The sequence below is a fragment of the Desulfogranum marinum genome (genome assembly GCF_963675105.2).
Taxonomy (GTDB): domain Bacteria; phylum Desulfobacterota; class Desulfobulbia; order Desulfobulbales; family Desulfobulbaceae; genus Desulfogranum; species Desulfogranum marinum.
In genome coordinates this window covers 584212-641882 of sequence record NZ_CAXXRO010000002.1, presented here as the reverse complement: position 1 = coordinate 641882, position 57671 = coordinate 584212, and the positions used below count along the sequence as shown (strand labels likewise).

The window sequence follows — 57671 nt, the reverse complement described above, 5'->3', positions numbered from 1 at the left end:
TAGGCATCGCTAACAATCAAACCGGTATTTATCCCATTGACAGTCCCGGTGGATGGCAATTAATAGGGAGATGCCCTTATAAACTTTTTGATCCGCTTCGCTCTAACCCTTTTCTTGTCAAAGCAGGTGATCAACTTCGCTTCATCCCTGTTTCCCGGCAAGATTTTTTTGCATTACAAACTGAAACGACCTGATGCCTGCAGCGTTTAAAATTAGCCGGCCTGGAGCATACTCCACTGTCCAGGATCTCGGTAGATTCGGATACCAGCGTTACGGAGTGCCCCCCAGCGGCGCGTTGGACAGGTTTGCGGCGCAAACAGTAAATGTATTGTTAGGCAATCATGAAAACTGTGCTGTGCTGGAAATGACCATGAGCGGGCCGGTTCTTGAAATACTGGCTCCATGCACACTGGCTGTCACCGGTGCAGCCATGCCCATCACACTCAACGCTACCATCGTCAAAAACTGGTCATCTTTTCCAGTTGTCAAAGGTGATGTTGTGACGATTGGGCATGCTGAGGCTGGTTGTCGAGCCTACCTAGGCATTAATGGTGGAATAGATGTACCGGTAATTATGGGGAGTCGCTCCTGCTATACAGACGGCCGATTGGGCGGGCATGAAGGACGTCCTCTTTTGGCCGGCGATACATTGGCTTCCTGCGAACAGCAGATAGATAGAGATACGTTCGAAAATAGAGTTATTCCTGTGGCCTATAGACCAACGTACAGCTCTCACTGGGAGCTCCGTGCTATTCCAGGTCCACAAGATGATTATTTCGATCAGGGATTGGAGCTTTTTTTCAGTCAACAATTCACCATTACCCCACAGGCTAATCGGATGGGGTACAGACTGAAAGGACCTACGATAGAACGTAAAAAAACAATGCCGGCAAGTATTATTTCTGAACCAAGTCTTCCCGGTGGAGTGCAGATTCCAGAAGGAGGTGATCCCATAATCCTGCTTTCTGAACAAACTGTTGGCGGTTACGCAAAAATTGCAACCGTCATACGAGACGATATCGCTAAAATCGCACAGGCAATGCCGGGGGACACTATCCGATTCCGGAAAGTTTCCATTGAAGAAGCTCGCGATATTGAGCGGAAAAACAAAGAATTGCTCAGTTTACTACAAGACGAATATAGTGGTGAGCAATCATTTGCCGTCTTGGGCAAACAGTATTATAAAAGTGAGATATTCAACGAGAAGATTATGAACTTCCTCCGCCAGATATAGCGAGTCAGGAAAAGGAAGCGAACAACCACACTTCAGGTCGTAAGTAGAGTTCACACGTACTGATCCTTAACCTTCATATACATTCAGTCAATCCTCAACACAGGAGTACGCACTTCATGAACAGATTGAAAACGTTGTTAGCTGTTACAGCCCTTGTCTTTTTTTCTGCCGGTGCAGTTTCGGCCGCCCCCACAAAACTCGACCTTAATGCAGTGTACGGCGCGACAAGCTTCCACACCCAAGGTGCTATGGATTTCGCCAAACGAGTGGAAACCCATACCAATGGTTCCGTGCTCATAACCGTTCATCCCGGCGGCAGCCTAGGTTTTAAGGGACCGGAACTGCTTAAGGTCGTGAAAGACGGACAGGTTCCGATGTCAGACATCCTCATGGGCGTAGTGGCAGGGAGCTCACACGTCTTCGGCGTAAGCTCTTTGCCGCGCCTTGTTAGATCCTACGATGATGCCCGTGCCCTGTATAACGATATCAGGCCGCTCTACGAAAAGGCTGCTACCAAATGGAATCAGAAGTTACTCTATGCCGCACCATGGCCACCTAGTGGACTTGTCACCAAAAAGGTTATCAACAGTGCCGCCGACATACAAGGTATCAAGACTCGCACCTATGATAAAAACGGGGCGGAATTTCTCAAAGCAATGGGCGGCATGCCGCTGTCAATGCCTTGGGGGGAAGTGTATGCTTCTTTGCGCACAGGTATGATCGATTCCGTACTTACTTCTTCTGAATCTGCCAAAAACGGGAAGTTCTGGGAAGTTCTCAGTAATTTTAAACCCATTAATTACGCCTACCCATTGAACATGGTCACCATTAATCTCGATTACTGGAATGCACTGACTCCTGAGCAGCAGGAAGCAATGGTGAAAGCCGCAGAGGAAACGGAGACCGCGCAGTGGAAAAATTCCCAGGCAAGAAGTGAAGAGGCTCTGCAAACTATTAAAGAAAAGGGTATTTCTGTGTCCATGGAAGATGCTGCCTTTACCGCAGAACTGGATGCTGCTGCTGCTCAGATCCAGCAAAAGTTTCTGGAAAAGGCTAAAAAAGCTGAAGCCGCTGTTCTTGGAAAATACATAAAGTAATGAAAAAGCTCATTGCTATCATTGAGTCAATTTCACGGGCCGGAGGGTATGTCTCCGGCCTGTTTATGATCCTGATTGTGCTCCTTATAGTGGTTGAAATCGTAGCACGTACCGTGTTTAACGCTTCAACCCTGATCAGCGACGAGTACAGCGCTTATTTTTTTGTGGCTGTTGTCATGTCGGGTCTCGCCTTTTCCATGAAAGAGGGCGCTCATATCCGAATCAGTATTGTCAGAAGCAGATTATCTCAAGAGGGGCAACATATTTTAGATTTGCTGGTTTTACTGATTGCCCTTGTCCTATCCTGCTTTGCCCTGTATCACTCGGTGCTGATGACCTATGATGTCTGGGATTTGGGTATGACTGCTGATTCGATCTCCGAAACACCTATTTTTATTCCCCAGCTGGTTATCCCTGTGGGCCTGTTGCTCTTCATCCTGCAACTGGCAAGCGGTTTCCTGAGGAGGCTGTTATCATTTCCGACCCGTTAATCCTGACCTTTGCCTTGTTCGGAATCATGTTTTTACTGCTGCTGTCCGGATTGTGGATAGGATTTTCACTGATGGCTTCAGGTGTGGCAGGTATGCTTCTGTTTGATCTCAACCTGCCGCCGACTATTTCTATTTGGGACAAAATTGGTGGTCTACTTGCAAATTCTATTTGGAACAGTACCAACTCCTGGTCGTTGACAGCCTTGCCCCTTTTTATCCTGATGGGAGAAATCCTGTACCGGACCCAGATTTCCACTCGCCTGCTTAATGGCCTACAACCATGGTTGTCAAATATCCCGGGGAGGCTGCTTCATATTAATGTTGTCGCCTGCTCGCTTTTTGCTGCGGTTTCAGGATCCAGCGCTGCCACCACTGCAACGGTAGGGAAGATAACCTTGGATGAGCTCTCGAAAAGAGGCTATGACAGGAGCATTGCCATCGGCTCTTTAGCTGGTGCAGGTACGCTTGGATTTCTGATTCCGCCCAGCCTGATCATGATTATCTATGGTATCCTTTCGGACACCTCCATTGGTAAGCTGTTTATTGCCGGTGTGGTCCCCGGCTTGTTGCTGGCTTCTGCATATGCACTGTATATTGCAATACGGGCCATCATCAATCCAGGCGTCATGCCGGAGGATCAGGAAAAATATACGCTGCGAGATAAAATTAAATCCTCACAGGAATTGTTTCCAGTCCTGCTGCTTATCTTTATTGTTCTTGGTGGAATCTACATGGGGATAACCACCCCTACGGAAGCTGCGGCAATAGGTGTTGTCGGTGCCTTTGGGCTTGCCCTTTGGTTTAAAAATCTGACTGTAGCCAATTTTAGGCAAGCCGTACTTTCCGCAGTGAAAACAACCTCGATGATCTCGTTTATTATCGTCGGTGCGGCATTTCTTTCTCAGGTGGTGGGATTTGTAGGGATTGCAAGGGCGCTGAGTTTGTATATATCAGGGCTTGGCCTTTCGCCATATCTTTTGATTTTTGTCGTGGCTATCATGTACCTCATTCTGGGTATGATTCTTGACGGCATTTCCATCGTGGTCATGACCTTGCCCATTGTCCTGCCAATTATTATTGCTGCCGGCTTTGATCCGCTTTGGTTTGGTATTTTTCTTGTTTTTATGGTGGAGTTATCGCAAATAACGCCGCCGGTAGGATTCAGTATCTTTGTGATAGAAGGCATTTCCAACGAAAAAGTAGGCAATATTCTTAAGGCTACTTTTCCCTTTTTTTTGATTATGATTTTGATGGTGATCATGATCACTGCCTTTCCTGAGATTGTTTCCTTCTTACCTAATAAAATGGTTGAATAAGCTCTGTGCGGGGTATCTTTCGTACCCTGCATAGTAGTCCTTTAAACACCATATAAAGCGACATGCAATACTTCCCTTACAAGCTCCATACTCAGCTGATGTAGTGGGAAAATAAGCAAAACCATTTGAGAGAAAAGGGTGGAGAGGATTTGTTTGAAAAAACGACTTCTACTCGTAACATCAACGAATAACGATTCGTACAACACTATTCATGTATGTGTTAGAAATTTAACGGATACCGCTTGTAGATTATTCTAAGTCTATTTTTTATTCAAATATACGATAAAGCATGTACCTCTGCCTTCCTCACTTTCAGCGACAATTTTACCTTGATGAGCGTCGATTATTTTACGAGATATTGTTAGTCCCAAACCAGTGCTTTTTTCGCTTCCCGTCTTGGTTGAACTGCTTCTAGAGAAAGGACTAAAGATCTTTTTTATTGCCTCCCGGCTCATGCCATCCCCTCTATCCTCCACCGAAAAAAGAATTTTGTTTTCCGTTTCCTGTAAGGCAACACACACAGTTGTGCCAAGCGGTGCATGTTCAATGGCATTGCCGATCAGGTTACTCATAACCTGTTCTATTTTATCTGCGTCCACTGGAATTTGTGAAAGTCCCGTCTGGATCTTCACGTCCAGATCGACCCTTTTTTTACTCGCTGGAATCCTTGCCGAAACAAGACTCTTTTCCAATATCTCTGCAGGGTTCACCTGGGTGATGTTGAGATTAAAGTGCCCAGCTTCAATGGCGCTGACATCGAGGAAGTCATTGACCAGTCGTTTCATGAATAGGGCGGAATTTTCAATTTTGTTGAGAAAACCGGTATGTTCGCTGTTAAGCTGCTCACTGGTTTCATCAAGCAAAAACTCAGTGTACGTAAGGATCACCGATATAGGTTTACGCAGGTCGTGGGTTGCCATTCCTAAAAATTGATTTTTGACGCTGTTGAGATGAGCGAGCTGGGCGTTTTTCTTCTGGAGCGAGCGTGTTAGATTGTTCAATTCTTGATTAGCACGGAGTAATTCCGAACGGAGGAGCTCTAGCTCTTCTGCGTCGCTTTTCCCAAATACCAGGATGGCATCGTTTACCCTGCGAAAGGTGAAAAGATATGATCTCGGCAATGAATTCGGTATGTTGAGATGGAGAAGATGATGCGTATCGCTTTTATGGATATACTTTTCCAGCGTGAATGATTGCTGGAAGTCAACAAGTAACTCCTCAAAGTTGTCACCAACAATGTTCGCACCCAGAAGTTTCCTGCAATATTTATTGATCGATAGTACTACCCCCCCTTCATTCAGCAAGAAATAAAGGATTGGCGCATCATCTTGAAAATATTTGAGCACAATCTCCGATTGTGGCTGGGTAAGGGACATAGAGACAATTATATGTTTTTTTCCAACTGAGCAAGTGACTCTAGGTAGTGCGTACCTGAATACTTTTTCAGCGCACTTGTTCCACCACATATAAAAGCATGGCCGCCGACAAGGATATCGCTATTTGGATAATGAGAACACACTGCGTCAAGAGTTGTTTCCAGGGCCGGTAGGTTGAAGTAGATGGCCAGAGACAAACCAATCAAATCAGGTTTGACCTCATCAATACATTGCAGCAACTCATCAACCGGGGTGTTGGCACCGAGAAAGTGTGCATCCCAGCCATGAAATTCCAATATATCCGCTACCATCTTGCCGCCAATTTGGTGGTATTCGTTTGCAGTGCAGGATATAACAACCTTTTTGGCTGATTGACTGCCGGATACGAGGTGCGGGTAACTGAGGCTGAGCATATTTTCGGTTATTGCTGTTGCCAGGTGCTCCCTGGCGACACTTATTTTATTCATTTCCCAGAGTTCGCCGATCCTGTACATGCTCTTCTGAAAGAGTTGGGTATAGAGCTCCCGTATGTTTATTTTGTTTTCAAGAAGATTCGTGACAATGTTGAGACATGCTCCCCTGTCACCATTAAGGATTGCATGGAGATAGGCTTGATAGAGTTCATCTTTAATCATCTTCTATCCTTAGTCTGTTTAGGTCGGCTACTACTCTGAAACTATGCTTGTTGCCTTGTTGATAGTTTTTTCAACAGCAGCAATCCAGCCATCGGGGAAACGATCGCTATCAACCAGCCATTTGTGTAAACTGTTGAGTGCTTCGGGGATACCATTGTTTTCATCTACCACTGCGCTGACCAGTAGAAAGCCAATTTTTTTATATTCATTTCTCATGTCTAATTCTACAAATTGATCAAACTCTTCGGCCAAGTTCCTGAAAATTTGTTCCTCAATTTTTTTAAGTCTATTGAGTTTGAGTCTGTCTGCAGAGATGAGCAGTTTTTGATAGAGCCCTTTGTTTTCAGGGACAGCTGTTGTTAGCTCCTGAGACAGGTAATACAGGAGGGATTCTAACAGTAGAGACGGCATTCCTCTAGCAGCGAGCACCCGGCAAAGCCAGTCAATCTGTTTTTGCAGAGCAATTTGGTCAAGAGCTGTAAGGGTAGCCAGCCAACAAGTGTCACTGTCACTAAAACGCTTCCCCCTTTTTCCGTAGCGCTTTTCATAATAGGGGTACTCGCTCCAGCAGCGGTTACTGGCGTTTAGCGCTGCTTGAATTTCTCTTTTGTCAGTAGGGATAGGATGATTGCCGGCTTCCGGGTTGATTCGGGCAACATGAAAAGTGTTGTTGGATTTCTTCAAAGGAAACAAGCTGCGGTAAAGCTTTTCCAAACCAATGAATGTTTCGTGAGCCCCTTCAATAATAGGAGGGTACAATGCAGGAGTACTAATAACTCTATTCATTTTGTCGGCAAATTGTTGCCAATGAATTCTAACTTTGTCTTTATAGCCGGCGTAATATTGACTGCCATTGAGTCCTCCTAAGTGATAACTTTCGGTGATATCAGGCTGATGCATATAATTGCCCAATGTCGAGCCTTCCATTACGTAAAGATATCCTAAAAGAGAGAGAGGGCGTTCAATGCTTATTAAGCGGATTTTTTCCACCATAGACAGAGCCGAGTCGATAGAAGGGATGTTGTCTGAGCAGACCCTAGGTTCGAAAAAGAGAAGGTCCTCTAAAAGGAGGGGAAGTTTTCTTAAATCATCATTCCAGACGCTAAGAATCTGTTGATTTGTTGAAGTGGCAAGCTGGTCTTCCAGAACACTATGGACGACGCTCAGCGCCCTAAGCTGGTTCACATAACACTCCAGAGGCAGTCGGTGTGCAATCAACTCGCAAAAATATGGCAACGATTCAAGCTTTACATGGTAGTCTGCTGTCTCCGCTTTCAATATTGCCATTATTTCCATATCTTTTTCTTTTTTAATATTCTTAATAAAGTTAGAGGGATCAGCCAAAGATAATTTTAAAATGACCGATGAAGAAAAATCTTACGCTTATAGAAAAACCTTGTATTTGCAGAGGATACAAGAGGACCGCAATAATCGTCAATGAGAATTATCGACATTTATGTTACCTCTTTCCATAGAGCTATACGTAAGAGTACTAAAATAGAAACACTACTGAAGAACCAATGGATTCGACCGCACTTTTTTTGGTAATTGACGATGACCCTGATCTCCTTGAAGGCATGGCTCGCATTCTTCGCCGGGATGGACATCAAGTTATAACCGCGTCTACCGGGGCGGAAGGGATTCGTTTAGCTGTAGAACAACAACCTGATATAGCTGTTGTTGATGCCGTGCTACCTGACATGAATGGCCTTGAAGTATGTCAACACATTCAGGCTTCGCTACAGCCTGGAGTAATTGATACCATTCTTATTTCAAGTACCCAAACTGCGGCAGAGTACCACGTTAAGGGTTACCATGCGGGAGTGAGTGAATATATATCTCGCCCTTTGCCCAATGCAGAGTTTTTAGCTCGGGTAAACGCCAGGCTCAAAGAAAAAAATACCAGGGATTCCCTAAAGCTGGACCGCGACAAAGCCAGAGAGGTATCAGACAGAGAGAAACTTCATCGAATTGATTTGGAAGAAGAACTTCAGACAATTTTTTTTCAAGCCCCGATTGCTCTGTTTCTGACAGATGGTGATGCGAGAGTACTCAAAGCCAATCCAGCCTTGGCTAAAATATTTGGTGGTGATGTTGATTCGAAAATTGGTGAGTCCTGCGGAGTCGCTTTTGACTGTTCACGCAACGCAGATCACACAGAAGGCTGCGGTTTTGGTCCGTTTTGTGCAAAATGTGGTGTACGAAGTGCCATTACCGATACATTCTCCACCGGCCAGTTCCATACGGAGCTTGAAGTATGCCTGAGATGCATGCAGGAAGATCGAATTGTACGATTTTCAACCAGTCTTGTTGTTGTCTCGGGAGAAAAGAGGGTGTTTGTCTGTATGGAAGACGTGACAGAACGTAAGGCTTCTGAGATTGCTCTTTATAAAAACGAAGAGTTTTTCAGGCGCACTTTTGATCAGTCCCCCATTGGGGCCGCTATTATTAGTCTCGACTATACGTTTCTCAACGTCAATGACGAACTGTGTACAATGACCGGATATCAATCATCCGAATTATTCAGTCAGCATTTTTCTGTTATTACCTGTGCCGAAGATTTATCCTTTTACCTCAAGCAAGCCGAGGACCTTGTCGAGGGCCTCATCGATTCGTATGAGATGGATAAACCTCTTGTCCATAAAAGTGGAAAAAAGATATGGGTGCGCCTGTCAGTTCGATTGATCCGGGATAATGAGGGAAACCCCATGTATTTCTTGCCGATGATGATTGAAATTGATGATCGTAAACGGATGGAAGAAGAAAAGGATATTCAGCTTGAACTCTTTTCCATCATCGGCAAGCAAAATGACCTGCACAAAATGTTAGAGAGTGTCTTGTTTTTTTTCAAGACCTGGTCTGGTGTAGATGCCATTGCTATTCGTCTTAAGCAAGGAAAGATGTTCCCCTATTATGCATCCATTGGTTTTCCAGAAGAATTTATTCGTACAGCAAAAAGCGTGTTCACTACGGATGATAAGGGCACACGATTTTCCTGCGGAGAAGATGAGCAACATTTAGAGTGCATGTGTGATTTGGTTATTAATGGTCGACATGATGCCTCGCGCCCTTTTTTTACTGCTAGAGGGAGTTTTTGTTCAAATAACACCAGTCTGTTTATGACACGACATGACACTCCCCACATGTATCATGGCATGCCGAATCATTGTAATGCGGCTGGGTATGAATCAGTTTTACTGGTTCCGCTACAAGTAGGTGAAAACACCTTGGGCCTGATTCAACTCAACCACAAAGAGGCAAATCGTTTCTCCTCTGAATTTGTCTCGTTGATGGAGCGACTTGCAGGGCATATTGCCGTGGCTATTGCCCAACAACTTGCCGAGCAAAACTTGAAAATAAAGCAGGCAGAGCTCGAGGAAATGAATGCTGCCCTCAAAGTACTGCTCAGGAATCGGGAAGAAGACCTGCTGGAGCATGACCGCGGGATATTAATCAATGTCCATCAGCTGGTTTTACCCTGTATCGAACGATTAAAGCTAGGAGCCCTTGATACCCAGCAAAAATCGCAGCTCAACGTGCTGGAAAGCAACCTGAAAACAATCACCTCTCCTTTTGCAAAAAATTTATCTTCTGTAAAGAGTGCTCTCACCCCTTCATTAGTGCAGGTTGCAGATATGATAAGAAAAGGACTCACCAATAAAGAAATTGCCAGGTTGCAGGGAATTTCCGTCAAATCGGTCGAAACGTATCGAAAACGCATTCGTGCTCGACTCAATTTGCAAAATTCAAAAATTAATTTAAGAGCCCATCTTATGAGTATGGAGCAGTGGGACAATTAATGTCCCGTTTTGGTCCCGTTAAAACCTGTTGTCTTTTCCTTCCGTATTGAAGAATATCAGAGGTAATTCAACTTTGTTCTTGCCATTCTTGTTGCGAACTGGCGGGAAACACTTCTATCAAGACAGCAGGTTCACGACAAATGCCCAAAAGTATTGTTTTTTCAGAACATGAAAAAAATAAGGAATCAAAAATCATACATTGTGAGCTCTTACCTGTCCCGTATCAATCTCTTGATATGGATGGGAATATCCTGGAAGTAAACCAGCTTTGGCTTAAGACTCTTGGCTATAGCCGTGAAGAGATTATCGGGACTTCTTTTGTTGATATTATTTATCCTGAGGACATCGAAAGCTTTAATGCGAAGTTTTCTGCTCTACAGCACAGGGGTACTGTTTTAGGTGTTAAATTTCGAATATTTAATAAAAACGGCACAATAATTTGGTTTTCATTTGAGGGTACCTGTGAGGAGCATGCAGAAGATGGATCACGCCAGATTCATTGTCTCCTCTTTAATATAACAGAACAAAAAACAACGGAGGAGAGGCTGCGGGAGAGTGAAAATAAATTTTTTCTCGCCTTCGATGCCAGCCCTGATGCAATCAACATAAACCGCCTTGAAGATGGCCTCTATATAGACGTTAACAAGGGATTCACAGAGCTAACAGGTTTTACCAAAGACGATATTTTTGAAAAAACCTCACTGGATATCAACATTTGGCACGATCCTCTAGACAGACAACGGTTGGTGCAAAGTTTGCAAAGGGAAGGTGTTTGCGAAAATATCGAAGTAAAATTCCGCAAAAAGGATGGCAGCGTTACCACTACGTTAATGTCTGCCAAGATCATTTCCCTGGAAAATACCCCTCATATTCTATCGATAACCAGAGATATAAGTAAGTTAAGAGCTGCCGAACGGCAAATTCTTGAACAAAATATACTTTTTGAAACGATGTTTAACGCCATCGATGATGGTGTGGTAATCACCGATACAGACCGAAAAATTCTCTATGCTAACAAAGGGATGGAAAAAACTTTCGGTTATTTACCCGAAGAATTAAGAGGGAAAACCACAAAAATTCTCTATGCTGCCTCTGATGCATATCAAACAGCAGGCAAAAGGATTTTCGGCAAAGATGCGCAGCAAGAAGACAAAGTGTATGTGACTTCATACAAACATCGTTCGGGAAAAGAATTTCCCGGCGAAACCTTCGGCGTAAAACTCTACGACCAAAATGATAAATGGATAGGCAACTTGGGGGTAATGCGTGATGTCTCCAAACGCATGGAAAGAAAGGCTGAACGTGACCGCTTAATTGCTGCAATTGAACAAACCCGTGATGCTATTGTCATCACTGACAAAGATGCAAAAATAAAATATGTCAATCCAGCCTTTGAAATCATCTCCGGCTATACCTCTGAGGAAGTGTTTGATAAGAACCCGCGGATCTTGAAAAGTGATGAGCAGGATGCATCTTTTTACCAGGATTTGTGGCAAACGCTTAACAGCGGCCAAACCTTTAAAGGCCGCATGGTGAACAAGCGCAAGGATGGTGATTTTTTTACAGAAGAAGCAACAATATCTCCTGTTTTTGATCCTGAGGGACAATTGGTTCACTTTATCGCCGTTAAACGCGATATAACTGAGCAGATATCGCTGGAGTCTCAATTGCAGCAGGCTCAGAAAATGGAGGCTGTCGGTCGGCTCACAGGTGGGGTTGCTCACGATTTTAATAATATTCTCGGGGTGATAATTGGTTACACCGAGATGGCGCTTGAGGACGTTGATCCCAAAGACAACCTTTATGGATTACTAGGGAAAATCCTTAATGCTGCTGAGCGTTCTGCGACTATTGTTCGCCAATTACTCGCTTTCTCAAGGAAGCAGACGATTTCTCCGAAAGTTATCGATTTAAACAGCGCGGTCGCAAATATGTTGCAGATGCTCCACCGCCTAATTGGTGAGAACATCGACCTCACTTGGGTTCCGGACTCGGACACTCTCATAATCAAAATAGATCCAAGTCAAATTGATCAGATTCTTGCCAATCTTTGCGTAAATGCTAAAGATTCTATTACCGGTTCTGGAAATATAATCATTGAAACAGCGAGGGTTACCTTTGATCAGGAATATTGCGCAGACCACTTCGGGTTCTACCCTGGAGAGTTTATCCAGCTGTCTGTGAGCGATAACGGGTGTGGCATTGATAAGGAAAATCAGGAGCATATTTTTGAACCATTCTTTACTACCAAAGGGCTGGGGGATGGCACAGGGCTTGGGTTGTCAATGGTTTACGGCATAGTCAAACAAAATGGAGGTTTCATAAATTTGTACAGTGAGCCAAACAAGGGAACCACTTTCAAATTGTATTTTCCATCTTGTGATGAGGAAAATCGAAAAACAGGAAAAGTTATTACCTCTAGCAATAGGAAGAGCTGGGGAGAAACTATTTTGCTGGTAGAAGATGACCTTACTGTATTGGCAATGACCCAAAAGATGCTTGAAAAAATAGGATATAGTATTTTGCCTGCTAGCAGGCCAAGTGAAGCTATACAAATTGCAGAAGATTATTCCGGAGATATTGATTTGGTTTTTACTGATGTCGTTATGCCTGAAATGACCGGAAAAGAAATGGCTGAACGTATTAAGCCACTTTATCCCAACGTCAGTGTGCTGTTTACTTCAGGCTACACTGCCAACGTGATTGCACATAATGGAATTTTGGATGAAGGTGTTCAGTTTATCCAAAAACCATTTTCTCTCGATCAATTAGCCCACACACTACAAAGTATTTTGAGCTGAAGTACACAATGGAAAGTATTCCCATGGCTTTAAATAAGTTTGCTGTTGAGTATAGGATATGAAAACCAATAGAAAAACAGGTAGCACACAAAAACCTAAGCACTATGTAGGTATCGGAGCGTCTGCAGGCGGCCTGGAAGCGATCGAACTGTTTTTCAAAAATATGGAAACAACGAGTGGGTTGGCGTTCATAGTCGTCCAGCATCTTTCCCCCGACTATAAAAGCTTGATGGTCGAATTGCTGTCAAAAAAAACCGCGATGCCGGTTCACCGTGCTGAAGAAGGTATGGAAGTCCTCGCTAACAACGTCTACCTTATCCCTCCTAAGAAAAATCTTACCATTTTTCATGGTAAGCTGCTGCTGAATGATAAGGTCATCAAGCAGGGGATCAACCTGCCTATTGATATTTTCCTTAAATCACTTGCCGAAGATCAAGCCAACAATTCCATAGCTATCATTCTTTCAGGTACAGGCAGTGACGGGACCAGAGGCGTGAGGGCGATTAAAGAGCTCGGCGGAATGGTTATGGTGCAGGAAGAAGGAAGCGCCAAATTCGACGGTATGCCTAGATCGGCCATCTCAACAGGGGTTGCCGATTTTATACTGGCGCCGGAACAAATGCCGGAACAACTCCTCGCTTATGTGGCTCACCCTTATGTCACAGGGGAAAAGCAATCTGATCTCTTGTTGCAAGACGCTGATGCCCTGACCCGGCTTTTTGCTGAACTACGAGACAAAGTCAAGGTCGACTTTACCCATTACAAGCCAACTACCGTCACCCGCCGCATCGAGCGCCGAATGTCGGTCAACCAGATCAATGATTTTGAAAAGTATGTTGAATATCTGCAAAACTTTCCCGGCGAGGTAACCGCTCTCTACCGCGATCTGCTCATTGGAGTCACCAATTTTTTTCGAGACCCAAAGGCCATGCATGAGTTGGGGGAAAAATGGCTGCCTGAATTGCTGCAAGGCTCCAACAACAGGGAGATACGTTTTTGGGTAGCGGGTTGTTCGACTGGAGAGGAAGCTTATACGCTTGCCATACTTGTAAAAGAGGCCATGGAGAAATCTGCAATCAGTCGGGATGTCAAAATTTTTGCTACCGATATTGACAAAGATGCTCTTGTTTCGGCAAGTACAGGAATATATCCCGAAAGTATTATAGGTGACCTGAACCCGAAAATTGTTGCCAAATATTTCTACCATAAAGAAGAAAAGCTGCAGATTGCCAGGCACTTACGCGAGATGGTCGTGTTTGCTCAACACAACGTTATCAAGGACCCACCCTTCACCAATATCGATCTGATAAGCTGTCGCAATCTCCTTATCTATCTACAACCTGTTCTTCAGCAGAAAGCCTTTGAAATGTTTAATTTTTCTTTAAACCCGGGTGGCCTGCTTTTTTTGGGTACCAGTGAAAGCATCGGCGAGATGAAAGAATGCTTTACGTCAGTGCACCATAAACACAAGATTTATAGATCAAAAGGTAAGCCTCAGTCTTTGCAAAGCAGACTTATCAGTCAAACCCGGGAAGATAAAACGTATTCCACTCAGCCATTCACCAACCGAGGACGGGATCGGCGAGTTGCAGATCACGACGGCAATCGCATCGTTAAGCAATACCTGGAGATAGCGACTCAATACTATCTGCCACATTCCGTTATCGCCAACGAAAGTCTGGAGCTGGTCCATATTGTCGGTGACACTGAAGGGTATTTTAAAATACCCTCAGGGCCGGCCGAATACAACATCACAAAAATGGCAGTACCAGAACTGGCCATACCTCTTTCTACAGGTGTACAAAAAGTTTTTCGCACTGGTGAACCTCTACATTATACGAATATCAGATTGCAGCGGGCACAAGGTGCGCGAACAGTTCGTATCCGCATAATCCCCCTGCCGGAGAAGAAAGGTTTTGACCCCTTGGTGGCTATTTTTTTTGAAGAAATAGATAGCCGACCTACAATTGGTACAGAAGAGGCCACCTGTTACGATGTGGGCGAAGAAGCGCAACAGCGTATTGCCGATTTGGAACAGGAGCTGCAATTTGCCAGAGAAAATTTACAGGCAACCATCGAAGAGCTGGAAACCTCTAATGAAGAACTGCAGGCCACTAATGAAGAGCTGCTGGCAAGCAACGAAGAGTTGCAAAGTACAAACGAAGAGCTGCAATCGACCAATGAGGAGTTGTACACCGTCAATGCAGAACATCAAACTAAGATTATAGAACTCACAGAACTGAATAACGATGTTGATAACCTGTTAACCAGCTCCCGCATCGGTACTCTTCTGCTCGATGAAAACATGGAAATTCGAAGATTCTCTCCTGAAATCGTCAATATCTTCCATGTCATGGAAAAGGATATTGGTCGTCCGCTACACCATGTCGCCCATCGGTTGATCAATATAGATCTAACTGAAAAAATTAAAAATGTTCTCCAGACAAATCAGATGATCGAACAGGAACTCGAATCATCAAGCGGTCGTTATTATCTTGCCCGCATCATTCCCTATGCAATTGGCCCCAATGCATATTCAGGCATAGTGCTAACCTTCATAGATATAACTGAGACAAAAGCAATAAGGGATCATCTTGCCCATAGCCGACAGACCACCTTGGATATCAGCCAGTACATGCCGTCCGGCCTGTTTGTGTATCAGCAAAATGATAAAGGTGAACTGTTGTTGGAGAAAAGCAATCCCGAGGCGGAGCGTATGACCGGGATACGCCTTGAAAAGTATAGGGGAAAACGTTTTGAAGAGGTATGGCCGGCAACTGACCGAGATGGGCTTGTCGATAAGTTGCATACCGTGATGGCAACCGGTGAAACCTGCTATCTGGAAAACTATGAATATAAAGATGACAAGTTAGAGGGAGCCTATCGGATCCACATCTTTCGTCTGCCGGAAAATAGATTGGCTGTAAGTTTTGAAGATATATCAGAACAGCAACGCATGAGCCGTGATTTGGAGGAGGGTGAGCGCAAATACCGGAAGCTTTTTGAAACCATGGCCCAGGGCTTGGTCTATCAGGACTGCGATGGGAAAATCATATCGGCTAATCCTGCTGCGGAAAAGATCCTTGGGTTGACCTCAGACCAGATGCATGGGATTGACTCCATGGATCCCCGTTGGCAGGCCATCGCTGAAGATGGATCGGTACTGCCTGGAGAAAAACATCCGGCAATGGTTGCTCTTTCCACCTGTCAACCAGTCTTTGGTTTCATAATGGGTGTATACAGTCCTGCCTTTTCAGCTACCAGGTGGATTTTAGTCAATTCAAGTCCTCAATTTCATCATAATGAACAACAACCATATCAGGTGTACTCAACCTTTGAGGATATCACTGACCGCTACTGCCTCTTAGCCGATTGTACCAAAACTAAAAGGCACAAGTAGGTTCCCGCAATGTAGATCACAAGCATAACAATAAGCTATGTCACAAAAAAAAGATGAGAATAGCACTACACTTCGCTGTAGAGCAGAAAAGCTCCTTAGCGGGCAATATATAAACACTGACTTGGAGAAGAAGGAAGATCTTCATCAGCTCATCCAAGAACTTCAAGTTCATCAGGTCGAACTTGAGCTGCAAAATCAAGAATTGCGTGAGGCTGAATCCAAGCTTGAACAAAATCGTGCCCGCTATATGAAGCTCTACCACAATGCACCAGTGGGCTATGTAATTTTAAACCAAGCAGGAATTATCAGGGAAACAAACACAACTTTTGCCAATATGGTGGGTGCAGAGAGTCCCCATATACATGGTAAACCCTTTGCTGAATTCCTTGTACCTGTTGATCAGCCAATCTTTCGTGCCCGCCTGAGGTCATTTTTCAAACAGCCTATCGATAAACATATTGAGCTGCGTCTAAAATCAAATGACAAATCAGTTAGATATGTCGATCTTGCGGCCACGATGCAAAATAGCTATGAGGTTTTGGAACAAACAGCCAATGAACTGCTTGTCACAGTCTCTGACGTAACCACCCGTGTAAAAGCCGAGCAGTCTTTGCAAAAATTCCAGGATTTTATCGTGGCTATTATTGATTCACTGGATTCAAATGTCTGTGTTCTCGATAAAGATGGAACTATTCTGCTGGTAAATGAAGCATGGAGACGATTTGCGGCCGAAAATGCATCCAGCACGAGCAATCTTGTGGAAGGGGCAAATTATCTGGATGTTTGTGACAATGCCCAGGGAGATGAGACAGAAACGGAAACGGCTCGTCTTTTTGCTGCTGAAATACGTGCTATCTTAAAGGATGAGAAAGATACATTCACCTTTGAATACCCATGTCATTCACCGGATGAACAGCGTTGGTTTACAGGAACGGCGACAAAACTGATCGCCGATAATGGTTATGGGAAAATCGTTTTGCGGCATCAAAATATTTCCGCGCGCAAGCAACTCGAACATGAGAGAATTAAGCTGCATAATCAATTGAAACAAATAGAAAAGGCGGAGAGTCTCGGCGTCATGGCAGGAGCAATAGCTCATAATTTTAATAATATACTAGCTGCAGTCGTAGGAAATCTTGAGCTTGCACAGGACGATGCTCAACGAGAAGGAGAGACTATAACTCCGCTTGTTAAAGATGCTTTGTCGGCTGCCTGGAGAGCCTCGGAATTAAGTAGTCTTATGCTTACCTATCTGGGGCAAAAGGCCTCAGCTAGACAACCTGTAGATTTTTCCTTGGCCTGTAATCAAGATTTTCACCTGATCGACCTCGCCAAGCCACGTGGTATAACAATAACTACTGATTTTCCTGCTCCCGGACCATGTGTCATGGTGGACAGGAAACAGGTTCAGCAAATTGTCTCCAATCTGGTTATCAATGCCTGGGAGTCTATAGATGGTAAACCTGGTAATATTCACCTGACCATTTACGTTGCACGTTCTAAAGAGATTACTGATAAATTTCGATACCCTCTCGAATGGCAGCCGCAGAAACACAATTACGCTTGTCTAACCGTACAAGACAATGGATCCGGTATATCAAATGAGGATATTGAAAAAATTTTCGATCCTTTTTTCACAAGCAAATTTACAGGTCGGGGCATGGGCCTATCGGTGATCCTTGGAATTCTTCGCTCGTACGAAGGGGGCGTTACTATTAAAAGTACAATCGACCAAGGTACTGTTTTTAAAATCTATATACCTGTTTTTTCTCCTTGATTATGCCTGAGTATTGCAGCTTCTATGAGGTAAGGTTAACCGGTAATCATTATGTGGTTGGTTAACTTTTTTCCTATCCAGATTTTGTCGTTTTTTTTCGGGAAAGCTTCGCCTGTAAGAGATTATCCGAGGCCGAATAAGACAGGCTGAATATCAGTGGTAATCACGACATATAACGTACAAATATAATTGTAAAAATTTATCGGGTAATAAAATGTCTGAAGATTTAGAAAAGAAACAACAGCTGGTAAGAGCTCTTGTATCTGTCGATAAATCAGCAGTTTCTGAAATATTAAGCACTGAGTTTACTACAAAAGGAATTGACCATGTTGCCGATACTCTTCAGCAAGCTCTTGAAGAGATTGGAACGGCGTGGGAGAACGGCAGCATGTCTCTTGCTCAGGTCTATATGAGTGGAGTAATATCTGAAGAGATTTTAAACAGTATTCTACCTGCAAATTATTTGAGCAAGCTGACACAACCAAAAATCGGGACTGCAGTTTTCCTTGATCATCATAATCTGGGGATGAAAATTGTTTCCTCTCTCGTTCGGTCTGCCGGCTACCCTGTAGTAGACTTGGGAGTAGGAGTCAATGTTGACAATGTAATTGATTTTATAGGAAAAGAAGAAATTAAAATCTTACTCATTTCTGTATTAATGCTTCCGTCAGCTTTGGCTGTGGAAGAGTTAACCCAGGAAATAGCAAGGACGTATCCTGATGTAAAAATAGTTGTTGGTGGAGCTCCTTTTAGGTTGGATACAAATTTATCGGAAAAAGTGGGTGCTCATGAGATGGGTAAAAATGCCGGTGAAATTTTCGAAATCCTTTCCCGGCTTAAGAGGGAGTTGATATGACGACACCGATGACATCCATGGAAAGAGTTCTCTGTAGCCTAAGTCATAATGAGCCGGATAGAGTGCCTCTTTTCCTGCTCTTATCTCTCTATGGTGCCCGAGAATCAGGGCTTTCGCCAAAAGAATATTTCTCAAAACCTGACAATGTGGTCAAATACCAGTTGTTCATGAAAGAAAAATACAGGAATGACTGCTTCTATACCTTCTCTTATGCAGCTGCAGAAACAGAAGCTTGGGGCGGAGAGGTGTTGTTTCCTGCGGAAGGTCCACCAAATGCTGGAAAGCCCGTGTTTACAATAGATGGCATTGATCGTCTGTATGTACCAGATATACAACAGGTGCCAAGTCTTATGCGGGTATTGGAAGTTACAAAGCAGCTTGCGACGAAAGCCAAAGGAGAAATTCCGATTATCGGAGTTGTTATGTCGCCCTTTTCTCTACCTGTGATGCAACTAGGCTTTGAGACGTATCTTCAGCTCCTTTATTTTGATCAGCCTCGATTTATCCAACTGATGAAAATCAACAAACAGTTCTGTCAGACTTGGGCCAATGCGCAATTAGAGGCCGGGGCGACTGCTATTTGCTATTTTAATCCTCTCTGCTCTACAGACATTATAGAAAAATCACTTTATCTTTCTACAGGGTATTCTGTGGACCGTGCAACAATCGCCGCAATAAAAGGGCCTGTTGCCACCCACCTTGCCTCGGGGAGAGTGGTGCCTATTGTTAACGAAATTATTGAAACTGGAAGTCAAATTTTAGGAGTTGGAATTGATGAAAGTGTTGAATTGATTGAGAAAAAGACCAAGGGTAAGATCACTTTGTTGGGGAATTTAAATGGAGTCGAGATGCCGAACTGGAGTGAAGAAACAGCATCTGACAAAGTTCGGGAAGTGATTCAACAAGCAGCTCCTGGAGGAGGTTTTATCCTTTCTGATTCGCACGGCGAAATTCCCTGGCAAGTGCCTGAAAAAGTCCTCATTTCAATTTCTGATGCCGTTGAAGAATACGGCTATTATCCGGTGTAGAGAGTGGGATACTTTTCAGAGGGAAGAAATTGAAGAGATTTAGCATTTTTGTGTGTGAAAATTATATTCCTGAGTTCGAGTACCTGGTAAAGAAAGAACAGCTTGACGACATTGAACTGGTATCTTTTCCGACTTTTTGTGACGGCGGATTTACTCCGAATGAAATTTTCGACAACCCTGCGTTTCAAAGAAGTTCTTATTCCAATGCAGTGTTGTTTTGTGGCCAAACTTGTCCTGCTCCGAAAAAAGCTTCAAATGGAGAAGGGTGGTTTCAAATAGTTGAATCTCCTTACTGTTATTCTAACTTGATAGGAAAACGATTTTGCCGTTTTTTTGCTGAAGAGGGGTATTATGTTGTTAGCTTAGGTTGGCTTAATAAATGGGATTTCCATTTGAAACGCCAAGGTTTTACCCAGGGAACTGCCAGGGAATATTATAAGAGTTGGTGCCGTAAGTTGTTGTTTCTTGATTCTGGAATTGATGGTGCGGCCAAAGATAGACTTGATAAACTCTCTGCATATTTGGAAATACCTAATCAAACTATCCCGGTAAATATAAATTCTTTGCGGTTGTTGGTCAAAGAGAAGCTTTATGCCTGGAAATTAAAACACAGCTTCCCCAGCATCAATAAGGATAGTCAAGTACGAGAGATTCAGGAACAAAATGCCAATAATGCGGCAGCACTCCACATTATCTCCCGAATTGCAATGGCTGGATACAAGAGAGATGTAATTTCCATGCTGGATGAATTTTGGCTGCTTATCTTTGGCGCCACCCGGAGCCGCTATTGGCCGGATGCCGATCCAGAGTCTGATTGCCCAGACCGCATTAAAAACTTAGAATTACCAGATGGGCAGTCGTTTATACTGGATGATGAAACCACAACCTTATACGCTCCGCTTAAATTGGGTGGAAATAATTACGGGGTTTTTGAGGCGGGAGGCTTTCTTTTCCCTCAGAATATCAGTAAATACAATGAGCTTTTTAATTCAGTTATAAAAATCGCGGCGTTAGCTATCTCTAATGCCCAGCGTTATGAAGAGCTGGTTGCCTCTCGGAATCAGTATGAGTACATAAGCTATCACGACGATCTGACTGGATTGTACAATCGAGCTTACTATAACAAATTATGTTCTACACTTTCCCTCTCTTATCCTGGAGGAGTATTTGTAATTGATGTTGATGGATTAAAAAATGTCAACGATACTCATGGTCACTCTGCTGGGGATACTTTAATACAAGTTGCTGCAAGTACTTTAAGAAAGATTTTTCGGGCCAAGGACGTTGTTATACGACTCGGGGGCGATGAATTTGTGGTTATCATAGAGGATTGTGACGAGCAACAAGCAGAAACCCTTCTACGACGTCTGCAGCAGAATATGTCAGCGGTAGATACAACATTGCATGATGTCGAATTAAGTATGTCTATTGGCTACTTCGTCACGGAAAGTGAGGAAGATAGTCTTGAAGAGATGGTGCATAAGGCCGATTCCAAAATGTACGAGCATAAACGAATAAAGAAAGAGGGGCTTTCTTACCGGGGAGAATAATCTAATTGTCCTTTGCACAGGCTGCGTTGCGAATCTTTGACAGCCGTTTGGAAGGTGCGATATTGGAAATGGCAGAGAGTGAGCAAAGAAAAAGTACCCCTGATAGGACAGCCGTACAAAAACTTGTTACTCCCTAGAGTCTAATGTGTTCCTTTAACGTGCATTTGCGTACGAATCTGGGTGGTACCCTTTATACGCCTACACATCGAGTCTGTCTTCCAGGCTGTGATTGCAGCTGCACAGTCGTGCCGTTCTACGCCACTTTCCCTTTTTCTATGATCTAATGGCGCTCAGTAATTTTAAAGAGAGCCTGAATGTTTTTACCAACTACCAAAACAGATCCCTTTGCCTTCAATGTCTCTAACCCATGCCAAGTTTATTGTCGTGCAAGCTTTGATAACATTGATTTGAGTGTAAAGAACAGGCCACTAAGGTAGAAAATTTTAATTAAAAATCAAATTGCTACGCGTCTTGAATTACGGCCTTGCGTGAGCTTAATGGTTTATGAGATACTCATCTGAAGATGAGAAGCAACAGTCGGTGGATGGGATTCCTATGCTGTTTTTTCTGGTTGAGATGTTGTGCAGTGTTTGAGGGGTACTCCGAATTTTGAGTTGTTTAACGACAAGGGTGAAAAATGATTGGAGCTGAAAAGCAGGTTGAAAGACAAACACCGCTTCGTCGATATGGTGACATAACTGTCCGGTCGTCAAATGCTCATATCGCTCGTCTCGCTTTTTTGCTTGCCAGTGTTCTTATCATTCTGGCCTCAATATCGCTGGTTTTCATCGGCCGAATTGCCTCGAAAGAGGCAGATCGTATAGCCATCGCCGATCAGCAGCTTCTGCTTGAAAATGCTCTTGATAATTGGTTTGTCATTATTCGCAGGGATCAGTTAAGTCTTGCCCGCTGGGATAAAGCTGTTCGAAAGATAAGTCTTCGCTTTGATGAAGATTTTGTGGTTGATGAATTTATCGATTCCCTCTGGTTTGATTTTGGTCTGGACCGAAACTTGCTCGTGGGGCCGAACAACAATATCCTTGTCAATTCGCGAGGCGAAGAAGTGCAGTTTGGTGCCGGCGTTCTTGCTGAAACTGATTCGCTATACAGGTTTGTTGAAGAGGCGCGGGCACAGTATTTTAAAAATAGGATAACCTTGGCAGGTGGTTACGGACAGCAATCGATTAGCTCCGGAACACTCCATAGCCATACTGTTCATGGTTTCCTTGAACTGGACGATAAGGTTTCCCTTGTTCATGCCATGGCCGTAGTTCCTGATGATGGCAACTCCGTCTTGCCGGATGGAAATCCTGTAATACTGATTTCAGCCCTCTATCTTGATAGTGAGCTGATCGAAGAGCTGAATGCCCAGCTTGCATTTTCACATCTGAAGTTTGGACTGCAATCTGCAGCATCCGCATCTTTGAACCATCACCCTGTTACATCACCGGCTGGTGAAGCACTGGGAGTTTTTTCCTGGCAGGGTAATCTTCCAGGGGGGCATATTTGGGAGACCGTTATTCCGGTAATTGCGGTACTGGCTGTTATGCTGGGTGCGCTGGCTTTTATTATTGCCTGGCGGATTGGCAAGTTGACCGTTTCCCTTGCAAAAAGTGAGGAGCAAAATCGTTTTCTGGCCATGCACGATACTCTCTCCGGCCTTGCCAATCGTCTCCAGTTTATGCGGGCCTTAACAGCCGCACTGGAGCGTCTGCCTGAGGTTCCTTTTTCGCTTGTGCAGTGTGACCTCGATAAATTCAAACAGGTCAATGATACCCATGGGCATGGGGCTGGTGATACGGTGATTAAGGTTGTAGCCAAACGTCTGACAACTGCGGTTCAAGGTGCCGGCCTGGTCTGCCGAGTTGGAGGTGATGAGTTTGTGATCCTTCTCGATCTTGTAGAACGTTCTGCTCTTGAAACGGTGGCAGCACGGATCATTGCTGATGTCTGTCAGCCTATAGAAGTTGAGCATGGAGTTTTTGCCCGAGTTGGAGTCAGTCTTGGAATTGCCACCGCTCCATCCCATGGAGATATTGCGGAATCACTCATGGCGGTTGCAGATTCAGCATTATATCAGGCGAAGGAACAGGGGCGAAATAGGGCTGTTTTTGTTGAAGATGTACTAGAACAGTATGTGGGGTAGGCAGGATTTGAGGTCGGCGAATGCAACTATTTGAAGATGAAGAAATGCGGGAAGTTCAAACTCCGGCGGGTGAGGTGGCCTTGTGATACACTTTATAATTTTGTTTCTTATTTGCTTCTTACCCTGTGCTGCCTTGGGAGCAGGAGAGGTTAATGATACGCCGAAGGTGTATGATGTCGTCATAGTTGGCGGTGGCATAGCAGGGCTAACTGCTGCCTATAACCTGGACGATTACGATGTCCTCCTTCTGGAAATGAAAAAAGAGGTCGGCGGCAGGGCATCAACGGGTCAGTATCGGACAGTTTCCTTTGCTAGAGGAGCTGAATATCTGGGCAAGCCAGAAGATGCCTTGGCTGAGATGATTGACGAATTGGGCCTGACCCTGCGCGAGATACCGGCTCCGGCCGATATTGTTTTTCGTGGTGGAAAGTTTTATGTCGGTGAACTTGGTAAGGCTCGCCTGCTTGTAGAAAAGAGTAATATTGGCGAGTTTAACCGTTTTGCCCGACGTTTACAGGAAATGTATGACACATATGATGAAATTCCGGATATTTCTCTGAAAGGCGAATTGGCCAGGATGGACAACATAACGGCAAAACAATGGTTTGACGAAAATCACTTTCCTCAGATTTACCATGAAGTTTATAATGTTACTGCAAGAGGCCTCTTTGGGGCTGCTCTTGATGAAATTTCAGCTCTTGCAGTACTGCCTGAGTTTGCCTTTGATTTTGATGGCTTTGAAGGCGTAGACGATGAAGATGAGTTGGCGCTGGAGTTGTCTGAGACCGATGGTTCCACCGGCATGTATACCTTTGATAAAGGTATTGGTGCAATTCCTGTTGCCCTGAGCCAGGATCTGGGTGATTCGATCCGGACAAATACCCGAGTGACGGCCATCGCAAGGGTAGGAGAGTTGTTTGAGGTTAGCTGTATAGAGAATGGTAACAAGGAACTCTCCTACCGGGCTGAAGCTGTGATCATTGCAACCTCCGCAGCTGTTGCGCTTGATATCGGTGATGGGGCTCTCAGCGGTCGGCAACGGCAATTACTTAGCAGTGTTGAATATGCCCCTTACGCGACCATAGCTTTATTCAGCGACAGCCCGATCTTTGACAAAGGGTTTGATCTGGCCATCGAAGATGGCAATATCCTTACAGACATTTATTATGCCTCATGGGTTGCAGACCATTACCTACCACGTAAAGGAGAGAACCGTGACGCCTGGGGTTCAGTTATCTGTGCTGCCCCGAAATCGTATAGGGACCACAGTCTATTGGAGTTGAGTGACAAGGAATTGCTGAGTGAAGTCCTCATCGCGATCGACAAAGTCCTGCCTGGTTCCTCCGCACACGTGGTCGGACATGAGATCACCCGTTTCAGACATGGCTTTCCTGTGATGACTCCCGGCAGTTACCAGCGGATGGTAGAACTTGATAAGGTAGATGGACAAGGTTTGATCCTGGCTGGTGATTATCTTATCTATCCGACCTTTGAGGCGGCAGCCTCATCAGGGTATTTGGCAGCCGAAAAAGCCATCGAGTGGCTCTCGGATTAGCTTGCAGTTTAAACCAGACGCGGGAGAGTCCTTACTTCGCTTAGTTTTGAGTTGTCAGGCTTTGATAAGAGAGGGGCGGGTAGAGGAAGGGGAGGAACTGTTTTTCGAAGAAAAAAAGGTAAAATGAACTGCAAGACTGCCAGCCTTATAAAAAGCTCGATCCATAGCAATGAATACGGGGAGATAGTATATTACAAACGACTTCAAACTGAAAAACGCTCCGAAAACAGCCTGATGTGCTTAACAGCTAAAAAAAGCATCCCATGAGAATCCTGCATCTTATAAGCCAGCATCCCGAAAGCACCGGCTCCGGCTATTACCTTCGTAATGTGATCGCACGCGCTGCAGCCCATGGCCATACAAATGGCCTTGTTGCGGGTTTGAGCGGGACAATGGAGGTAGAGCTTGAACACGTTGTACCGGAACATTGCCATTTCGTACGTTTTGAAGCCGGTGGTCCGGATTTCACAATCCCTGGGATGAGCAATGTTATGCCATACCCCAGTTCTCGCTTTTGTGACCTGACCAACGAACAACTCGATACCTATGAAGATGCCTTTGCAAAAGTCCTGTCTCTGGCTGTTGCGTCTTTTGCTCCGGACTTGATTCACAGCCATCATCTCTGGCTTGCCACTTCGGTTGCGTTTCGAAAATTTCCAAAAATTCCATTGGTCACCTCATGTCATTCCACAGATCTTCGACAAATTATTCAATGCACACATCTGCACGAACGGGTTCTTGAACCGTGTAGATCCCTTGACCATATTTTAGCGCTCAGTATTGCGCAGAAGGAACATATCAGACAGCTCATCAAGCTAACGGATGAAAAAATCGCTGTTATTGGAGCAGGTTTTGATCCCGAAATCTTTAGGATGAAAGACAAGGAAAGCGCGCCTCCAGTGAAATTGCTCTACGCTGGTAAGCTCAGTTTTGCCAAAGGAGTGGATCGGCTACTCGAAGTGTTCACCACCATGGATACTACCAACCTGCACCTGCATCTTGCTGGGTCAGGGAGTGGGAAGGAGAAAGAGAGGTGTCTTGAACTTGCTGCGAAGTTGCCTCACAAAATTACGGTCCACGGTGCAATCGACCAATCCAGATTAGCAGAACTCATGGGGAGATGTCACATTTTTATTCTCCCTTCCTGGTACGAAGGCTTGCCGCTTGTTCTCCTTGAAGCGATCAGCTGTGGGTGCAGGGTCATCACCACGGAACTGTCCGGCTGCATGGAGTTGTTGGGTCAGGCTGATAGCGATCATGTCCGATTTCTACCGCTGCCGTCGATGAAGAATGTTGATACACCAGAAAAAACAGAACTGCCAATCTTTGACAGCCGTTTGGAAGATGCGATATTGGAAATGGCAGGGCGTGTGCAAAGAAAAAGTACCCCAGATAGGGAAGCAGTACAAAAACTTGTTACTCCGTACAGTCTTGAAGGCTTCTTTTTGAAAATTGAAGAGATTTATGAAAGGATTGTAGGTGAAAAACCTTTGCAAAAGTGACCAGGCTAAAATTTTAACAGCTGATCGACACTGCTGCGATGTCGTCATGGGTTTTAAAGCGAGGATAGCGTCTGTTATCAGGGTCCCGGCGCTGTACATCTCTTACGTAATCCCGTACTTCTTTTAAACCTCCGGCCTGATACAAGTCTACAAAACAGGCCCAGTCATGAGGTGCTTCCGGATTTTCACGGGGGATGAGCAAGCCATCTGTAAAAAGCAGCACATCAGTGACCTCCGCAAGTGAGATGCTCCCGCTTTGGACAAAGTTGAGCGCTTCATTCTCTCCATTAAGCACACCATAATCGATGTTCATTCGTGATCGTACTTTGAGGATTTGCTCTGATAGGACCTCATAAATGGAACACTTGTCACCACTGTATGCCTTCCACATGGAGAGTGTTTCTCGGTCGATATCCATTTCTTGAGTCAGCAACCTATAACCACCATCCTCAGTAAGGATAAGGATGGAAGCATCTCCCAAAGAACAATACTCTAGCCTATCCTCTGTTAATCGAACAACTGCAAGGCTTGTAGACCAAAGACCATGCCGTTGGTCGCTTGCGACTCCGGCATCTTCCTGGACTATACGAAGGCGGTTATTTGCCTCCACTACACTTGTATACAGATCATGCCCATTTTTACGGAAGGATTCAGCGGCAAGTGTTGCGGCAATATACCCACCAGTTAGCCCCTGGCTATATCTTCTTTTAGATAAAGACGTGGCTCCGTCAAAAACTCCGTACAGGCCATCATCATTGAGAAACAGATCTTCATTGGTTTCCCCGCTACCTTTTTCATGTACGACTTGCACATCCGGCAGCTGTAGCGAGGGATATGAGGATGGTGTGAAAGATGGTTCAATTGTAAATTGCATAGGTTTTTACTATTTGTGAATTATCGATTGTCCTATGATAACCACCCTGGCAATTATTACAAATATGGAATTCCTATCCGGTCGAGAGTTTGGATTAAGATTCCTTATAAATATGGATTTACGACAGAGGAATGGAGTATCCAGTTTGTAACTGAACTGCGAAGCAGCGTGGATGCGTTATGCTTATCCACACTACGTAACAGACGGATAACCGACGAAAAAGTAAGTGCAGATTTTGTGGAGAACCGGTGGACGATATTAGCGCAATCTACCTGGCCATTGATTCGCGTATTAACATTTCCTGACAAATCTGGATGCTACCCTTTATACGCCAAGAAATTGAGTCTGCAATTCAGGCTGTGATTGCAGTTGTGAAGTGGTGCCAGTCCATACCACTTTCCCTTTTTCTATGATGTAATGGCGTTCTGCAATTTTGAAGAGGGCTTGGATGTTTTTATCGACCACCAAAATAGCCAATCCCTTAGCTTTCAATATCCCTAGCCCGTGCCAAATTTCTTGTCGCACAAGCGGGGCGAGCCCTTCAGTGGCTTCGTCCAGGATAAGGAGGCGAGGATTTATCATTAATGCTCTGCCGATAGCGAGCATTTGTTGTTCGCCGCCGGAGAGTTGGTTGCCGTAATTATTTAACCGCTCACCGAGCCGGGGGAAGATGGTCAGTATATCAGCGAGGGTATAGGGTGATGATGAATGGGTATAATCGGCAGCAGTAGCCAGTAAGTTCTCCCGTACCGTTAGAGTGGGGAAAATTTGTCTCCCTTCAGGTACAAGTCCTATCCCCAATCTTGCAATAGAATAACTAGGGCTACGATCAATAGATTTACCGAGAAAGGATATCTTTCCCTTAGATATAGGCGTCAGCCCCATTATTGAGGAGATGGTAGTACTTTTTCCCATTCCGTTTCGGCCAAGCAATGTTACCACCTCACCTTCCATGAGGTTGAGGGTTATTCCAAACAGGGCCTGGCTTTGCCCATAATAGGTTTCGATACTCTCGACCTTAAGCATCTACGGATTCTCCAAGATAGGCGGCCTGCACTTCTTTGTTAGTCCGTACATTGGAGGGTGAATCTGTTAATATATTGTGGCCATACACCAGGACCGTCACCATATCTGCCAATGAAAAAACCACATCCATGTCGTGTTCTACCAAAAGAATGGTTACCGAGCCTTTAAGGCTGGAAATTAATTTGGAGAGTTCAACCGTGCCCCCAGAGCCCATACCAGCCATGGGTTCATCAAGGATAAGCAGCTCCGGATTGCCGACAAGGGCCATACCAACTTCAAGCTGCCGTTTTTCGCCGTGCGAAAGATGGCTTGCCTTTAACCTGGCTCGATGGCCAAGATCGACTCTTGCCAGCGCATTATCAAGATTTGCTGTAACGATACTGCTTTTTAAGCTGTTTCGCCAAAAATGAAAACTGTGACCGTTGCGGGCATTGATTGCGAGGGCCATATTTTCAGCGACGGTCAGATTTTCGAAAATATGGGTTATTTGAAAAGAGCGGGCTATTCCGAGACGGGCACGCTTGTAATCGCTCATGCGGGTAATTTCACTGGATTTATATATTATCCTGCCACTATCGGGAAAGATATCACCGGTAAGTTGATTGACGAGCGTGGTTTTCCCGGCTCCGTTGGGACCTATCAGCGCGTGTATATGTCCTTTTTCAATATTTAAATGCAGATCTTGGGTTGCCTGAATGGCACCATAGGATTTGTTGAGGCTAGCAACTTCAAGAAGCATTTCAGCCATGATCTTTTCCCCCTCCAACAAGCACGCCGTAAAGCCCTCTTTTGGCAAAGATGACAACCAGTATCAGAAACGGACCGAGGTAGAGCATCCAATGTTCCGTATACATGGCAAGAAATTCTTCTAAAAGCAGAAATGCTGCTGTTCCCAACACTGGGCCAAACAAGGTGCCGAGTCCTCCAAGCAGCACCATGACCATCAACTCGCCGGAAAGGGTCCAGTGCATAAGACCGGGACTGACGTATTCGGTTTGGTTTGCAAGCAAGGCTCCTGCTAATCCGGCACCAGCCCCGGCAATGACAAAGCAGGCAAGTTTATACCCATAGGCATTTATGCCAAGCGCATTGATACGTCGCTCATTATTACTGCAGCCGCGAATGACTATTCCAAAAGGCGATGCCACAAGACGGGTCGTAAAGAGGAGAAAAAGTGAAAGCAGCAGGAGGCAGAGATAGTAAAATTGGAGGTCGTTGCCCAAGTCTAAGCCGGGAAGGGTTGATCGTGCATACATCGATAATCCATCATCGCCGCCATATTTTTCAAGAGAAACAAAAAAATAATAGATCATCTGCGCAAAGGCCAGGGTGATCATGATAAAATGCATCCCCTTGGTCCGTAAACTGAGCGCGCCAATGACAAGGGCAAAGATGGCGGATACAAGAACGGCCAGAGGGATCACTATCAGCCCGTTTTCACTGCCTTCTACAGTAAAAGGGTGGGTAAGCAGTGGTTCCATCTCTGCTGAATGGTAAAAAAATATGCCGACAACATATGAGCCGATGCCGACAAAGGCAGCATGGCCCAGGCTTATCATTCCGGAAAATCCGAGTAGCAAATCAAGGCTTACTGCTGCAATGGCATAAATTAGGATTCGGGAAAACAAAGAGATATAATACTCCTGGCCAAGCATGGACGCCGCAATGGGGAGTATTGCCAAAAGGAGAGCAACCGCTGCTATACAAACGTATTTTCGAAATAAAGGATTCATTAACTGTGGGCAGGGAAAAGGCCCTTAGGTTTCCAGACAAGGATTGCAGCCATGAGTATATAAATGGCCATGGATGAAAGCGATGCCGCTGCACTGTCTGCGGTTGCAGAATCAAACAGAAAACGGAAGAGTGCTGGTAAAAATGCTCTGCCCATGGTGTCTACCAGACCAACCAGTAACGCCCCGGCAACAGCACCGCGAATAGACCCGATTCCCCCTATAACAATCACAACAAAGGTAAGAATGAGAATGCTTTCTCCCATGCCCGATTCAACGGCGAGGATGGGTCCGGCCATCACTCCTGCCAGTCCGGCAAGTGCGGTTCCCATGCCGAAAACAAGCGTGTAGAGCAGCTTGATATTAACGCCGAGAGCACCTATCATGTCACGATTGGAAGCGCCTGCTCTGATCTGCATTCCGATTCGTGTTCGCGAAAAAATGAGCCATAGTACCAGGGCGACCAGAATGCCCACACCGATAACAGCCAGCCTGTAGGTCGGATAAAAAAGACCGGGCAACAACTCAATGTTGCCGCTGAGCCAGGGGGGGACATCCATAAACAACGGTTGACGTCCCCAGATAATGCGGGTGAGCTCATTAAAGAACATGATAAGACCAAAAGTGGCAAGTACCTGATCCAGATGTTCTCGATTGTACAACTTTCTGAGCACAATGATCTCAACCACCATGCCGCAGACCGCAGAAGCGGGCAGGGCGGCTGCAATGCCGAGTAGGAAAGAGCCGGTATATACAGTCACCGTTGCCCCTACATAGGCACCAATCATGTAAAATGAGCCATGGGCAAGGTTGATCACCTGCATAATGCCGAAAACCAGGGTTAACCCGGCAGACATTAAAAACAGGGTGATTCCAAACTGGAGCCCATTAAGGAGTTGTTCAACGACAAGTAGCATAGACTGTGAGAGGGCCGGTTAACGGCCCTCTATTTATATATATTGTATGGTGCCTACACTTACATTTTGCACTCGGCTGCGTAGGCATCGATATGATTTGAAAAAACTTTTTTAACGGTTTTGTTCGTATAGCCACCGTTTTCAGTCTCTATAACTTCTCGAATATAGACGTCCTGTACGGGATGTTGGTTCACGCCAAAGCTGAAGTTGCCACGAACAGACGCAAAATCAGCCTTTTTGAGCTCGGCCTTGAAAGCATCCAGGTCCTCGATGTTGCCTTTTACTGCTTTGAGTGCACTGCCGATCAGACGGGCAGTATCATATCCCTGTGCAGCATAAAGAGTAGGCATGCGGCCGTATTTTTCCTGATATGCCTTGACGAATTCGACATTGGCAGCGTTATCCAGATCATGGGTCCACTGGGAACCGTTTTTCACGCCAAGAGCGGCAGGGCCAACGGCTTTGAGAATGCGCTCGTCAAAGGAAAATGCAGGACCGTAGACGGGAATTTCTTTGCTGAGGCCTGCCTGTGCGTATTGCTTTAAAAAATTGATCCCCATTCCACCAGGGAGAAAGAAAAAGACCGCTTCCGGTTTGGCAGCTCTTAACGCTGCAATTTCCGCTGCATAGTCAGACTGACCGAGCTTTGTATACACCTCGCCGACTATCTTCCCAGTATAAAAACGTTTAAAACCTGCGAGGTGATCTTTGCCCGCAGGGTAATTTGGGGCAATAAGGTACGCTGTTTTATGACCAGCCTCGGTTACATATTGGCCAACAACTTCATCAAGATTGTCATTTTGATAGGAAACACTAAAATAGTTGGGGTTACATCCTTTGCCTGCCAGCTTAGAGGGCGCCGCATTGGTGCTGAGATACACCACATTCTGGCGGACTACCTTTGGCACCACTGCCATGGCAACGTTTGAAAAAACGATGCCCGTAAGGATGTGCGCCTTTTCTTTTTTGATGAACCTTTCCGCTATCTGTTTCCCTTTTTCAGGTTTTCTGCCGTCATCCTCAACCATAAGTTCAACCGGAATGCCACCGAGTGTACCCGCCCCCTGTTCGATTGCTAATGCGAAACCATCGCGGATATCCTCGCCCAGGTATCCTGCTTTTGTTGATAGGGTTGTTACCATTCCAATTTTCACGGTGGCAGCGGTAGAAAGCTGCACAATAGTAAAAAGCAACAATAACGTGAGGCCGATTTTTTTCATTTTTTACTCCTTGTAATGGTTACGTACAGGTGACACAAAAAAACATGTCCGTTGAGAATGCCTCCACGGTCACGCCCGTCAGGTGATTGTATATAACGGTCTGGGGAATTTACCAGCGCAGGGGTGAGAGTCGTTTTGTGATTGTTTCTATGTGTAGAAACTAGAAAAAGATAAGAAAAGTTGCAAGCAAAATAATTGAACAAAGCCTTTCGTAAGGTGGGAAAGAGCACTTTGCCTAAACGGCAAAGTGCTCACTGGCGAGGTGGAAAATTATGGGATGGAATGAACAGCTGCAAATTTTGGTTCATGCAGTGGAATAAGAATGTCTGCCATGTCCTTGATTTTAAGCATAATGTCGTAAGAGTCAAAAGCGTTGACCAAGGTGCCAGGCGGAATTACATCCATCTCCATTGCTCGAATCTCAATGGGGGGGTTAAAATTTTCCTGGATAACACAAAAACCGGTAATGATGGCTTTTCCTTTACTGGTTTCAATGGCTATACTCATCCCGCCTTCCGTATGGACGGGCGTGTGGATGCAGTTAATACCTGGGAGCACTTCAGTGTCTTGTGTCATCACCTGCAGTTGCCCATTATCCTCGGCATCCTGAATATAATCTTCCAAGTAACGAAAATCCAATGGATGTGGATTATGGATGTGTTCTAATTCTTGTTGATGCACATAGATTTTGGCATTGGTACACTTAAAATCATTTTCACAATGATCGTTATGGAGATGGGTATGGATTACAATATCTATGGCTTCGGGCGTTAGATCAAATTGTTTCAAACCTTGTTCAAAAGTATAAATCTTACCACCGATTGCCTTTTCCCTGGCCTCGGACTGAATAGGACTGATCTCGCCGGTATCAACCAATATATTTTTGTCGCCACCCTTTATATACCAGCTGTAGATGGGGATGGTGTAGGTCTCGCCTGCGCCATGCTGGTAGGTCATCATACTTTTATCGAATACTTTGGTGCCTACGACAATGGGATGGATGGTATAGGTTGCCAATATATTCCCTCCTTGTACAGATTAATTACGTCGCCCGCCCATACCTCCACCACCGCGTCCTTTACCGCCGCCTGTTCCATCACGACGACCCTGTCCGCCGCCTCGGCCTAACCCTCTGCCTCCATTTGGTCTCGGAGTGTTGTCTTTTTGTTGCCCCTGGTCGTTTTGTTTTTGATCGTTCCCGGACTTGCTACCTACCAGACTCTTCTCATTGTCCTGTGGCATATCTTTTAACCTCCTCAATAAAAAAGCTCGCTGTGGTAAATGCGCTACTGGAGTAGTAATGCAGTACAATAAAAATTGTTTTGTGCATATACTCGGGGTGTAACGCCAAATAGAAAAATTGGCAAAGGGTATTTCAAAAAAGATGAAAAGCACTCACAAATACTCGTCGTAAGGCGACCAGTGCAAACCGGACTGAAATGTTCTTTCTGTAGATTGTTTAGGCACTGTCGAACAGTAGAAAAAGATGATAAAGCAGGTTGTTGAAAGATAAACTTTTGGTGTTTTATCAAGTTTTGAGAGGCGTGGATTACAGGTTGAGTCTCAAATCATCATAGAGAGGGGAAATATCGCCTGTAGAAAATTCAATTTTTGGAGACATCGTATAGGTGAGAAGAGCCAGGCAAGCCATAAAAGGCTATTTTTTGATAAATTAATGGCCCCTGAACTGACCAGCACTTTCTTTCTATAATGGCAAAAGAGGGTTGTGACAAAGCAATGCCAGGAAGAAGCTTCGGAATAGATACTGTTGCAAGGAGCAAATCTCGCCGACATGTTTTTATGCGATTGGCAGTATCTCATAAAAACAATATCAGTCTGGGGTTAGGTGGAAACAATTGTAACCGTACGTCCTCTTGGCGTATCCCGAATTAGTGTAGATGTTTCGTCTCCTTTTAACACAGGCCGATTACCACAATGTCACTATTCTCGAGTGCTACGACGATATTATCGCATAAATAGTTCATGGTTTGTTCTTTAAATTTTGTTACACGTGCCTATAATGCGAATGCTTTAATCAGGCCTGGATTTCTTCCATAAAGTAGTTTTGTTTGAGTTGGCCCAATATTTTCTGTTGGACGCTATATCTGATGCAAACGAGTACTTCAAACCGCACTATAGACTGAATCGGAGCCAAGTCTGCATCAAAAATAATACAAAAATGAGGTGTTTCATGTTGGCAAGTTTTGCAATCCTGCCCTGCGGGGTGGGGCAAGAATTAAAGGAACATGTGGCTGCAGTGGTAAAGTTGGTTGCAGACTCAGGCTTGGAGTATAAGTTGGGAGCTATGCAGACCACCATTGAAGGTGAGCAATCAGATGTGATGGAATTGATAATGAAATGCCATAACCTGATGATGGAGCGGGCACCTCGAGTACTCACCTCTATTACCCTCGACGATCGCAAGGGGGCAACTGGTCGCATGGAAGGCAAAGTTGCTGATGTCGAGGCGGTTTTACAAAGGTGGGTTAGTCATGAGTAATCTAGTGGGCAAACCCAGCCCTTCAAGGTTAGAGAAGTTGGTGCAAGGGGCACTGGGAAAACCGTCCGACCAAGTACTGATTGGACCCGGTCCGGGACTTGATGCAGCGATCCTGAAAACTACAGATGGCAGGGTTATGGCTATTGCCGAAGATCCGATCTTTCCTGCTCCAGGGCTTCCGTTGGAAATTATGGGCTGGTTCACAGTCCATATTGGAGCCAGTGATGTGGCTGTGACCGGCATTAAACCTGAATTCATGACCTATACCCTTTTATTACCTCCTGGATGTCCGGAGGAGGACGCCCGTACTATTATCAATTCTATCTCTGATGCCGCCAAAGAGTTAGACATTTCTATTGTCGGTGGTCATACCGGATGGTATGGAGCTGTAACCGTACCAACTGTTGGTGGCGTAACAGTCTGGGGTACGGCGGATATGGATAGTTGGGTGTCTCCTGGTGGCGCTAAGGATGGCGATATAATTCTGATGACCAAAGGGCCGTGCATTGAGGCCGCAGCTCTGCTTTCCATTGTTCACCAAGAACGGCTCGCAAAAAAACTTTCCCCAGAGCACCTTGACATCCTCCGATCCAGGGTGGATGAGATTACCGTTGTTGAGGATGCTCTGCAGGCTTTTAAAGTCGGCGGAGTTCATGCCATGCACGATGCCACCGAAGGTGGCGTGCAGGGGGGATTGTGGGAGATGGCCACTGCTGCGGGAATCCCGGTCATGGTCGATTTTGACCAGATAGCTCTTCCTGCAGATATCGCTGCCTTGGCAAAGGAATTGGGTTTTGATCCCTGGCAAGCCATCAGTGAGGGAACTCTTCTGGCAGCGGTTGCACCTGCCCAGGTCGAAGAGGTGCAGCAGGTATGGAAAAATATTGGCATTGAGAGCTTTGTACTTGGCAGCTTTGATGCCGGCCTAAAGGAAAACATGGTTCGTAGGGAAAAGCAGATACAACTTCTAACCGAACCGGACACCGACCCATTTTGGGAGCTGTTTTTTGCGGGTTTGAACTAAATTGCCAGTGTTGACTGGTCTGAAAAACTAGACTATTTGATGAAAATCAGGTATGCCCCATAGTGCAGCAAATGCAAAGAAAAAAGCCATCATGAATGGTGGCTTTAAAAGTGTGCCTAAAGTTGATCATTCCTCCTGTCCTATCTCTTTTTACGAGAACGTGGCTTTACAAAAGTGGAGATATAGAGTTTTTCAACTTTTTCTCGAGCCCATGGAGTTTTTCGTAGCAGTTTCAAGCTAGAATTCAGCGTAGGGTTTTTTATAAAACAGTTTATCCGAATTCTACTCGCCAGACCATCCCAGCCGTAGTGCTCTTCAAGTTTTATGAGTATCTCTTTCAGGGTAATCCCATGTAATGGATTATTTGGCTGTTCGTCAGTCATCGCAGTAATGATTTTTTTTGGGGTAAAATGTTTGGGGATTATTAAGGTCAACAGAAAGTACATGACACATGCACGTTAAAACTACTACAAAAATGACCATCTTAAATAATATCAACATTATCTTGAGATATTGCTGTTAATCTTATGAGCAAAAAAATTGAATTACTTGCCCCAGGTGGAGATACTGATTCTATCAAGGCTGCCATTGCGGCTGGTGCGGATGCTGTTTACTGCGGTCTGGATAGATTTAACGCAAGAACCAGGGCTACGAATATAACGCTGAAAGAGTTAAATGGAATTCTACGACTTGCTCATAAGCACGATTGCCGGATATTTTTAACACTCAACATAATAGTAGTAGAGAGCGAAACAAAAGCATTCATAAGTTTATTGCATACATTAATGCAAACAAGTGTTGATGGGATAATCCTTCAGGATTTAGGAATGTTCTATCTTGTACACAAATACTTTCACTCTCTAAAAGTACACGCATCAACCCAGCTGACGACCCACAATAAAGGGCAGATACATTTTTTAAAACAACTGGGGGCAACCAGAGTAAATGTATGCAGAGAGTTAAATATAGAGGAGGTTTCGGAGTTAACCCATGTTGCGCATGCTAATACTCTTTCAACCGAGATGTTTGTTCATGGCTCGTATTGCCTCTCTTTTTCAGGTCTTTGTTATTTAAGTTCTGTCCTTAAAGGCAAGTCTGGAAATCGTGGAAGGTGCAGTCAGCCTTGCAGAGATAGATATCTCACCACCCCGCAAGGAAAAAAATTTCCCCTTAATCTGAAAGATAATTCCGCATTTTTTAATTTAAGGGAAATCGTTGCAGCAGGCGTTGATTCAGTAAAAATAGAAGGAAGAATAAAAAAATTTCATTACGTGTATTCTGTTGTGCGTTCATGGAAAGAGCAAATAAACAGATTTTACCGGCATGGAACCCTTATCACTGACAATACAGTTCTTTACAAAGTATTTAATAGGGAGTTTTCCAGCTCTTTTTTAACGGGTGAGATAAACAAAAATATGTTTATCGATAATCCCAGGGATAACTCAGCTATTCATCTGGCTGAAACAAAGGGTGGAGCAACCAAAGACAATATACAGGCCGCAAAAAGAGAACTCTATGATGAGAAAACACAAATAATACGTTGTGTTCAACAAAAAATTGCCACCCTTAGCATTGAAAAAGAGCCTCTTGTCATCACTGTTTCCGGTACACTCGGAAATCTCCTGAAAGTAGATGTACAGACGCCGGATACCTCTTTTACTCTCTGTTCAAAGAGTGAACTAGTACCTGCCAACATTGATAATGCAGACAGCCGTAGCAGTAGTCGAGCAATCCAAAAAACACCTCCTTATTGCCTGGGATATGAAAGTTTTATAAAAATATTTAAGCCTCTTAATGAAACAGGATTTTATATCGATGCCATAGACCTGGAACACTTGCAAAGTAATCTTTTCATCCCTTTCAAAGAGCTACATGCTATCAAAAAAGAAATTATATGTATTTTGCACGGTTCCGAAGAAACCATTACACCACCCACCGTTCCAGTTTTAATAAAACAAGATAACCTACCCATCCGGCCTACGCTTTCAGTTGTGATCTCTTCTGAAAAAGATGTACACCTTTGCGGCGAGACAACTGCTGATGTTTGTTTTTATATTCCCAACTGTTTGAAGGGTATACAGACTCGCCTGGTGAATATGTTTATAGAAAACAAAAGGTTAATTCCATGGTTCCCATCTATTTTAATAGGTAAAGACTACGATGATGCCGTAGAGCTCCTTCAACAAACACAACCAGAGCGCATAGTAACCAATAATTCAGGGATCGCCTACGAGGCTTTTACAAGAGGAATCGAATGGATAGCAGGTCCTCATTTCAACACCGTCAATTCGTATAGTTTGTTAGCGTTAAAGAAAGTTTTTAATTGCGCAGGAGCATTTGTTTCAAATGAAATAAACAAGGACCAGATAAGGTATATAAAAAGAGCGGATGATTTGAAATTATACTACAGCATCTATCATCCCATTATGCTTATGACCAGCAGGCAATGTTTGTTGCATCAAGTTATTGGTTGCGAGAAAGAGAGCGTAGATGAAGAGTGCATCTCAGGGTGCCGGAAAGCATCATCTATTAAAAACGTGGACAATGTTCCTCTTTTTATTGAAAAAACACCTGGAAATTTGCATAGCATTTATAATAACGAAAATTACCTGAACACCGATATCGTTGCAGACATGCCCAATACTTTTTCAAGCTTTTCAATCGACTTGAGAGATATAACAACTGAAACGCACATAAGCGCTGACAAACTTGGCACTATCAAACTTTTTGAAAATCTATTATCCGGGAAATCCGCCGCAGCAGAGATGCTCGCGCGCTGTATCCACCCTGTAACAAACGACCAATACCAACGAGGTATTTAAAAAGAATATGGGCACCACTGCCAATGAACGATGATGATCGTAATCACCTTCTTTTATACGGATGAGATACGGGAGGAACAGTTACCGTTAAGGGGGAAGCACCAAGACGAACCGGATAGAGGGCTGGGGTGAGTTAACCCAGGTCAGAAGGGGCAGGAACAACCTTCTGACCATGTTCTAGGAATTGCTTGGTTTCTTTTTTGGAAAAGTCATGATTTTTTCAGGGGGCGGCAATTTATTGTGCATTCTTGTCGGTTTTCATACGAAAAAATTACTCGACAAGTCTGATAGCTGCCTGCTCGCTAGTAACATATTCAATAATTTCACTATCAACTTGCTGGTCGCCTATCCATTTAACCCCTGCTTGATTCGAGGCAGTCGTCATGCAAAAAGTAGAGAAGGTGCAAAATTTATCTTTATATTTTAAGGCGTCAATTCCGTCTTTGTGCTGAATAACGTCACAATCATCTGGCAACTCAAGTTCCACTGCAATATTAACTGTTACTTTTTTCATATTTTTCTCCAAAATAGCTGAAATATGCCATAGGTTATCATGGTAGCACCATAGGGGATGTCATTTCCAGAACCGATACTATCCGAAAATATCCCAATAGACACTTCGATTATTTTCACCGCTCATTTTTTCTCCAATCTTACCTTGCTGAGCAACAGCCAAATAAAAGCAATATAGGCCCTGTGGCAGCAATTGAAATTCATGTCTATCTATAAAATTGAGCAATTATGCAAGTGCCATTTTAACATGAAACATGGCATGAATCTCCTTTTATGTTAATCTGTTATCGTAAAAAGCAGTATGCTGGCAAAGAGCTCTTCAAGACGTATCTATTTCTTTAACCAGACAGCAGTAACATTTAATGGACAGCAGCGATCCGAGGCTTTCGGTGTCTCGGATCGTTGTATAAAAGAGGGCTAAAAGAAAATTTTAGTGCATTGGAACTTGTTGTAGGTAAGACAAAGGAAACTCCCTGCCGATTTTTCAATCTTTCTGCGTTAACAGTCTGGTACCGTAATAATGCAGCCTTTCAATAACTATCCTTTTGGTTCAGCTTTTATTGTAGCCGTATATTGAGACATTACCCAACCTGATGAATTATCAGGCAGTTTGACTAGACACCAGCCTGCTTTAACATCCTCCACAACTAAGACCTCCCCTTGGCTGACATGTCGTAAAACCGGATTCTCTTTTCCCGGCCCTGAACGTACATTGAGAGATTCAACTATTACCGTTAACTTTTGCCTCTGTTTGAAATGACTTATCATGTTAGAACTCGGTTGTTTTACGACTATATAACCACCTGGTACCTGTTGGTAAAATGTTCCGGAGTAAGTGTAATAAGGTCTCCCATCTATGTTGACTATAACAGCCGCAGGTGGAAGAACCGGGATCTTTGCCCCAATAGGAGCAGGAGCAACAACATAACCAGTTGGTTTCTTTGTGTAAAAAATTCCGTCTACAAAAAAGTAGGTAAGTTTACCGAACATAATGGTATTTGCTGCTCCACCTGGAAAAGGTACACCGTGGGGCCTAGGTCCGGCTTCACTTGGCGATACAGCTACAGATGTCAGTAAAAAAAGAGCTGCTGTAGTGCCTGCGATAAGTGGTGTAAGTGATTTCGGGTATATTTTTATCATTTTTTATCCTCCGGTAATCGTCCCGTATCTTAAGATGTGGTGTAATAGAATTGATTTATGCTTAAAGGGAGATTTACAAATTAGGTACTGGTGACAAACTTACTTTAGCTATCATGCCTGTACGCAGAATTCAGCTAGATACCTTCCAACTACACATCTCGCACCATTCCAATCTACAGTGACAAAATAATGAGGAAGAAAATGGGAGGAAATGTGGAAAGTCGTTGTCCAAAAGCGGCCCGCATTGCAGCACCATTGTTTTGAGTATGGCAAAAATTTTAAATATAAATTGACATATTGCTAGAATTAGTTAATGCATTAATTATTATGACGAACCATAACGACTCATCACAAAAAAAAGTAGCTGCTGCTGATACATATAATGTCGACGAATCGCTGCCGATGCTGATGGCAACATGTGTTAAATATATGCGGGAAAGCTTACATCTTCGTTTTTCCCATATGGGCAGCCCGCTCACATCGGAACAGTGGCTACTCCTCACGCATTTAGCACATCGCGATGGTGTCACGCAAAAGGATCTTGCCAAGCAGTCGAACAGGACAGAAGTAGCTGCTCTGAATTTACTGAATAAATTAGAGAAAGACGACCTTGTAGTTCGTCGACGTGATCCTGTCGACGGAAGATGTAAGCGGGTATACCTCACCGCAAAAGGAAGAAAGTTGCAACGCTCACTCATATCTTCTGCCAAAGATAATATTTCACAAATGTGCAAAGGTATTCCAAACGACGATATTGAACTGCTCAAAACCACCATTCTTAAAATCACCGGCAACTTAAAAGGATAAATCCGGCAATATTTTACTTAACCTGTTAAGTAAGTTCGATTTGAGTGGTCGCACTCGCAACGTCACGTTTACTGTTATCCAAATCAAAATGAAAAAAACAAATAACCTGAAAATGATCCTGCTTCTGTCGCTGCTTTCGGCTTTTCCGCCACTTTCGACCGACATGTACCTCCCAGCTTTACCCTTTTTGCAAAAGACCTGGCAGCAACCGATGTCGATTATGAACCTTACTTTGGTGGTTTTTTTCGTCACATATTGTCTGAGCCTCTTGGTTTATGGCCCCCTTTCCGACAGGTTTGGCCGCAGGCCACCACTGTTGGTCGGCATTGGAATTTACATATCAGCCAGTCTGCTCTGTGCTTTTTCCGGCAATGTGTTCAGCTTGATCGTGTTCAGGATACTGCAAGCTGCCGGGGCTGCATCTGCCTCGGTTATTGCCATGGCGACAACAAAAGATCTATATGAAGGACACGAACGACAAAGGCTACTGGCTTACATGGGGGTGATCATGGCCTTGGCCCCTATGTTGGCTCCTGTTATAGGCGCATGGATCATGACATGGTTTTCCTGGCCGTGGATTTTTGTTTGCCAGGCAGCTATTGGCGTATTCGCATGGGGAGGAGTATTGTATTTGGAAGAACCGCTGAAAGAGCGATCAGCTACCGGTGCAAGAGCCATCGCAGGAATGTATCTGCAGCTTTTACACAACAAAAAATATCTGGGTATGGTTGTACTTTTTTCTCTTATTGTTCTCCCGCATTTTTCCTTCATTGGTTCGGCAGCAGACATTTACATCAACACATTTGGGACATCGGAGCAGAAGTTTGGTTACTTCTTTGCATTTAATGCCCTTGCAATTATGTCGGGGTCGTATGCTTTTACCCGCCTCCATAAAATTATCGACAGCAGGCGACTTTTAGCAATAAGCTTTGTCGGCATCTTGTTGAGTGGCATGCTCATGTATTCCGGGATTGTTCCTGGACCATGGGGGCTGGCAGTACCCATGGCTGTAGCCTCTTTCTCTTTTGGTTTTAGTCGGCCGCCAAGTAATAACCTTATCCTTGAACAGGTGAAGCAAAGTGCAGGGACAGCCTCATCTTTCATGATTTTTGTTTACTTTATGATTGGAGCGTTCTCCATGTGGTTTATTTCCCTCGAATGGACGAACAAAATTGATGTGATTTCTATGCTCGCTCTATTCAGCGGCGGGATTGTTTTGACTACTTGGCTCCTTATTGCCAAGAAAGCGATTTCTGGTAAGAATAGCACTCAAGGAGTACCGTAAATGCAGATCCAGCCATTGTTTCACAGAGCATTTGCAGCGGTTTTACGAATAACGCCATCTTTGTCCTGAGTCGCTGTTTGTAAAAATGCCTTGGCTGGTACGCTGTCTTTTCCGGCCAAGGATTTTACCGCCTCCAACCTTACTGCAGGATCCTTTTCTCCCAAAACAATTTGACCTAGGACTAAAACAGCATTCAACGTATCTATTTGCCCGAGTTGTTCTGCAACATAACTACGCAGACCGGGATCAGGTTTTTCAAGGACTTGCGCCATGACTTGAACAGATTCATCATTTCCAATGGCGGCCAGTTCCCTTACAGTAAGTTCAAGCTTGTTCGTGTCCTCTTCCTGGAGTATGGCTCTTTGCAGCCGTGAAATATCGTAATAGTCTTCTTCTGCCGGATTTACCTCTATCTCGTGAGATGTTTGATTGTGAATAAAAACAGTGCGTGGCACTGTATAACCACTAGTTCTTTCCTCTGCGGACGCCTCGGCCATGGATCTTTCTTCCCCCCCTTGTTGAAAGATCCACACCTCTTTAATCTGATCTAGTGCATCTATTTGCTCAAAAAGAACAACCATTGGATGCTTGCCGACAATGCGACGCAGCGCGCTTTCCAGCGGACTATTGTGGAATTCAATATCTACAGTTGATGAGAGAGTACCGTATATTACCAGTTTGAACTCTGCACGAGACGCAATTTCCTTCAGCGCTTCTTCAAGAGGATAATTTTTGGCTTGTATGCTTAGCCTGTTATCCTGTAGTTGAAGATCAAAGGTCGCACCAAAAAGAGAGGAGGGGGGTGCTAATGAGCAAAGGCTGAACCACCAGGTAAAAAGGAGTATTCTCTTGATGAGGAAATAATCTTTATTGAGTATGTGTATAAAGGTAAACATATATATTCGTAGTCTTGAGCGTTCAGGTAAACAAAGTAAAGACAAGGGGCGTATCAGGCAGAAAGTATACAATATCACCTACGATATGTCGTATAAGCTATGCGCCAATCAGTCAACACATACATTCCCGGTTTCACTGGTCTGCGAGGTGTAGCGGCATTTGGAGTTTTCCTGGTCCATTATAATCAAATTGTTCTTTTAGATCCTGTTTGGGGACCGTTTGATCTTTATGAACTACTTGCCAACGGAGAATATGGTGTTGCTCTCTTTTTCTCCTTGAGCGGTTTTCTGCTCAGCCTGCCATACTGGCAATCGAAAAGGTACGAAACGCCCTTGCCAAGAACCATCAATTATGCCTGTAAACGAATCGTCAGGGTTACCCCTGCTTACTTTTTTGCTGTAACGGTCCTTCTCATTTTTTATAATCACTGGGCAATTCCAGGTGCCTGGTCAGATATCCTGCTCCACTACAGTTTTCTTTTCAACCTGGTAGAGTTTTCTATTTTCAGCCTTAATCCCTCATTTTGGACTTTGGCTGTCGAAATGCAGCTTTATTGCCTAGTGCCTGTGTTTTTTTATCTGGCACACAGATCCTCCATATACATATCTCTTGCAACTCTAGCGATCACGGCAGCGTTGTCCTACCTTGTGCATTGTGTCTTGATCAATGCGGTCACCCAAGTGGTTCTATGGCCGCTGGACGAGCGATTAACGTGGATACGGGTGAATGGGGCGGTGCTCAATTATTCATTATTAGCCCATTTACCCCATTTTGCTATAGGTGCTTTTACCGCATTTTTTTTCTTACAGTTAAATGAGTCGCGCAAAAAAAGACCTTTGCTTGTACAAAAGGGCAGTGAAGTTTTTTTCTGGGCAGTCTCATGTTTGCTCCTCATTTTGCTGGCAGCCCCAGATTTTCTGTCTGCTCTACAGATACCCCATGGACGGTATGGCCTTCCTTTGATCGCCCTGCTCATGGGTGGACTTCTGCTGGCACTGCCTTTCACCACATATGCTGTTCGCTTATTCGAATGGGGGCCGATAAAGATGTTTGGTGTTCTCTCGTATGGTTTTTATCTCTTCCACCACCCAATATTACAATGGGCAGACAGAGGGATGGCTGAAGTCCATCTCAATGCGCCGGATTATCCTCTTATTTTTGTTCTTGTTAGCTTCTGTCTTGCCACTCTTGCAGCATTTTTCACCTACATTTGCATAGAGCGGCCAGTCCTTGTGCTATGGAAAAAGAAAAAGCGATTGTATGTACCACTTTAATATACGCCATGCCGACTTATTGCTGGATGACAGCAATTTTTTTTAAGTGCTTTTTCACCTCGGCATCAAGTTCAGGCTTCCACGTTTCAGGCATGGTAGCCGATACCTGTCCAAGTAGTTTCCTACATGTTGCTTTTTCTTCTTCTGTTGCAGCCCGTTGTTCGGCCGCCGAAAGCCACATATAGGCTTTGGCTAGCGCTGGAGCAGGGATATGCTCGTCTTTTTTCAGGTCTTCCCCCCCCAGATAATACCGTGCAGTGGGCAGATAGGCTGGTTGGTATCCGTTTGCAGCCGCCGTTTCCAACCATTTCAATGCCTCTTCGTCAGAGTGCAAATCTGCGGATTGGCTGTCGCGAAGGAGTATTCCTAAGAGATACTGAGCTTCGTGATTATCTTGTTGAGCGGCCTGCCGGTACCAATGGAGGGCTTGGTATGGGTTGGTTTCCACCTGACGCCCTTGCATGTACATGTTGCCAAGCTGCAGTTGGGCCTGTTGATTGCCAATGGAGGCTGCCTGGTGCAGGTGCTGGAGCCCCTTTGTTTTGTCAGCAACGTTATCGGCAGTTAGCAGCAGCTGCGCTGCTGGGAAATGTGACCCCCCATGTCCCAAGGCAACAGCCTGTTCGTACCAATAAATGGCATCTGAAAGTGATTGATCAACCCCAATACCTTCCTCAAAACATGCCGCATAGAAATGAGCAGCTGTCGGAATATCTCTTTGGGCCGCTTGCCCATACCAGCGGCAGGCCTGCTGCCGGTCCGGTGTTCGCCCCCACCCGTATTCATAAAAAAGGGCCAAGGTAAATTGAGCGAGGGGATTTTTTTGCTCGGTTGCCAGCTCAGAGTACATCTGGTAGGCCTTATCATATTTTCCTTCACTGAGCAGCTTCTGGGCACGTCGACTTTCTCGCGCATAATCAGTTGCTGTTATACAAGGCGGGAAAACGGTAACCAGCAGTGCTATAGCTAAAAATATGATCGGATATCTCATTAAAGCCCCTTGATATGTGTCTGATTTAATGTGTTTTGCCGCTAAAAGACCATTCAGCGCTGTAAAAAGAGAGAGCCCACAGTGTCTCTTGATAAAAAAAGGACGCCTTATACTTAAAGGCGCCCAAATACAGAGCTAGTTTATGGACAGGCTAGCTCCTGGAAGGAAAGAGACCCTGCAGAGCAATGATATGGTTGATCCCAATAGATGGTTGGCTGATTTCAACCGCCTGTCCATTGCCGGTATTGCTGGTGCCGACAGTCATTGTAACATCCGGAGTTGCTGTCGAATATGCTCGATCCCTTCCATCGCGTGCCAGCACGGTATTTGCACTCGGGGTGGTGGTGTCTCCGGTTTGACTGTAGGCTCTCAAACCGTGATTATGTGAAGGTAATTGGGCTACAGTAAGGGTCACCTGTTCTGCCCCCCATCTGCTTCCCAGCCTCCTTTCTGTCAGTCCTGGACCACGGCCAGGATGCACAGCTGTTCGCCCTCGCAGATCAGGAAGTGCAAAGGTTGTCCGGCCATCCCCGCCATAGGTTGTCCCTAGGATGGAAAAGAGCGCAGAGTTCTGCGATATTGGCAGAAGTTGCCCGTCACAGAATGCATAGCCACGTGGTGCAAAGTTGCCGCCAAACATTTTGATTTCAGCAAGAAAAGGTTCACTTGCATGAGATACGGCAGGGCTACTGAAAAGGATGCCAACAGTTAAAAGAGCAATACAACTGGCGACTATGTTTATTTTTGTGATTCTCTTAATCATTATACTGTCTCCTCTTGTTGAAGTGATTGCTACTTTGCTCGTTTGATATATCAGAGCATAACCATTTAAAAGTTATGAACGATTTTTACGTCGCTGGACCGCGGTAAGTCCGGCCAGGCCTACTCCAAAAAGGAGCATGGTTGTCGGTTCTGGGATAGCTGCTGCCCCATGTTTGGTAACACTGTCTATACTTAAAAATGATGAAAAGCTGGCACTAGTTGATCCTTCAAATGCTTCGCCGTCCAAACTATATGCACCAATTATTGAGAACATATCACCAGGGGCCAGGGCCAAGGTAAAGAGGAGGGTGTCAGCATCGGTCACTGTGCCGCCGTATATATAAGGGTCTGTAGGATCGGAAGGACTAGGGTCAGTGATCAGGTTACCATCGAATTCATTGCCTAATAATGTATCAGCAGTAATGTCGGTGAAGACATTCGACGAACCAACCGAGAGATCAAACTCTGAATTGGAGTATGCATCTAGTCCGCTTGCGGTCACCGAGCTGTCAAACATCCACTTGATAACGACATCATAGGTGTCTACCCCGGAGGTGTTGCTAATATCAAAGCCCATATCTACCCCTAGAGAGAAAAGGGTTGAGTCGTTGGGGCTTGGACTAGGATCTGCGGTTAGATCGTTGTGAGAAGTTTGCGCATTCACCGTAATACCAAAACCATCGCCGGTGTCGGTAAAGTTGCCGGGGATGGGGTTAGTCCCAGGACCTAACGGGCCGGTTTTATCAAAACCAGTGGCCGTGTCAGCCCCCCCTACTTTTGCAGAAAAGCTGCTGCCTGTTATAGAGGTAGAATCACCAACAGTGGCAAAAGCACCTGTGTCGAATGCGATGCTACTGTTGGAAATACTTAGATCTCCTGGTAAGAGAGCTGCGGTGGTAATGCCCACGGCAAAAAGCACCCCTGCACCACCAATCAGTGCGACTGTGCCGGCCTTGACGGCAGAACACTTGCTGAAGATATTATCAAGCCTTGTGTGGTAGGATTCTTGTATCATAAATGAGCCTCCAGTCCCGAACAGGAACAGTAGAGGTTAACCTGCAGGAAGAAAATATTTTCAAGACTGTTGCGGTAACCGTCCCATAACATTTTCAAGTAGTTGCATGTTTTTTACATGCAAAGCTACTGCCACTTTGTGGCACCATGTGGAATGCTGGAATTACAATGTGTTACGTGCTAACTATCTATCAATGCTCTGTTTTTTTTGTTCGTTTTTACGGTTAAAAGGAAAATAAATTCTGAAACACGGAAAATGTAACAGATGCGCCCTCTGTCAGAATGTTAAAAAATATTGATTTGAAAGAGTTGATCAACCTGACTGAGCTGATGCATGATCACTGTTGGTCGCGTTTTCAGATTATTGGATGCCTCAGGAAAAAAGGCTTGAAGAAGTAACTTCAGGATATGGTAATATTTAGTTGAACTGCTCCATACTGGACGGTATGTTGCCTTGGGTCAGGTTACCCGTAGCCTTGGCAAAGTAGGTGGGCGATTTAGAAAGTTGTCGTAATCGTAATACTCTTTACCTGCAACTGTATTGTTTGTCGGCATGTCAAACAGTTGGTAGGAGAAGGGGGGAAAGCTAGCAGGGGCTTTGGTGGAAACTCTGCTGTAGATTACCCGGACCGGTAAAAACCCACCAGACTGCATCCCAAAATACAGTAAAAGCAGAATGAAGAGTATGCTGTATAGGTGCCGACGGTGTAGAATCGGCAATGTACCTTGGTTTGATATTTGAGCTTACGCTCTACAATCCTTTATCTGGTCATATTATTTAGGGAATAAAGTTAAAAATCCTCGGGTAGGTATACATCGAACAACGTTTTTTCACCCAATATTGAATCAATATCCCACTGAAGTTGTTGAACCTTCTTTTTGTTTATCCATCTTATCCAATCATCAGCCGTTTCCCATTCACTGATAACAATATATTCTCCTGGGTCGTTCATACTTGAGTAAGTTGATCGTGAAATGAAACCTTTTTCCTTTTCAGCGCTTTTTCTAAGACTCTGAAGAAGTGGAATAAGTTTTTCCTTCTTTGATATCCTGAACAACCGCCTGCTGATCACTTTGACATACATAGGCACCTCGCAGCTGTAGAATTTGTATCCGCATAGAGACAAGGCCAATATGGTAGGTTCTTTCCTCTTGTATTCTATTCTTACTTGTAAAGTCAACGCCGGATTACTAAGAAGTATATATACCTTAACTTGCAAGTATCAAGAGAAAATAGCCTAGATCTTTACACAGTGCGATGTGATAATTTTCCCTGGTTTCATGATTCTGCATCCTCCATGCAGCTTTTTGATAGAATGGGGTTAGATCTTGGCGGCAGTGCTATTTCTTTGTAGCTCGCAACGACTCAATGGTATTGAAAGGTATTTTCGAATCGGAAGGTTTTTATCCATCGTTGTGGTCGCCATTTGGAATGCTGATCCGTTCATATCCGCAATACTATACCCTGTAAATGGATTGAAGGGACACCGCGGGATGGGAAAATGTATATAGTATATTCGAGCGAAGGTGCCATGTGGCCAAGGAAACGGAATGAAATTCTGCCAATATCTATATAGGAGTAAGGGTATGTTTGAATCTGCAGAGTTGGGACATAAAATAAAAAAATCTGAATACAAAAAAGAAGTACCTGTCCTACGAGAAGAACTCCTCAACGTTCAGATGGAGTTGACAGAGTCGGCCGCTTTTCAGGTGATTATCCTGGTCGGCGGGTTGGACGGTGCGGGACGCGGAGCCACTGTAAATCTATTAAATGAGTGGATGGACCCCCGGCATATTCAAACCCATGGTATGGGCGAACCAACCGATGAAGAACTGGATCGACCAATGATGTGGAGGTTTTGGAGAGCTTTGCCGCCAAAAGGTAACATCGGGGTTTTCCTGGGATCGTGGTACACGTGGCCGATGCTGAACAGAGCTTATGGCAGAACCAAGGATGCCGATCTGGAGCAGAGCCTGGATAGGGCAAGAAGTTTGGAAAAAATGTTGGTGGACGAGGGGGCTCTGCTGATAAAATTCTGGTTTCATCTTTCCAAGGAAAAACAGAAAAAGAGGCTGAAATCGCTAGAAAAAAATCCTTTTACTCGTTGGAAAGTCACCAAACGGGATAAGAAGCATTTCAAAATGTACGATAGGTTTCGTGCGGTGCATGAAAAGGTTATTCGTCACACCTCAACTGCTGAAGCTCCATGGCTGATCATTGAAGGAGAAGATGCCCGCTACCGGAACGTGACCGTAGGTAAGTTAGTCCTTAGTGCAATTCGCGAACGTTTAGACCAGCAGGCCCTCCCTTCCCGGAAAATCCTCGCTCCGCCTGTTATGCCGTCTATAGATAATTTGCACTTATTGAAGACATTGGATATGACGCAATCCCTGAGCAAGGAGGAGTACAGGGCGCAACTAAAAAAATACCAGGGAAAACTGAACCGATTGACAAGGGATCCAAAGTTTAAATACACCTCCGTACTAGCTGTATTTGAAGGCAATGACGCAGCAGGGAAGGGAGGGGCAATACGTCGTATTACAGGGGCACTTGATGCTCGCTGGTATCAAGTTATTCCAATTGCCGCACCAACTGAGGAGGAACGGGCTCAACCGTATTTGTGGAGGTTCTGGCGACACCTGCCCCGAAAAGGTCGGGTAACTATATTTGATCGATCCTGGTATGGCCGCGTACTGGTGGAACGTGTAGAACAATTCTGTACAGAAGACAACTGGTTGAGGGCCTACAGTGAAATCAACGAGTTTGAAGCACAACTTGCCCGCCATCATATCGTGGTGGTCAAGTTCTGGTTGGCCATCACCGAAGATGAGCAGTTACAAAGATTTCATGACAGGGAGCAGACGGGTTTCAAACGTTTTAAGATTACCGATGAAGATTGGCGTAATCGGGACAAGTGGGAGCAATACGAAGTGGCCGTTTGTGATATGGTAGATCGAACCAGTACTAATTATGCTCCCTGGACATTGGTAGAGGCAAACAGTAAATATTTTGCCCGTATCAAAGTGCTCAAGACTCTGTGTGAAAAAATAGAGGGCAAACTCAAAGAATTATACGAGGAAGGCGTCGACTATTTGGACAAACCCAAAAAGGGGAAGTAACGATTAGGGTGCTTTGAAAAATCTGATTTTTCAAAGCACCCTAAAGTATGTACAGAAACAGAACTATTGCAGCTCGATCAAATGGATAGACGCTTATCGATTTGGCCTGATTTTCGGTACCAATCCCTGTGCAGTTCATAGCCACGGTAAGTAGGTCTGTGAAATCGGACTAGAAGCTAATAAAGTGGACCACCAGCATTGTAAAAAATGTCAGGTTGAATCCGAGCCATTACAGTTGGCAGCAACTGTCTTCACCAAGCAGATGCTGCGCGGCTCTAAAAAAAAGCTTATTTTTTTTTCTTTGCCTTCTTTGCCTTCTTGTCCTTTTTATCGGCCTTGTCCTTTTTTTTCTTTTTTGCCTTTTTCTCTTTTTTCTTGGTTGATTTCTTTTTAGGTGGATTGGGTTCTTGCTTTTGGACCTCTACATCTCGGTTGGAATCATCTGTTGGTTCAGGGGCTTGCTCAGATGCAGGTGGTTCCACGACTTCACTGGTTAAATTTTTGGCCGACTCAATAACAAGTTTTGCGCGAACATAGCCAAAACCGGAAATTGTGGCCAGATCATCAGCCTGAGCTGTTGCCACATCCTCTGCAGTACGGTAGCCATGTTCGGTCAGTTTATCTGCAGTCAGGGGGCCGACTCCTTTTATTTCAGTGATGGGAATTGCCATGGAATACCTCTTGGGGCAGATGATTATCTTTGTATTGTACTGTCGCTTTGAACTCTACAAGAATGAGAAAAAGGGAATAGGTAGGTGGGTGATGGCGCGAAGTATTCCCTTTTTTAGAGAGTTCTACAAAAAACGGGTCCATATCGAAACCTGGTATCTATTCGTAGCAACGTAGCTTTTTGCTATCGATTTTGCAAGATCTTCTGTCTTCCAACCCTCGCACAGTGGCTTTACGTTATTCTGCCAAGTAACGATATTTTCTTACAAGAAACCTTTGACGGCCGAATTGCTGCGTAGGCAGGCAAAATGCGAAATTTATTTGGTCCCAGCTCGTTGCATGTCCAGTAAGCTTCAGGTTAGCCGGATAAATTGTTCCAGTGGTCCGGTCGACACAGAGCTGGAATGAAAGGCGTAGCTGGAACATTCCAGAATTAACCCGAATTTCTCATGAACTTTTTGATTTCAAACTCAAACAATTGATATTATTAACTAAAATAAAACCTATGCTATTGGCAGTGTGTTTTTTGTTTTAAATCAAAAAGTTCCCCCTTTGGGTCAATAGATTTTTCCGCAGGATCTACGTTACAAGCCACTTGCGGTAGTTTACTATCGGAGTCTACGCTTACCTGCTGCGCGGCTTGTGCCTTGCCCTGCGAAAAACTTTATTGATGAGAAATCCGGGTTAAGGCCGTTTATTGAGTAAAGTGAGATCAGTTTGTCTAAGTTCTTTGCTCAGTAGCTCCCCCTGTATGAGATTTGCGCTGTTTGTGGTGACAGAGCTCATACAAAATCCTCCTGAAGCATTGTCAGGAAACATTAATAGCCATAAAATAAGTACTGTACAACCAAAAGATTTCAGCAGGAAAAACGTTTTTCTACTGTTTGTCTCGTTAAATTTAAGACGATTTTTGACTGTTTCATCATCGAAGAAAACTCTTCGATTCTTTATATGATTACGGTGCCTACGAACAAATATCAGGAGCAAAAGGATACAGGCCGCTACGAGCTGTATCACCCAACCCGCGACTTGATTTTCAAGTGCCATAAAGATGCTTTTTGCTACCCAGTCAGGGAAACTAAGAACGCCTATAAGTAAGACCACAGTGAGGTAGTGAAGCGTCGTTGTTAGAATCATTGGTCGCCCCTGAATAAGAACCCTCATATTAGTATCGCTCAATATAGTATTGCATAATACTATGTTGAGCGATACTATATCGGTAATCAATGAATTGTCAAGCATGATGGCGTCGAAAAAAGTCCGATCTACGGTGTTGTAGGTTTCGTCCGAGGTTTTGACATATCGTATATATAGTCAAAGCCTCGAGCAAAATACTGCGCCTTGTATATCGAACTTTTGTACTTAGCCATCTTTAGCGTGCGATGGACTTTTTACGAGTCCATAAAGCATGACTCTTTTCTCTTTTAGAGGAAAGTATGGCCGAAAAACAGACGATCATCTATAGAAAAATATTGTCCTCTATTTTCGCTGCCGGCACAAAAGTAGTATGTGGCGCACCATTTAAATTGGCATGATATTTGTATTGTTTTGGGTTGGTTCCAAAACTTGTTGCAATGGGTGGAGCGGATGCAAGAGGCCAAAAAATAGTTTCATGTCAACTTGGAAAATGAATAGCAAACATTGTTATTTTCTCATCATGATACTTAAGATTCGAGAATCTATCTCCGCAACGGTGAGAGTGAAACCACGCTGCCGGTTGAAGGAACAAGCATAGTTGATATCGTGGGAGCAGGGGATGTGTTTAGTAGGTGTTTATTTTAGGCCTGTCTTACAATTGGAGTTTAGGGAAAATAATTACACATGCGCAAGAGTTTGCATTGTTAATCGTATCAGTCCCTGGAACTGTCATCCAGGATACCTGCGTATACTCAGCTTTACTAAACCGATGGAGTGGAATAAGAAAAAATTAGTACTGAATATTATAACAAGTCTCATAATTACAAACCATCAACTTCCTGGATAAAATAATGAAAATAAAGAAAGCTGTATTTCCTGTGGCGGGTCTGGGTACTCGATTTCTTCCAGCTACTAAAGCTATGCCTAAAGAGATGCTGCCTGTCGTGGATAAGCCTTTGATTCAATATGCAGTGGAAGAGGCTCTCGCCTCGGGTATTGAACAAATCATTTTTGTTACCGGATCTGGTAAAAGTGCCCTTGAAGATCATTTTGACACCAATAGGGAGTTGGAAAGGATATTAAAAGAAAAGCAAAAGGATACTCTCTTGCGCTCAGTCCAATCCATCGTCCCCGAGTCACTGAACATTGTTTATACACGGCAAAGCAAGCCGCTTGGATTAGGTCATGCAATATGGTGCGCCAGGGATATTGTCGGTGATGAACCATTTGCCGTCCTGCTTGCCGATGACTTGCTACAAAGCGAAGTTCCTCCCCTTTACCAAATGATCAACGAATTTGACAGACTACGCTCTTCAATGGTTGCGGCCATGGAAGTTCCCAGTGAAGAAACACACAAATATGGAATAATAGATCCGGGTCTTGAGATAGGCGGAACAGTTCAGGTTGTTAATATGATAGAAAAACCAAGTCCGAAAGAGGCTCCATCAAACCTTGCGGTTATTGGGAGATATATTCTTACACCACGTATCTTTAAACACCTGGAACGGCACCAAAAAGGGGCGGGAGACGAAATCCAGCTTACAGATGCCATGTCTGCGCTTCTTGCAGAGCAGCCTATATTTGGCTACAAATTTAAAGGAAAACGGTATGACTGCGGAGACAAGGTCGGATTTCAAGTGGCAAATATGGCATTTGCTCTCGAGCGACCAGAGATGAAAAAGGAGTTAATCGAAAATTTACGCGATCTAGTTGGATAACCTGATACAAAGCCACTATTGATTAGTCGAGAAGATGCGCACAGGTACTTGCATGGAAAGCCAGAGTTGTTTTCTGCTTTACGAGTCCTCCTTGTGTTGGTAACTATTTGATTTGTTGTATATAAAAAATGTAACTGCTCACAGATGCTCATGTTTGGACAGGCGCGATTTTTCGCAGGTAAACGAAGACTCCGTTAGCCAATTTATGCGGGAGATCGTAACCGTCCAAAGTGATAAGCGACCAACGGAAGATTATGTGGGGTGCCTGTGAGTAGTTACTTTGTGAGAATGCTTTTCTCAGTATGGGGTTTCCTTTTTAGGCGGCTAAGATTGTGTGTATACAACTCGATTTTTCCCTGCTTCTTTGGCAGCATAGAATGCTTCATCAGCGGCTTTAATAAGTTTTTCGGCACTGTTGACATCACGGTCAGCGTGACTGACACCAATACTCACCGTCACCGATCCCCAATCAAATTGCAGGAGTTCAATCTTGCTTCGTAAACGTTCAGCGACATTGGCCGCGGTCTCGATGGAGGTCTCCGGCATAATAATCGCTAGTTCTTCTCCCCCGTAACGTGCAGCAACATCCATTTCACGTATATGGGACAACAGGGTTTTGCCAATTTGGCGAAGAACTTCATCGCCGGCAATATGCCAGTGATTATCATTTACCTTTTTAAAATCATCCAAATCAATCATTAGAAGGCAGAGATCAATCCCTGTTCGCTTTACCTTTTCAATTTCTATAACAAGAATCGCCTGAAAAATGTCTCTGACAAACAAGCAAGTCAAATGATCTTTTACAGCTGTAGCCACAATAAACGTGCTCTTATTCTCGGAGATAGCCACCGGTGAGTTCAATTCGTTGACTATGTTAGAAAGATTATCCATAGCAGCTACTGCAACACCCACGTATCTGACCAATTTTGTACTCATTACGTAAAGACACACTAAGCGAAAAAGTTAACTAACCAATGGTAAGGTTAAGTGCTCACACAAAACGGCTGGCTCATATAACAGAAAGCAAAATAAGTTAGAGTATGCTGGAACGTTGATTAGCTTCGTGGTGGTAATGTTAATTTTCAGTGATCATTGGTTGAGAGCAATTTTTCAGGAAGTCTCTAAACGGGACTGGCCTTGAACTCGTTGTAAATTTGCAATGACAAGCTTTTATTATTGAAAAAAAGCACGCTAATTCAGTTATAATATAATAATTCAGTTATAATATAATATACCGGGAATCTATTATTCATCTGGTCATTGTGAACTCAAGTGATGGCCGTTATTTGTGCCAAATTTTAAAAAAATATTTTTTATCACAGTCACCTCAGCAAAGGTATCAACCATATGACATCGATGGGCAATAATAGAGAGGGAAATCTATCAACCTGGCATGCATTACCAGCTGAAAAAGTCCTGGAAGATTTAGACAGCTCAACCCGTGGCCTGACTACTGATGAGGTGACAGGAAGAAAACAGCAATACGGTCCGAATCGTTTGCCTGCTCCTCCAAGGCCTAGTCGACTCATTCAGTTTCTCAATCAGTTCAATAATGTGCTGATTTACGTTCTGCTGTGTGCCGCTGTGGTTACTGCTTTTCTCGCAGATTGGGTTGATGCCATAGTCATCATCGGTGTGGTACTGATTAATGCGGTAATCGGTTTCATACAGGAAGGAAAAGCTGAAAAAGCAGTTGATGCCATTCGAAAAATTCTCAGCTATGAGGCCATTGTTTTCCGTGATGGTGAGAAAGTTTCTATTCAGGTTGAGGATCTGGTGCCCGGCGATGTTGTATTCCTTAACTCAGGTGATAAAGTTCCGGCGGATCTGCGTCTGTTTCAATCAAAAGATTTGCGTATTGAAGAGGCTCTGCTCACTGGTGAATCAGTACCTGCGGATAAATCGATTGAGCCGGCGAACATTGAGGCTGCACTAGGTGATCGCAGTTGCATGGCTTTTTCTGGGACCATGGTCAGCTTTGGTCAGGGACGTGGAGTCGTCGTGGCAACGGGAGAGTCAACCGAACTCGGCAAGGTCAGTGCCATGCTTGCCGGAGTAGAAACCTTAAAAACCAGGTTGACACAGCGCATGGACGAGTTCAGCAAATGGCTGACAGGAGCAATTCTGATTCTCGCTATAGGCACCACATTTTTTGGCCTGGCACTTCGTGACTACTCCTTCACCGAGCTTTTTTTTGCCGGTGTAGCCCTTGCTGTTGCCGCTATCCCTGAAGGATTGCCTGCAATCATCACCATTACCCTGGCTCTGGGGGTGCAACGGATGGCACGTAAAAAAGCCATTATCCGCAGGCTGCCCGCAGTTGAAACCCTTGGTTCAGTCACGGTTATCTGTTCAGATAAAACAGGGACACTCACTCGTAATGAAATGACAGTGACCACCATTTTGCGGGCAGACCGTACATATACTGTTGATGGTGTGGGTTACCAACCGGTGGGCTCTTTCCATGTTGAAGGTAACATGCTGGAAGCAAAGAAGGATCATTTACTGCTTGAGCTAGCCCGGGCCGGCTTGCAGTGTAATGATGGTTCCATATCTGAAAAAGATGGGAGTTGGAGTGTCCAGGGTGATCCGACCGACGGAGCACTCATCACCCTTGCTCTCAAGGCTGGTTTGGATTCACAGAAATGCAATGAGGCGTTGCCCAGAATAGATGTTATACCATTTGAATCCGAACATAAGTTTATGGCTACCTTGCATCAGGATTCCAGCGGTAAAAACGTCGTTTACCTCAAGGGAGCGCCGGAGCGAGTCCTTGATATGTGCGTCAAGGAACGACACAAGGATAGCGACAAACCCATCAATCTTACTTATTGGCAGAAGCAGATAGAGGCGATTGCCAGCCAGGGACAGCGAACCCTGGCAGTTGCCACCATTAGTATAGATGACAAAGAAACCATATCGATAGAGGACGTTAAGAGTGGGATGATTTTGCTTGGTCTTTTTGGTATAATTGATCCACCGCGGGATGAAGCCGTTGCGGCTGTACAAAACTGTCTTGGGGCTGGAATCAAAGTGAAAATGATCACGGGAGATCACGCTCTGACTGCTACATCGATAGGGGAACAGATAGGCCTTGATGTCTCCACTAAGGCGATCACCGGACAGGAACTTGAAGCCATGGACGATGATCAGATGGAGTTTATAGCCAAAAAGGCCAACATTTTTGCCAGAGTCAGTCCGGAACACAAGCTCCGCTTGGTGACCGCATTGCAGGCAAACGGCCAGATTACAGCCATGACCGGTGACGGTATAAACGATGCGCCTGCACTTAAGCGTGCTGATGTCGGGGTGGCCATGGGAATGAATGGGACCGAGGCTGCCAAAGAGGCAGCGGAAATGGTGCTTGCCGATGACAATTTCGCATCCATTGTCCATGCCGTGGAAGAAGGCCGCACCGTGTACGATAATATCAGAAAAACACTGGCGTTTATTCTCCCAACAAACGGGGCCCAGGCTGGAATTATTATAGCATCGGTGATGATGGGGATTGCCCTGCCAATTACACCGCTGCAAATTCTCTGGGTAAATATGATTACCGCGGTAACCCTTGGTCTTTCTCTCGCTTTTGAGCCACCTGAGGGAGATGTCATGACTCGGGCTCCACTTTCACCCAAGGAACCGCTGCTCAATCAATTTCTCTCATGGC

General features: G+C 44.5%; 45 protein-coding genes (2 of these 45 only partly in view). 24 read left to right on the top strand and 21 right to left on the bottom strand.

The annotated features are described in order from the left end of the window. The 5 genes from pxpB to ACHZCY_RS03575 form a co-directional block, all read left to right on the top strand. Nucleotides 1-194 carry the 3' portion of a 5-oxoprolinase subunit PxpB gene (gene pxpB / locus ACHZCY_RS03595; RefSeq protein WP_319547870.1) on the top strand. The gene continues 523 nt to the left of window position 1, outside the view, so 194 of the gene's 717 nt are visible here — the last part of the coding sequence; the start codon falls outside the window, past its left edge; the stop codon is at nucleotides 192-194. After that, nucleotides 194-1234, top strand: coding sequence for a 5-oxoprolinase subunit C family protein (locus tag ACHZCY_RS03590; RefSeq protein WP_319547869.1), 1041 nt, complete (start codon nucleotides 194-196; stop codon nucleotides 1232-1234). Before pxpB ends, ACHZCY_RS03590 begins: the two co-directional genes overlap by 1 nt. 116 nt (nucleotides 1235-1350) lie before the next feature. Then, on the top strand, nucleotides 1351-2331 hold the full coding sequence (locus ACHZCY_RS03585; RefSeq protein ID WP_319547868.1) for a TRAP transporter substrate-binding protein: 981 nt from the start codon (nucleotides 1351-1353) through the stop codon (nucleotides 2329-2331). After that, nucleotides 2331-2822, top strand: a complete 492-nt coding sequence (locus tag ACHZCY_RS03580) for a TRAP transporter small permease subunit (RefSeq protein ID WP_319547867.1) — start codon at nucleotides 2331-2333, stop codon at nucleotides 2820-2822. Before ACHZCY_RS03585 ends, ACHZCY_RS03580 begins: the two co-directional genes overlap by 1 nt. Then, nucleotides 2804-4138: a TRAP transporter large permease gene (locus ACHZCY_RS03575; RefSeq protein WP_205221966.1), complete on the top strand. Its 1335-nt coding sequence runs from the start codon at nucleotides 2804-2806 to the stop codon at nucleotides 4136-4138. The genes ACHZCY_RS03580 and ACHZCY_RS03575 overlap by 19 nt, the downstream gene beginning before the upstream one ends. Before the next feature lie 260 nt (nucleotides 4139-4398). On the opposite strand, the gene ACHZCY_RS03570 is transcribed toward ACHZCY_RS03575, so the two are convergent. The 3 genes from ACHZCY_RS03570 to ACHZCY_RS03560 are packed head-to-tail and all read right to left on the bottom strand — an operon-like array spanning nucleotide 4399 to nucleotide 7445. Further along, nucleotides 4399-5484, bottom strand: coding sequence for a sensor histidine kinase (locus ACHZCY_RS03570; protein WP_319547866.1), 1086 nt, complete (start codon nucleotides 5482-5484; stop codon nucleotides 4399-4401). 38 nt (nucleotides 5485-5522) lie between these two features. After that, nucleotides 5523-6149, bottom strand: coding sequence for a cobalamin B12-binding domain-containing protein (locus ACHZCY_RS03565; protein WP_319547865.1), 627 nt, complete (start codon nucleotides 6147-6149; stop codon nucleotides 5523-5525). A gap of 30 nt (nucleotides 6150-6179) precedes the next feature. After that, entirely contained in the window at nucleotides 6180-7445 is a 1266-nt protein-coding gene (locus tag ACHZCY_RS03560) for a biliverdin-producing heme oxygenase (RefSeq protein WP_319547864.1), read from the bottom strand. 224 nt (nucleotides 7446-7669) lie between these two features. Here ACHZCY_RS03560 and ACHZCY_RS03555 point away from each other — a divergent pair, with 224 nt between their 5' ends. From ACHZCY_RS03555 to ACHZCY_RS03510, 10 genes are all read left to right on the top strand, one after another. After that, nucleotides 7670-9949 carry a PAS domain S-box protein gene (locus tag ACHZCY_RS03555; RefSeq protein WP_319547863.1) on the top strand — a complete coding sequence of 760 codons (2280 nt, stop codon included), beginning with the start codon at nucleotides 7670-7672 and terminating at the stop codon, nucleotides 9947-9949. Between the two features lie 140 nt (nucleotides 9950-10089). After that, nucleotides 10090-12750 (top strand): hybrid sensor histidine kinase/response regulator, encoded by a 2661-nt coding sequence (locus ACHZCY_RS03550; RefSeq protein WP_319547862.1) that lies wholly within the window; start codon nucleotides 10090-10092, stop codon nucleotides 12748-12750. Nucleotides 12751-12808: 58 nt separating this feature from the next. Next, nucleotides 12809-16150 carry a chemotaxis protein CheB gene (locus tag ACHZCY_RS03545; RefSeq protein WP_319547861.1) on the top strand — a complete coding sequence of 1114 codons (3342 nt, stop codon included), beginning with the start codon at nucleotides 12809-12811 and terminating at the stop codon, nucleotides 16148-16150. Nucleotides 16151-16187: 37 nt separating this feature from the next. Then, complete coding sequence (locus ACHZCY_RS03540; RefSeq protein WP_319547860.1) at nucleotides 16188-17927, top strand: PAS domain-containing sensor histidine kinase; 1740 nt, start codon at nucleotides 16188-16190, stop codon at nucleotides 17925-17927. A 214-nt stretch (nucleotides 17928-18141) separates the two neighbouring features. After that, the gene (locus ACHZCY_RS03535; protein ID WP_319547859.1) at nucleotides 18142-18783 is read left to right on the top strand and encodes a cobalamin B12-binding domain-containing protein; all 642 of its coding nucleotides are present in this window, start codon (nucleotides 18142-18144) and stop codon (nucleotides 18781-18783) included. A 17-nt stretch (nucleotides 18784-18800) separates the two neighbouring features. Continuing rightward, a complete protein-coding gene (locus ACHZCY_RS03530; protein WP_319547858.1) occupies nucleotides 18801-19811 on the top strand; it encodes a uroporphyrinogen decarboxylase family protein in 1011 nt (336 codons plus the stop codon). 29 nt (nucleotides 19812-19840) lie between these two features. Beyond that, nucleotides 19841-21361 (top strand): GGDEF domain-containing protein, encoded by a 1521-nt coding sequence (locus ACHZCY_RS03525; RefSeq protein ID WP_319547857.1) that lies wholly within the window; start codon nucleotides 19841-19843, stop codon nucleotides 21359-21361. A 637-nt stretch (nucleotides 21362-21998) separates the two neighbouring features. Continuing rightward, complete coding sequence (locus ACHZCY_RS03520) at nucleotides 21999-23507, top strand: diguanylate cyclase domain-containing protein (RefSeq protein WP_319547856.1); 1509 nt, start codon at nucleotides 21999-22001, stop codon at nucleotides 23505-23507. 82 nt (nucleotides 23508-23589) lie between these two features. After that, nucleotides 23590-25062, top strand: a complete 1473-nt coding sequence (locus ACHZCY_RS03515) for a flavin monoamine oxidase family protein (RefSeq protein WP_319547855.1) — start codon at nucleotides 23590-23592, stop codon at nucleotides 25060-25062. A gap of 263 nt (nucleotides 25063-25325) precedes the next feature. After that, nucleotides 25326-26564, top strand: a complete 1239-nt coding sequence (locus ACHZCY_RS03510; RefSeq protein ID WP_319547854.1) for a glycosyltransferase family 4 protein — start codon at nucleotides 25326-25328, stop codon at nucleotides 26562-26564. Between the two features lie 13 nt (nucleotides 26565-26577). On the opposite strand, the gene ACHZCY_RS03505 is transcribed toward ACHZCY_RS03510, so the two are convergent. The 8 genes from ACHZCY_RS03505 to ACHZCY_RS03470 form a co-directional block, all read right to left on the bottom strand. Next, nucleotides 26578-27438: a protein phosphatase 2C domain-containing protein gene (locus ACHZCY_RS03505; protein ID WP_319547853.1), complete on the bottom strand. Its 861-nt coding sequence runs from the start codon at nucleotides 27436-27438 to the stop codon at nucleotides 26578-26580. 324 nt (nucleotides 27439-27762) lie between these two features. After that, a complete protein-coding gene (locus ACHZCY_RS03500) occupies nucleotides 27763-28464 on the bottom strand; it encodes an ABC transporter ATP-binding protein (protein WP_319547852.1) in 702 nt (233 codons plus the stop codon). Further along, entirely contained in the window at nucleotides 28457-29212 is a 756-nt protein-coding gene (locus ACHZCY_RS03495; RefSeq protein ID WP_319547851.1) for an ABC transporter ATP-binding protein, read from the bottom strand. Before ACHZCY_RS03495 ends, ACHZCY_RS03500 begins: the two co-directional genes overlap by 8 nt. Then, entirely contained in the window at nucleotides 29205-30197 is a 993-nt protein-coding gene (locus ACHZCY_RS03490; RefSeq protein WP_319547850.1) for a branched-chain amino acid ABC transporter permease, read from the bottom strand. The genes ACHZCY_RS03495 and ACHZCY_RS03490 overlap by 8 nt, the downstream gene beginning before the upstream one ends. Next, nucleotides 30197-31111, bottom strand: coding sequence for a branched-chain amino acid ABC transporter permease (locus ACHZCY_RS03485; protein ID WP_205221914.1), 915 nt, complete (start codon nucleotides 31109-31111; stop codon nucleotides 30197-30199). Before ACHZCY_RS03485 ends, ACHZCY_RS03490 begins: the two co-directional genes overlap by 1 nt. Nucleotides 31112-31170: 59 nt before the next feature. After that, nucleotides 31171-32331, bottom strand: a complete 1161-nt coding sequence (locus tag ACHZCY_RS03480; RefSeq protein ID WP_319547849.1) for an ABC transporter substrate-binding protein — start codon at nucleotides 32329-32331, stop codon at nucleotides 31171-31173. A gap of 270 nt (nucleotides 32332-32601) precedes the next feature. Then, on the bottom strand, nucleotides 32602-33348 hold the full coding sequence (locus ACHZCY_RS03475) for an N-acyl homoserine lactonase family protein (RefSeq protein WP_319547848.1): 747 nt from the start codon (nucleotides 33346-33348) through the stop codon (nucleotides 32602-32604). A gap of 21 nt (nucleotides 33349-33369) precedes the next feature. Next, on the bottom strand, nucleotides 33370-33573 hold the full coding sequence (locus tag ACHZCY_RS03470; RefSeq protein WP_319547847.1) for a hypothetical protein: 204 nt from the start codon (nucleotides 33571-33573) through the stop codon (nucleotides 33370-33372). Between the two features lie 949 nt (nucleotides 33574-34522). On the opposite strand from ACHZCY_RS03470, the gene ACHZCY_RS03465 reads away from it, so the two are divergent. After that, nucleotides 34523-34831 (top strand): MTH1187 family thiamine-binding protein, encoded by a 309-nt coding sequence (locus ACHZCY_RS03465; protein WP_319547846.1) that lies wholly within the window; start codon nucleotides 34523-34525, stop codon nucleotides 34829-34831. Continuing rightward, the gene (locus tag ACHZCY_RS03460) at nucleotides 34824-35855 is read left to right on the top strand and encodes an AIR synthase family protein (protein WP_319547845.1); all 1032 of its coding nucleotides are present in this window, start codon (nucleotides 34824-34826) and stop codon (nucleotides 35853-35855) included. Before ACHZCY_RS03465 ends, ACHZCY_RS03460 begins: the two co-directional genes overlap by 8 nt. Before the next feature lie 140 nt (nucleotides 35856-35995). On the opposite strand, the gene ACHZCY_RS03455 is transcribed toward ACHZCY_RS03460, so the two are convergent. Beyond that, nucleotides 35996-36238, bottom strand: coding sequence for a VF530 family protein (locus ACHZCY_RS03455; RefSeq protein ID WP_205221908.1), 243 nt, complete (start codon nucleotides 36236-36238; stop codon nucleotides 35996-35998). A 144-nt stretch (nucleotides 36239-36382) separates the two neighbouring features. Here ACHZCY_RS03455 and ACHZCY_RS03450 point away from each other — a divergent pair, with 144 nt between their 5' ends. Then, nucleotides 36383-38677, top strand: coding sequence for a peptidase U32 family protein (locus tag ACHZCY_RS03450; RefSeq protein ID WP_319547844.1), 2295 nt, complete (start codon nucleotides 36383-36385; stop codon nucleotides 38675-38677). 271 nt (nucleotides 38678-38948) lie between these two features. Here ACHZCY_RS03450 and ACHZCY_RS03445 read toward each other — a convergent pair whose 3' ends face one another. Together ACHZCY_RS03445 and ACHZCY_RS03440 are read right to left on the bottom strand one after the other, a co-directional pair. Further along, nucleotides 38949-39191 carry a hypothetical protein gene (locus ACHZCY_RS03445; protein ID WP_205221906.1) on the bottom strand — a complete coding sequence of 81 codons (243 nt, stop codon included), beginning with the start codon at nucleotides 39189-39191 and terminating at the stop codon, nucleotides 38949-38951. A gap of 536 nt (nucleotides 39192-39727) precedes the next feature. Continuing rightward, nucleotides 39728-40330, bottom strand: a complete 603-nt coding sequence (locus tag ACHZCY_RS03440; RefSeq protein WP_319547843.1) for a DUF6515 family protein — start codon at nucleotides 40328-40330, stop codon at nucleotides 39728-39730. Nucleotides 40331-40657: 327 nt separating this feature from the next. On the opposite strand from ACHZCY_RS03440, the gene ACHZCY_RS03435 reads away from it, so the two are divergent. Next, entirely contained in the window at nucleotides 40658-41137 is a 480-nt protein-coding gene (locus ACHZCY_RS03435; protein WP_319547842.1) for a MarR family winged helix-turn-helix transcriptional regulator, read from the top strand. 88 nt (nucleotides 41138-41225) lie between these two features. Beyond that, nucleotides 41226-42422 carry a multidrug effflux MFS transporter gene (locus ACHZCY_RS03430; protein WP_319547841.1) on the top strand — a complete coding sequence of 399 codons (1197 nt, stop codon included), beginning with the start codon at nucleotides 41226-41228 and terminating at the stop codon, nucleotides 42420-42422. Nucleotides 42423-42442: 20 nt separating this feature from the next. Here the strand turns inward: ACHZCY_RS03430 and ACHZCY_RS03425 are convergent, their stop codons facing one another. After that, the gene (locus tag ACHZCY_RS03425) at nucleotides 42443-43318 is read right to left on the bottom strand and encodes a HEAT repeat domain-containing protein (RefSeq protein WP_319547840.1); all 876 of its coding nucleotides are present in this window, start codon (nucleotides 43316-43318) and stop codon (nucleotides 42443-42445) included. A 99-nt stretch (nucleotides 43319-43417) separates the two neighbouring features. Here ACHZCY_RS03425 and ACHZCY_RS03420 point away from each other — a divergent pair, with 99 nt between their 5' ends. After that, nucleotides 43418-44593: an acyltransferase family protein gene (locus tag ACHZCY_RS03420; RefSeq protein ID WP_319547839.1), complete on the top strand. Its 1176-nt coding sequence runs from the start codon at nucleotides 43418-43420 to the stop codon at nucleotides 44591-44593. 16 nt (nucleotides 44594-44609) lie between these two features. On the opposite strand, the gene ACHZCY_RS03415 is transcribed toward ACHZCY_RS03420, so the two are convergent. The 4 genes from ACHZCY_RS03415 to ACHZCY_RS03400 all read right to left on the bottom strand — a co-directional run bounded on the left by ACHZCY_RS03415 (nucleotide 44610) and on the right by ACHZCY_RS03400 (nucleotide 48541). Beyond that, nucleotides 44610-45584, bottom strand: coding sequence for a tetratricopeptide repeat protein (locus tag ACHZCY_RS03415; protein ID WP_319547838.1), 975 nt, complete (start codon nucleotides 45582-45584; stop codon nucleotides 44610-44612). Nucleotides 45585-45735: 151 nt separating this feature from the next. Continuing rightward, nucleotides 45736-46224: a phage tail protein gene (locus ACHZCY_RS03410; protein WP_394713363.1), complete on the bottom strand. Its 489-nt coding sequence runs from the start codon at nucleotides 46222-46224 to the stop codon at nucleotides 45736-45738. A 195-nt stretch (nucleotides 46225-46419) separates the two neighbouring features. Then, nucleotides 46420-47361, bottom strand: a complete 942-nt coding sequence (locus ACHZCY_RS03405; RefSeq protein ID WP_319547836.1) for a PEP-CTERM sorting domain-containing protein — start codon at nucleotides 47359-47361, stop codon at nucleotides 46420-46422. A gap of 790 nt (nucleotides 47362-48151) precedes the next feature. Then, nucleotides 48152-48541 carry an antibiotic biosynthesis monooxygenase family protein gene (locus ACHZCY_RS03400; protein ID WP_205221904.1) on the bottom strand — a complete coding sequence of 130 codons (390 nt, stop codon included), beginning with the start codon at nucleotides 48539-48541 and terminating at the stop codon, nucleotides 48152-48154. 406 nt (nucleotides 48542-48947) lie between these two features. Between ACHZCY_RS03400 and pap the strand changes: the two genes are divergently transcribed. Continuing rightward, complete coding sequence (gene pap, locus ACHZCY_RS03395; protein WP_319547835.1) at nucleotides 48948-50480, top strand: polyphosphate:AMP phosphotransferase; 1533 nt, start codon at nucleotides 48948-48950, stop codon at nucleotides 50478-50480. Nucleotides 50481-50767: 287 nt separating this feature from the next. On the opposite strand, the gene ACHZCY_RS03390 is transcribed toward pap, so the two are convergent. Beyond that, nucleotides 50768-51151 (bottom strand): helix-hairpin-helix domain-containing protein, encoded by a 384-nt coding sequence (locus ACHZCY_RS03390; protein WP_319547834.1) that lies wholly within the window; start codon nucleotides 51149-51151, stop codon nucleotides 50768-50770. 1986 nt (nucleotides 51152-53137) lie between these two features. Here ACHZCY_RS03390 and galU point away from each other — a divergent pair. After that, nucleotides 53138-54004, top strand: a complete 867-nt coding sequence (gene galU / locus ACHZCY_RS03385; RefSeq protein ID WP_319547833.1) for a UTP--glucose-1-phosphate uridylyltransferase GalU — start codon at nucleotides 53138-53140, stop codon at nucleotides 54002-54004. A gap of 324 nt (nucleotides 54005-54328) precedes the next feature. Here galU and ACHZCY_RS03380 read toward each other — a convergent pair whose 3' ends face one another. Then, nucleotides 54329-54895 carry a GGDEF domain-containing protein gene (locus ACHZCY_RS03380; RefSeq protein ID WP_319547832.1) on the bottom strand — a complete coding sequence of 189 codons (567 nt, stop codon included), beginning with the start codon at nucleotides 54893-54895 and terminating at the stop codon, nucleotides 54329-54331. A gap of 456 nt (nucleotides 54896-55351) precedes the next feature. Between ACHZCY_RS03380 and ACHZCY_RS03375 the strand changes: the two genes are divergently transcribed. Beyond that, a protein-coding gene (locus ACHZCY_RS03375) for a cation-transporting P-type ATPase (RefSeq protein WP_319547831.1) crosses the window boundary here: on the top strand, nucleotides 55352-57671 show its 5' portion. It continues 401 nt past the right edge of the window; only the first 2320 of its 2721 coding nucleotides appear in the window; the start codon lies at nucleotides 55352-55354; the stop codon falls past the right edge of the window.

What these genes read in the sequence shown, in the direction of transcription:
- ACHZCY_RS03590 (WP_319547869.1), top strand. Translation starts at nt 194, where the DNA reads ATGCCTGCAGCGTTTAAAATTAGCCGGCCTGGAGCATACTCCACTGTC.
- ACHZCY_RS03585 (WP_319547868.1), top strand. Translation starts at nt 1,351, where the DNA reads ATGAACAGATTGAAAACGTTGTTAGCTGTTACAGCCCTTGTCTTTTTT.
- ACHZCY_RS03580 (WP_319547867.1), top strand. Translation starts at nt 2,331, where the DNA reads ATGAAAAAGCTCATTGCTATCATTGAGTCAATTTCACGGGCCGGAGGG.
- ACHZCY_RS03565 (WP_319547865.1), bottom strand. Translation starts at nt 6,149, where the DNA reads ATGATTAAAGATGAACTCTATCAAGCCTATCTCCATGCAATCCTTAAT.
- ACHZCY_RS03560 (WP_319547864.1), bottom strand. Translation starts at nt 7,445, where the DNA reads ATGGAAATAATGGCAATATTGAAAGCGGAGACAGCAGACTACCATGTA.
- ACHZCY_RS03555 (WP_319547863.1), top strand. Translation starts at nt 7,670, where the DNA reads ATGGATTCGACCGCACTTTTTTTGGTAATTGACGATGACCCTGATCTC.
- ACHZCY_RS03550 (WP_319547862.1), top strand. Translation starts at nt 10,090, where the DNA reads ATGCCCAAAAGTATTGTTTTTTCAGAACATGAAAAAAATAAGGAATCA.
- ACHZCY_RS03545 (WP_319547861.1), top strand. Translation starts at nt 12,809, where the DNA reads ATGAAAACCAATAGAAAAACAGGTAGCACACAAAAACCTAAGCACTAT.
- ACHZCY_RS03540 (WP_319547860.1), top strand. Translation starts at nt 16,188, where the DNA reads ATGTCACAAAAAAAAGATGAGAATAGCACTACACTTCGCTGTAGAGCA.
- ACHZCY_RS03535 (WP_319547859.1), top strand. Translation starts at nt 18,142, where the DNA reads ATGTCTGAAGATTTAGAAAAGAAACAACAGCTGGTAAGAGCTCTTGTA.
- ACHZCY_RS03530 (WP_319547858.1), top strand. Translation starts at nt 18,801, where the DNA reads ATGGAAAGAGTTCTCTGTAGCCTAAGTCATAATGAGCCGGATAGAGTG.
- ACHZCY_RS03520 (WP_319547856.1), top strand. Translation starts at nt 21,999, where the DNA reads ATGATTGGAGCTGAAAAGCAGGTTGAAAGACAAACACCGCTTCGTCGA.
- ACHZCY_RS03510 (WP_319547854.1), top strand. Translation starts at nt 25,326, where the DNA reads ATGAGAATCCTGCATCTTATAAGCCAGCATCCCGAAAGCACCGGCTCC.
- ACHZCY_RS03505 (WP_319547853.1), bottom strand. Translation starts at nt 27,438, where the DNA reads ATGCAATTTACAATTGAACCATCTTTCACACCATCCTCATATCCCTCG.
- ACHZCY_RS03500 (WP_319547852.1), bottom strand. Translation starts at nt 28,464, where the DNA reads ATGCTTAAGGTCGAGAGTATCGAAACCTATTATGGGCAAAGCCAGGCC.
- ACHZCY_RS03495 (WP_319547851.1), bottom strand. Translation starts at nt 29,212, where the DNA reads ATGGCTGAAATGCTTCTTGAAGTTGCTAGCCTCAACAAATCCTATGGT.
- ACHZCY_RS03490 (WP_319547850.1), bottom strand. Translation starts at nt 30,197, where the DNA reads ATGAATCCTTTATTTCGAAAATACGTTTGTATAGCAGCGGTTGCTCTC.
- ACHZCY_RS03485 (WP_205221914.1), bottom strand. Translation starts at nt 31,111, where the DNA reads ATGCTACTTGTCGTTGAACAACTCCTTAATGGGCTCCAGTTTGGAATC.
- ACHZCY_RS03480 (WP_319547849.1), bottom strand. Translation starts at nt 32,331, where the DNA reads ATGAAAAAAATCGGCCTCACGTTATTGTTGCTTTTTACTATTGTGCAG.
- ACHZCY_RS03470 (WP_319547847.1), bottom strand. Translation starts at nt 33,573, where the DNA reads ATGCCACAGGACAATGAGAAGAGTCTGGTAGGTAGCAAGTCCGGGAAC.
- ACHZCY_RS03465 (WP_319547846.1), top strand. Translation starts at nt 34,523, where the DNA reads ATGTTGGCAAGTTTTGCAATCCTGCCCTGCGGGGTGGGGCAAGAATTA.
- ACHZCY_RS03460 (WP_319547845.1), top strand. Translation starts at nt 34,824, where the DNA reads ATGAGTAATCTAGTGGGCAAACCCAGCCCTTCAAGGTTAGAGAAGTTG.
- ACHZCY_RS03455 (WP_205221908.1), bottom strand. Translation starts at nt 36,238, where the DNA reads ATGACTGACGAACAGCCAAATAATCCATTACATGGGATTACCCTGAAA.
- ACHZCY_RS03450 (WP_319547844.1), top strand. Translation starts at nt 36,383, where the DNA reads ATGAGCAAAAAAATTGAATTACTTGCCCCAGGTGGAGATACTGATTCT.
- ACHZCY_RS03445 (WP_205221906.1), bottom strand. Translation starts at nt 39,191, where the DNA reads ATGAAAAAAGTAACAGTTAATATTGCAGTGGAACTTGAGTTGCCAGAT.
- ACHZCY_RS03440 (WP_319547843.1), bottom strand. Translation starts at nt 40,330, where the DNA reads ATGATAAAAATATACCCGAAATCACTTACACCACTTATCGCAGGCACT.
- ACHZCY_RS03435 (WP_319547842.1), top strand. Translation starts at nt 40,658, where the DNA reads ATGACGAACCATAACGACTCATCACAAAAAAAAGTAGCTGCTGCTGAT.
- ACHZCY_RS03430 (WP_319547841.1), top strand. Translation starts at nt 41,226, where the DNA reads ATGAAAAAAACAAATAACCTGAAAATGATCCTGCTTCTGTCGCTGCTT.
- ACHZCY_RS03425 (WP_319547840.1), bottom strand. Translation starts at nt 43,318, where the DNA reads ATGTTTACCTTTATACACATACTCAATAAAGATTATTTCCTCATCAAG.
- ACHZCY_RS03420 (WP_319547839.1), top strand. Translation starts at nt 43,418, where the DNA reads ATGCGCCAATCAGTCAACACATACATTCCCGGTTTCACTGGTCTGCGA.
- ACHZCY_RS03415 (WP_319547838.1), bottom strand. Translation starts at nt 45,584, where the DNA reads ATGAGATATCCGATCATATTTTTAGCTATAGCACTGCTGGTTACCGTT.
- ACHZCY_RS03410 (WP_394713363.1), bottom strand. Translation starts at nt 46,224, where the DNA reads ATGTTTGGCGGCAACTTTGCACCACGTGGCTATGCATTCTGTGACGGG.
- ACHZCY_RS03405 (WP_319547836.1), bottom strand. Translation starts at nt 47,361, where the DNA reads ATGATACAAGAATCCTACCACACAAGGCTTGATAATATCTTCAGCAAG.
- pap (WP_319547835.1), top strand. Translation starts at nt 48,948, where the DNA reads ATGTTTGAATCTGCAGAGTTGGGACATAAAATAAAAAAATCTGAATAC.
- ACHZCY_RS03390 (WP_319547834.1), bottom strand. Translation starts at nt 51,151, where the DNA reads ATGGCAATTCCCATCACTGAAATAAAAGGAGTCGGCCCCCTGACTGCA.
- galU (WP_319547833.1), top strand. Translation starts at nt 53,138, where the DNA reads ATGAAAATAAAGAAAGCTGTATTTCCTGTGGCGGGTCTGGGTACTCGA.
- ACHZCY_RS03380 (WP_319547832.1), bottom strand. Translation starts at nt 54,895, where the DNA reads ATGGATAATCTTTCTAACATAGTCAACGAATTGAACTCACCGGTGGCT.